General features: G+C 68.8%; 55 protein-coding genes (1 of these 55 running past the window's edge). 39 read left to right on the top strand and 16 right to left on the bottom strand.

What is annotated here, in order from left to right; translation table 11 throughout:
- The 3 genes from Q8Q77_RS15460 to Q8Q77_RS15470 form a co-directional block, all read right to left on the bottom strand.
- A partial coding sequence (locus tag Q8Q77_RS15460; protein WP_305584527.1) for an efflux RND transporter permease subunit occupies positions 1-2,704 on the bottom strand: 2,704 nt, incomplete at its 3' end.
- Positions 2,701-3,828 (bottom strand): efflux RND transporter periplasmic adaptor subunit, encoded by a 1,128-nt coding sequence (locus tag Q8Q77_RS15465; protein ID WP_305584528.1) that lies wholly within the window; start codon positions 3,826-3,828, stop codon positions 2,701-2,703. The genes Q8Q77_RS15460 and Q8Q77_RS15465, both read right to left, overlap by 4 nt.
- 1 nt (position 3,829) lies before the next feature.
- Positions 3,830-5,233, bottom strand: a complete 1,404-nt coding sequence (locus Q8Q77_RS15470) for an efflux transporter outer membrane subunit (RefSeq protein ID WP_305584529.1) — start codon at positions 5,231-5,233, stop codon at positions 3,830-3,832.
- Between the two features lie 367 nt (positions 5,234-5,600).
- On the opposite strand from Q8Q77_RS15470, the gene Q8Q77_RS15475 reads away from it, so the two are divergent.
- Positions 5,601-7,250: a M28 family metallopeptidase gene (locus Q8Q77_RS15475; protein WP_305584530.1), complete on the top strand. Its 1,650-nt coding sequence runs from the start codon at positions 5,601-5,603 to the stop codon at positions 7,248-7,250.
- Positions 7,251-7,258: 8 nt separating this feature from the next.
- Positions 7,259-8,062 (top strand): DUF72 domain-containing protein, encoded by an 804-nt coding sequence (locus tag Q8Q77_RS15480; protein ID WP_305584531.1) that lies wholly within the window; start codon positions 7,259-7,261, stop codon positions 8,060-8,062.
- A 74-nt stretch (positions 8,063-8,136) separates the two neighbouring features.
- Here Q8Q77_RS15480 and Q8Q77_RS15485 read toward each other — a convergent pair whose 3' ends face one another.
- A complete protein-coding gene (locus tag Q8Q77_RS15485) occupies positions 8,137-8,445 on the bottom strand; it encodes a hypothetical protein (protein ID WP_305584532.1) in 309 nt (102 codons plus the stop codon).
- Positions 8,446-8,686: 241 nt separating this feature from the next.
- Between Q8Q77_RS15485 and Q8Q77_RS15490 the strand changes: the two genes are divergently transcribed.
- The 6 genes from Q8Q77_RS15490 to map all read left to right on the top strand — a co-directional run bounded on the left by Q8Q77_RS15490 (position 8,687) and on the right by map (position 14,975).
- Positions 8,687-10,624, top strand: a complete 1,938-nt coding sequence (locus tag Q8Q77_RS15490; protein ID WP_305584533.1) for a methyl-accepting chemotaxis protein — start codon at positions 8,687-8,689, stop codon at positions 10,622-10,624.
- 157 nt (positions 10,625-10,781) lie between these two features.
- The gene (locus Q8Q77_RS15495) at positions 10,782-11,192 is read left to right on the top strand and encodes a hypothetical protein (RefSeq protein WP_305584534.1); all 411 of its coding nucleotides are present in this window, start codon (positions 10,782-10,784) and stop codon (positions 11,190-11,192) included.
- Positions 11,193-11,380: 188 nt separating this feature from the next.
- Complete coding sequence (locus Q8Q77_RS15500) at positions 11,381-12,010, top strand: TetR/AcrR family transcriptional regulator (RefSeq protein WP_305584535.1); 630 nt, start codon at positions 11,381-11,383, stop codon at positions 12,008-12,010.
- Positions 12,003-13,061: an alpha/beta hydrolase gene (locus tag Q8Q77_RS15505; RefSeq protein WP_305584536.1), complete on the top strand. Its 1,059-nt coding sequence runs from the start codon at positions 12,003-12,005 to the stop codon at positions 13,059-13,061. The genes Q8Q77_RS15500 and Q8Q77_RS15505 overlap by 8 nt, the downstream gene beginning before the upstream one ends.
- Positions 13,042-14,019, top strand: a complete 978-nt coding sequence (locus Q8Q77_RS15510) for an NADPH:quinone oxidoreductase family protein (RefSeq protein ID WP_305584537.1) — start codon at positions 13,042-13,044, stop codon at positions 14,017-14,019. The genes Q8Q77_RS15505 and Q8Q77_RS15510 overlap by 20 nt, the downstream gene beginning before the upstream one ends.
- Before the next feature lie 209 nt (positions 14,020-14,228).
- Positions 14,229-14,975 (top strand): type I methionyl aminopeptidase, encoded by a 747-nt coding sequence (map, locus tag Q8Q77_RS15515; RefSeq protein WP_305584538.1) that lies wholly within the window; start codon positions 14,229-14,231, stop codon positions 14,973-14,975.
- A 75-nt stretch (positions 14,976-15,050) separates the two neighbouring features.
- Here map and Q8Q77_RS15520 read toward each other — a convergent pair whose 3' ends face one another.
- On the bottom strand, positions 15,051-16,706 hold the full coding sequence (locus Q8Q77_RS15520) for a M28 family metallopeptidase (protein WP_305584539.1): 1,656 nt from the start codon (positions 16,704-16,706) through the stop codon (positions 15,051-15,053).
- A 110-nt stretch (positions 16,707-16,816) separates the two neighbouring features.
- Here Q8Q77_RS15520 and Q8Q77_RS15525 point away from each other — a divergent pair, with 110 nt between their 5' ends.
- From Q8Q77_RS15525 to Q8Q77_RS15540, 4 genes are read left to right on the top strand one after another with little or no spacing between them, the layout of a single operon-like run.
- Entirely contained in the window at positions 16,817-17,479 is a 663-nt protein-coding gene (locus tag Q8Q77_RS15525) for a TetR/AcrR family transcriptional regulator (protein ID WP_305584540.1), read from the top strand.
- Entirely contained in the window at positions 17,451-18,020 is a 570-nt protein-coding gene (locus Q8Q77_RS15530) for a carboxymuconolactone decarboxylase family protein (protein WP_305584541.1), read from the top strand. Before Q8Q77_RS15525 ends, Q8Q77_RS15530 begins: the two co-directional genes overlap by 29 nt.
- The gene (locus tag Q8Q77_RS15535) at positions 18,017-18,775 is read left to right on the top strand and encodes an N-acyl homoserine lactonase family protein (protein ID WP_305584542.1); all 759 of its coding nucleotides are present in this window, start codon (positions 18,017-18,019) and stop codon (positions 18,773-18,775) included. The genes Q8Q77_RS15530 and Q8Q77_RS15535 overlap by 4 nt, the downstream gene beginning before the upstream one ends.
- A gap of 4 nt (positions 18,776-18,779) precedes the next feature.
- Positions 18,780-19,616 carry an SDR family NAD(P)-dependent oxidoreductase gene (locus Q8Q77_RS15540; protein WP_305584543.1) on the top strand — a complete coding sequence of 279 codons (837 nt, stop codon included), beginning with the start codon at positions 18,780-18,782 and terminating at the stop codon, positions 19,614-19,616.
- Positions 19,617-19,619: 3 nt separating this feature from the next.
- Here the strand turns inward: Q8Q77_RS15540 and Q8Q77_RS15545 are convergent, their stop codons facing one another.
- Both Q8Q77_RS15545 and Q8Q77_RS15550 read right to left on the bottom strand, forming a co-directional pair.
- Entirely contained in the window at positions 19,620-21,491 is a 1,872-nt protein-coding gene (locus Q8Q77_RS15545; RefSeq protein WP_305584544.1) for an ABC transporter ATP-binding protein, read from the bottom strand.
- A complete protein-coding gene (locus tag Q8Q77_RS15550; protein WP_305584545.1) occupies positions 21,488-23,299 on the bottom strand; it encodes an ABC transporter ATP-binding protein in 1,812 nt (603 codons plus the stop codon). The genes Q8Q77_RS15545 and Q8Q77_RS15550 overlap by 4 nt, the downstream gene beginning before the upstream one ends.
- A gap of 532 nt (positions 23,300-23,831) precedes the next feature.
- On the opposite strand from Q8Q77_RS15550, the gene Q8Q77_RS15555 reads away from it, so the two are divergent.
- The 3 genes from Q8Q77_RS15555 to Q8Q77_RS15565 all read left to right on the top strand — a co-directional run bounded on the left by Q8Q77_RS15555 (position 23,832) and on the right by Q8Q77_RS15565 (position 27,913).
- Positions 23,832-25,418, top strand: a complete 1,587-nt coding sequence (locus tag Q8Q77_RS15555) for an AMP-binding protein (protein ID WP_305584546.1) — start codon at positions 23,832-23,834, stop codon at positions 25,416-25,418.
- A 30-nt stretch (positions 25,419-25,448) separates the two neighbouring features.
- A complete protein-coding gene (locus Q8Q77_RS15560) occupies positions 25,449-26,522 on the top strand; it encodes an alpha/beta fold hydrolase (protein WP_305584547.1) in 1,074 nt (357 codons plus the stop codon).
- A gap of 173 nt (positions 26,523-26,695) precedes the next feature.
- Entirely contained in the window at positions 26,696-27,913 is a 1,218-nt protein-coding gene (locus Q8Q77_RS15565) for an amidohydrolase family protein (RefSeq protein ID WP_305584582.1), read from the top strand.
- A gap of 483 nt (positions 27,914-28,396) precedes the next feature.
- Here Q8Q77_RS15565 and Q8Q77_RS15570 read toward each other — a convergent pair whose 3' ends face one another.
- A complete protein-coding gene (locus Q8Q77_RS15570; RefSeq protein ID WP_305584548.1) occupies positions 28,397-29,062 on the bottom strand; it encodes a TorF family putative porin in 666 nt (221 codons plus the stop codon).
- Between the two features lie 84 nt (positions 29,063-29,146).
- Here Q8Q77_RS15570 and Q8Q77_RS15575 point away from each other — a divergent pair, with 84 nt between their 5' ends.
- On the top strand, positions 29,147-30,046 hold the full coding sequence (locus Q8Q77_RS15575; RefSeq protein WP_305584549.1) for a LysR family transcriptional regulator: 900 nt from the start codon (positions 29,147-29,149) through the stop codon (positions 30,044-30,046).
- A gap of 88 nt (positions 30,047-30,134) precedes the next feature.
- Positions 30,135-31,298, top strand: a complete 1,164-nt coding sequence (locus Q8Q77_RS15580) for a DegT/DnrJ/EryC1/StrS aminotransferase family protein (protein ID WP_305584550.1) — start codon at positions 30,135-30,137, stop codon at positions 31,296-31,298.
- Positions 31,299-31,462: 164 nt separating this feature from the next.
- Here Q8Q77_RS15580 and Q8Q77_RS15585 read toward each other — a convergent pair whose 3' ends face one another.
- A complete protein-coding gene (locus Q8Q77_RS15585) occupies positions 31,463-33,166 on the bottom strand; it encodes an alpha/beta fold hydrolase (RefSeq protein WP_305584551.1) in 1,704 nt (567 codons plus the stop codon).
- 192 nt (positions 33,167-33,358) lie between these two features.
- Here Q8Q77_RS15585 and Q8Q77_RS15590 point away from each other — a divergent pair, with 192 nt between their 5' ends.
- The 6 genes from Q8Q77_RS15590 (at position 33,359) to Q8Q77_RS15615 (ending at position 37,952) form a co-directional block, all read left to right on the top strand.
- Complete coding sequence (locus Q8Q77_RS15590; RefSeq protein WP_305584552.1) at positions 33,359-34,018, top strand: AAA family ATPase; 660 nt, start codon at positions 33,359-33,361, stop codon at positions 34,016-34,018.
- Positions 34,019-34,101: 83 nt separating this feature from the next.
- Positions 34,102-35,067, top strand: coding sequence for a zinc-binding alcohol dehydrogenase family protein (locus Q8Q77_RS15595; RefSeq protein WP_305584553.1), 966 nt, complete (start codon positions 34,102-34,104; stop codon positions 35,065-35,067).
- Positions 35,068-35,281: 214 nt separating this feature from the next.
- Positions 35,282-36,118 carry an alpha/beta fold hydrolase gene (locus Q8Q77_RS15600; protein ID WP_305584554.1) on the top strand — a complete coding sequence of 279 codons (837 nt, stop codon included), beginning with the start codon at positions 35,282-35,284 and terminating at the stop codon, positions 36,116-36,118.
- Between the two features lie 8 nt (positions 36,119-36,126).
- Positions 36,127-36,549: a DUF3995 domain-containing protein gene (locus tag Q8Q77_RS15605; protein WP_305584555.1), complete on the top strand. Its 423-nt coding sequence runs from the start codon at positions 36,127-36,129 to the stop codon at positions 36,547-36,549.
- A 30-nt stretch (positions 36,550-36,579) separates the two neighbouring features.
- Positions 36,580-37,365 carry an SDR family NAD(P)-dependent oxidoreductase gene (locus Q8Q77_RS15610; protein ID WP_305584556.1) on the top strand — a complete coding sequence of 262 codons (786 nt, stop codon included), beginning with the start codon at positions 36,580-36,582 and terminating at the stop codon, positions 37,363-37,365.
- On the top strand, positions 37,362-37,952 hold the full coding sequence (locus tag Q8Q77_RS15615; RefSeq protein WP_305584557.1) for a histidine phosphatase family protein: 591 nt from the start codon (positions 37,362-37,364) through the stop codon (positions 37,950-37,952). Before Q8Q77_RS15610 ends, Q8Q77_RS15615 begins: the two co-directional genes overlap by 4 nt.
- Here Q8Q77_RS15615 and Q8Q77_RS15620 read toward each other — a convergent pair.
- Positions 37,903-38,133, bottom strand: coding sequence for a hypothetical protein (locus Q8Q77_RS15620; protein ID WP_305584558.1), 231 nt, complete (start codon positions 38,131-38,133; stop codon positions 37,903-37,905). The two genes, Q8Q77_RS15615 and Q8Q77_RS15620, sit on opposite strands and share 50 nt — an antisense overlap.
- Before the next feature lie 142 nt (positions 38,134-38,275).
- Here Q8Q77_RS15620 and Q8Q77_RS15625 point away from each other — a divergent pair, with 142 nt between their 5' ends.
- Both Q8Q77_RS15625 and Q8Q77_RS15630 read left to right on the top strand, forming a co-directional pair.
- On the top strand, positions 38,276-39,022 hold the full coding sequence (locus Q8Q77_RS15625) for a YebC/PmpR family DNA-binding transcriptional regulator (RefSeq protein ID WP_305584559.1): 747 nt from the start codon (positions 38,276-38,278) through the stop codon (positions 39,020-39,022).
- A 176-nt stretch (positions 39,023-39,198) separates the two neighbouring features.
- The gene (locus tag Q8Q77_RS15630; protein WP_305584560.1) at positions 39,199-40,233 is read left to right on the top strand and encodes an MBL fold metallo-hydrolase; all 1,035 of its coding nucleotides are present in this window, start codon (positions 39,199-39,201) and stop codon (positions 40,231-40,233) included.
- Between the two features lie 4 nt (positions 40,234-40,237).
- Here Q8Q77_RS15630 and Q8Q77_RS15635 read toward each other — a convergent pair whose 3' ends face one another.
- The gene (locus Q8Q77_RS15635; protein WP_305584561.1) at positions 40,238-40,741 is read right to left on the bottom strand and encodes a GFA family protein; all 504 of its coding nucleotides are present in this window, start codon (positions 40,739-40,741) and stop codon (positions 40,238-40,240) included.
- Positions 40,742-40,769: 28 nt separating this feature from the next.
- Positions 40,770-41,687, bottom strand: coding sequence for a LysR substrate-binding domain-containing protein (locus tag Q8Q77_RS15640; protein WP_305584562.1), 918 nt, complete (start codon positions 41,685-41,687; stop codon positions 40,770-40,772).
- Positions 41,688-41,785: 98 nt separating this feature from the next.
- On the opposite strand from Q8Q77_RS15640, the gene Q8Q77_RS15645 reads away from it, so the two are divergent.
- Positions 41,786-43,210 (top strand): cytochrome P450, encoded by a 1,425-nt coding sequence (locus Q8Q77_RS15645; protein ID WP_305584563.1) that lies wholly within the window; start codon positions 41,786-41,788, stop codon positions 43,208-43,210.
- 55 nt (positions 43,211-43,265) lie between these two features.
- On the opposite strand, the gene Q8Q77_RS15650 is transcribed toward Q8Q77_RS15645, so the two are convergent.
- On the bottom strand, positions 43,266-43,787 hold the full coding sequence (locus Q8Q77_RS15650) for a 2'-5' RNA ligase family protein (RefSeq protein ID WP_305584564.1): 522 nt from the start codon (positions 43,785-43,787) through the stop codon (positions 43,266-43,268).
- Positions 43,788-43,888: 101 nt separating this feature from the next.
- Here Q8Q77_RS15650 and Q8Q77_RS15655 point away from each other — a divergent pair, with 101 nt between their 5' ends.
- From Q8Q77_RS15655 to Q8Q77_RS15685, 7 genes are all read left to right on the top strand, one after another.
- The gene (locus Q8Q77_RS15655; RefSeq protein ID WP_371130463.1) at positions 43,889-44,542 is read left to right on the top strand and encodes an MgtC/SapB family protein; all 654 of its coding nucleotides are present in this window, start codon (positions 43,889-43,891) and stop codon (positions 44,540-44,542) included.
- 79 nt (positions 44,543-44,621) lie between these two features.
- Complete coding sequence (locus Q8Q77_RS15660) at positions 44,622-45,023, top strand: hypothetical protein (protein ID WP_305584566.1); 402 nt, start codon at positions 44,622-44,624, stop codon at positions 45,021-45,023.
- A gap of 59 nt (positions 45,024-45,082) precedes the next feature.
- A complete protein-coding gene (locus Q8Q77_RS15665; RefSeq protein ID WP_305584567.1) occupies positions 45,083-45,550 on the top strand; it encodes a hypothetical protein in 468 nt (155 codons plus the stop codon).
- A gap of 32 nt (positions 45,551-45,582) precedes the next feature.
- A complete protein-coding gene (locus Q8Q77_RS15670; RefSeq protein ID WP_305584568.1) occupies positions 45,583-46,293 on the top strand; it encodes a hypothetical protein in 711 nt (236 codons plus the stop codon).
- Positions 46,294-46,346: 53 nt separating this feature from the next.
- Positions 46,347-47,123: a site-2 protease family protein gene (locus Q8Q77_RS15675; protein WP_305584569.1), complete on the top strand. Its 777-nt coding sequence runs from the start codon at positions 46,347-46,349 to the stop codon at positions 47,121-47,123.
- Positions 47,124-47,296: 173 nt separating this feature from the next.
- Entirely contained in the window at positions 47,297-47,653 is a 357-nt protein-coding gene (locus Q8Q77_RS15680; RefSeq protein ID WP_305584570.1) for a helix-turn-helix transcriptional regulator, read from the top strand.
- The gene (locus tag Q8Q77_RS15685) at positions 47,650-48,168 is read left to right on the top strand and encodes an SRPBCC domain-containing protein (RefSeq protein ID WP_305584571.1); all 519 of its coding nucleotides are present in this window, start codon (positions 47,650-47,652) and stop codon (positions 48,166-48,168) included. Before Q8Q77_RS15680 ends, Q8Q77_RS15685 begins: the two co-directional genes overlap by 4 nt.
- Here the strand turns inward: Q8Q77_RS15685 and Q8Q77_RS15690 are convergent.
- Both Q8Q77_RS15690 and Q8Q77_RS15695 read right to left on the bottom strand, forming a co-directional pair.
- Entirely contained in the window at positions 48,165-48,830 is a 666-nt protein-coding gene (locus tag Q8Q77_RS15690; protein WP_305584572.1) for a hypothetical protein, read from the bottom strand. The two genes, Q8Q77_RS15685 and Q8Q77_RS15690, sit on opposite strands and share 4 nt — an antisense overlap.
- A 307-nt stretch (positions 48,831-49,137) precedes the next feature.
- The gene (locus tag Q8Q77_RS15695; protein ID WP_305584573.1) at positions 49,138-49,785 is read right to left on the bottom strand and encodes a protocatechuate 3,4-dioxygenase; all 648 of its coding nucleotides are present in this window, start codon (positions 49,783-49,785) and stop codon (positions 49,138-49,140) included.
- A 203-nt stretch (positions 49,786-49,988) separates the two neighbouring features.
- Between Q8Q77_RS15695 and Q8Q77_RS15700 the strand changes: the two genes are divergently transcribed.
- From Q8Q77_RS15700 to Q8Q77_RS15710, 3 genes are all read left to right on the top strand, one after another.
- Positions 49,989-50,201, top strand: coding sequence for a hypothetical protein (locus Q8Q77_RS15700; RefSeq protein ID WP_305584574.1), 213 nt, complete (start codon positions 49,989-49,991; stop codon positions 50,199-50,201).
- Complete coding sequence (locus tag Q8Q77_RS15705) at positions 50,198-50,506, top strand: hypothetical protein (RefSeq protein WP_305584575.1); 309 nt, start codon at positions 50,198-50,200, stop codon at positions 50,504-50,506. Before Q8Q77_RS15700 ends, Q8Q77_RS15705 begins: the two co-directional genes overlap by 4 nt.
- A gap of 156 nt (positions 50,507-50,662) precedes the next feature.
- Positions 50,663-51,637: a DUF2971 domain-containing protein gene (locus Q8Q77_RS15710; protein ID WP_305584576.1), complete on the top strand. Its 975-nt coding sequence runs from the start codon at positions 50,663-50,665 to the stop codon at positions 51,635-51,637.
- A gap of 1,046 nt (positions 51,638-52,683) precedes the next feature.
- On the opposite strand, the gene Q8Q77_RS15715 is transcribed toward Q8Q77_RS15710, so the two are convergent.
- A complete protein-coding gene (locus Q8Q77_RS15715) occupies positions 52,684-52,890 on the bottom strand; it encodes a hypothetical protein (RefSeq protein ID WP_305584577.1) in 207 nt (68 codons plus the stop codon).
- A 134-nt stretch (positions 52,891-53,024) separates the two neighbouring features.
- On the opposite strand from Q8Q77_RS15715, the gene ruvC reads away from it, so the two are divergent.
- The 3 genes from ruvC to ruvB all read left to right on the top strand — a co-directional run.
- Positions 53,025-53,528, top strand: a complete 504-nt coding sequence (ruvC, locus tag Q8Q77_RS15720; protein ID WP_305584579.1) for a crossover junction endodeoxyribonuclease RuvC — start codon at positions 53,025-53,027, stop codon at positions 53,526-53,528.
- Positions 53,525-54,142 (top strand): Holliday junction branch migration protein RuvA, encoded by a 618-nt coding sequence (ruvA, locus tag Q8Q77_RS15725; RefSeq protein WP_305584580.1) that lies wholly within the window; start codon positions 53,525-53,527, stop codon positions 54,140-54,142. Before ruvC ends, ruvA begins: the two co-directional genes overlap by 4 nt.
- A 151-nt stretch (positions 54,143-54,293) precedes the next feature.
- Positions 54,294-54,728: the 5' end (the start) of a Holliday junction branch migration DNA helicase RuvB gene (gene ruvB, locus Q8Q77_RS15730; RefSeq protein ID WP_305584581.1), read on the top strand. The gene runs 606 nt beyond the window's last position; 435 of the gene's 1,041 nt are visible here — the first part of the coding sequence; its start codon is at positions 54,294-54,296; its stop codon lies beyond the right edge, outside the window.

The following is a 54,728-nucleotide window of genomic DNA, read 5'->3' on the forward strand; positions in this document are numbered from 1 at the left end:
GGCCGAAGAACGCCCCGCCCACCGCCAGCGGCAGGGCCGAGAGGATGACGATCGGCTTGAAGAACGACCGGAACAGCAGGACCAGCACGCCGTAGATCATCGCCACGCCGGAGAACACCGCCAGGCCGAAGGAGGCGAACAACTCCTGCATGGCCTCCAGGTCGCCGGTCTCGGCCGGGGTCACGCCCTTGGGCAGGTTCTTCATGATCGGCAGCGCGTCGACGGCCTTGTTGGCCACGCCCATCTCCACGCCGTTGAGCTCGGCCTGGACCGTCTGCTGGCGCTTGCGGTTCAGGCGCTCGATCCGCGCGGGACCGGCCTGGAACTCCACGTCGGCCACGGCGTCGAGGGTGGTCATGCCTCCGGTGGAGGTCGCGAGCCGCAGGGCCCTGATCCGCTCGATGTCGGCGCGGGCCTCTGCGGGCAGCCGGATGCGAATCGGCAGGCGGCGTTCGCCGTCGGTCAGCTTGGCCACATTGGCGTCGATGTCGCCGACCGTGGCCACCCGGGCGGCCTGGGCGATGGCGTCGACGGAGACGCCCAGGCGGGCGGCCTCGTCGGCGCGCGGCCGGATGATCACCTCGGGGCCCACGGGCGGCGTCGCCGGTCGCGGATCGGCGATCACGTCCAGGGTCCGCATCTGGCGCTCCAGCTCGGTGGAGGCGGCCAGCAGGGCGGCCGGATTGTCACCGGTCAGGATCTTCTGCAGGCCGGCCGCGCCCTGGAAGTCCAGGAAACTGACTCGGGCGTCGGGGATGGCCAGCAGCTCGGCGCGCATCTCCTTGCGCAGGTCGGCGCCGGAGATGTCGCGCTTCTCGTTGAGCAGGACGGTGATGGTGCCCGAACGCAGGTCGCCGCCGCCGCCGCCCATGCTGCCCGGACCGGCCGAGGCCACGGTCGAGCCCATCTGGGCGAAGACGCCGGTCACCTCGGGACGCTTCTGGAACACCGTGTTGATGCGGGCGGCGACCTCTTCCATGTCCGCCGCCGTCGCGCCGGGCGGGCCCTGGACGTTGACATAAACGTAGTCGGGGTCGCCCGCGGGCTGGAAGCCCTGGGGCAGCAGGGTGGCCAGGAACAGCGAGCCCACGAACATCACGCCGCCGGCGATGGAGGCGATGATCCGGTGGTCCAGCGCCCATTCCAGGGCGTTGCGGTAGAAGCCCTCGAACGGCTTGCGCGGATGGGGATTGGACGCCGGCTTCATCAGGTAGGCGGCCATCAGCGGGGTCAGCAGCCGGGCGACCACCAGCGAGAACAGCACCGCCACCGAGACGGTGATGCCGAACTCGCGGAAAAACTGACCGGCCATCCCCTTCATGAACGAGACCGGGGTGAACACCACGATGATGGCCATGGTGGTGGCCACCACCGCCAGGCCGATGGCGTCGGCCCCCTCCATGGCCGCCTGGAAGGGCCTCTGGCCCTGGGCGACCCGCTTCTCGATGTTCTCGATCTCGACGATGGCGTCGTCGACCAGGATGCCGACCACCAGGGTGAGCGCCAGCAGGGTCACGACGTTCAGCGAGAAGCCGAACATCTGCATGAAGAAGAAGGTGGGGATCAGCGAGACGGGCATGGCGAAGGCGGTGATCGCCGTCGAGCGCCAGTCGCGCAGGAAGAACAGGACCACCAGGGCCGCCAGGAACATGCCCTCCAGCAACACGTGCTGGGTGGCGCGGAAGCTGGCTCGGGTCTCGTCCACGGCCGAGAAGATCTTGGTGAAGGTGACACCCTTGTGGGTGGTCTCCATCTCCTTGAGCTTGGCCAGGACCTTGTCCTCGACCGCTACGTCGCTGGAGTCGCGGGTCTTCATGACCATGACGCCGACCACCGGCTGGCCGTTGAGGCGCGCGAAGCCGCGCACCTCCGAGGAGCCGTCGCCGACCTGGGCGATGTCGGTCAGCTTCACATGGCCGCCCGCGCCGGTGGGCACCGTGAATTCGCGCAGGGCCGCCAGGGTGTTGACCGAGCCCAGGACCCGCAGGGTCTGCTCGCGCCCGCCCACCTGCACCCGCCCGCCGGGGGCGTCCAGATCGGCGGCGCGCAGGGCGTTGTTGACCTGGTTGGCCGTCAGGCCCCGGGCGTTCATCTTGTCGGGGTCGAGGATGACGTTGATCTCGCGGGTCACCCCGCCGACCCGGGCCACCTGGGCCACGCCCTTTTCGCCTTGCAGAGCGCGGGCGAGGGTGTCGTCCACGAACCAGGACAGCTCCACGTCCGACAGCGCCGGATTGGCCACCGCGTAGGTCAGGATCGGCAGGTTGTCGAACTCGACGCGGGCCACGGTGGGCTCGTCGATCTCGCGGGGCAGGACCGAGCGGGCCTGGTCGATCCGCGACTGGACCTCGTCGGTCTTCTTCTGGAGGTCCTCGCCCAGCTCGAACTCGATGCTGGTGACCGAAACGCCCTGGCTGACGTTGGAATAGACGTTCTTGACGTTGGCGAGACTGGCCACCGCGTCCTCGACGGGGCGGGTGATCTGGGTCTCCATCTCACCCGGCGCCGCCCCGTTCTGCGTCACGGTCACCGAGACCATGGGCAGGGAGACGTTCGGGTACATCTTCACCGTCAGCCCGGCATAGGCGAACATGCCGGCCAGGACGAGGGCGATGAACAGCACCGCCACCGGCACCGGGTTCTTGATCGCCCAGGCCGAGATCCGCATCCCGCCCGAGCCGTCATTGGGGTTGGGACCGCTCATCGGGCCTTGCTCGCGGGCTTGGGATCGGGTTGGGCGCCGACCGCGACCTCAATGGGCTTGACCAGGTCGCCGTCCAGCAGGAAGGCCGCGGCGTTCTGCACCACGCGGGTGCCGGCCGGCGGGCCCTTGGTCAGGGCGACCAGGCCGCCGCCGCGCGCGCCGGTCTGGATGGCCACGCGCTTGACCTTGTTGGCGGCGTCGAGGGTCATCACGCTGGCGCCGTCGGCGTCGTAGCGGATGGCGGTCTCGGGCACCGAGAGGCTCGCGCCGACCGCGTCGTCGAACTGGGCGCGGCCATAGCCGCCGGCCCGGATATCGGCGCGCACCGGCAGGCGGATGCGCACGATCGCCAGCTTGGACTGGGTGTTCACCTGCGGCGAGACCAGCCGCACCTGGCCTACGGCGGTGACGCCGGACGGCAGGGTCACCGTGGCCCGCTGGCCGGGACGCACCCGGGCAAGGTCGTCCTCGGTCAATTCGGCGGCCAGCTCGATCTCACCGCCACGCGCGATGCGGAACCAGGGGGTCGCGCCGCCGGCCGAGAGGTCGCCGGGACGAACCGTGCGCTCCAGCACCAGGCCGGAGACCGGCGCCGAGACGGCGAGCTTGCCCGCGCGGGTGGTGACGTCACGATAGGCGGCGGCCTGGGCGTCGGCGCTGGCGCGCGCGGCGCGGGCCTGGAACCGGCGCTGGTCGAGCGCCTCGTCGGAGAGCACCCCCTGCCCGTCCAGCCCCTTGACCCGAGCGGCCTCGCGTTCCGCCTGTTCGGCCTGCACGGCGGCCTGGGAGGCTAGCGCCTTCTGCTGGGCCACCTGGGCGTTGATCAGGGCGCCGTCGAGCTGGGCCAGGGTCTGGCCGGCGCGGACATAGGCGCCTTCCTCCACCAGCACCCGGGCCACGCGATAGCCTGTGACCTCGGGGGCGACGGCGGCTTCCTCGCGAGGGATCAGGCTGCCCGAGGCGGTGAGCGCCCCGGTGATCGGCCGCGCCTCGACCCGGACCACGCGCACGGCGCGGGCCTGGGCGGCGGGGTCCTTCTTGGGCGCCTCCTTCTTGCCGCAGGCGGCGAGCCCGAGCACGGCGATGGCGACCGTGACGGTCAGCAGCAGTTTGGATCTCGTCACGTCAGCGAGCCTTCTTGTTGGTGGGGGCGGACGCCAGCGGCCATCCGCCGCCAAGCGCCTTATAGGTCTGGACGGCGCGGCGCAGGGCCTGCACCTGGGCGCCGGTCTCCTGCGAGCGGACCGCCCGCCAGGACTGTTCGGCGCCGAGCGCCGTCTGCAGGTCGGTCAGGCCGGCGGCGTAGCCCCTGCGCGAGGCCTCGTAGGCCCGCTCGGCCCGATCCTCGCCGGCGTCGAGCAGTTCGGCGCGGCGGCGGTCCGCGGCCAGTTGCACCATGGCGTTCTCAGCCTCGCCATAGGCGACCTGGACGGCCTTCTCATAGGCGATGGCGGCTTGCTCGACCTTGGCGTTCTGCACCTTCAGCTCCGAGAGGAGGCGCGGGATATCGAGCACCGGAATGGTGACGGCGCCGCCCAGGGTCCAGCTCTCGATGGTCGCCGCATAGCCGGGCTGCTCGGTCTTCTGGACGCCAAGGCCTGGGGTGAGCTTGAAGGTCGGCAGGAAGGCCATCCGCGCGTAGTCGCGGCGGCCGAGCGACGAGACCAGCATGGCCTCGGCCTGGCGCACATCGGGCCGGCGGGTCAGCAGCTCGCCGGGGAGCGCCGCAGGGACCTGCGGGATCGCGCCGACCTGGGCGTCGACCGGCAGGCTGGCCGTAGGTTCGATCCCGCGCCCGACCAGGATCAGCAGGGTGCGGCGCTGGGCCTGGAGCTCGGCTTCGAGGCCCGCGGCCTGGGCCTGGGCCTGGGCGAGGTCGCCGGCCACCCGGTCGACATCGGAGCGCGAGGCGACGCCCCGCTCGGCCCGGGTCTGAGCGACCTGGGCCAGGCTCTCCTGGATGCGGACGGTCTCGCGGGCGTCGGCCAACTGGATGGCCAGGCCGCGGGCCTGGAAGTAGCTGTCGGCCACGTTGGCCGCCAGGCTCGCCCGGGTCGCCTCGTAGTCCAGGCGGGCGGCGGCCATCTCGGCGTTGGCGGCGCGGCGCGCGGCGAACACCCGGCCGAACAGGCCGATCTCCCAGGTCACGTCGAAATTGGCCGACTGGCTCTCGCTCTCGCCGCTGGACGAGAACCCGGGAATGGTGATGGCGGTCCCGTCGACCACCTCGCTCTCGGTCTTCGACGCCGCGCCGCGGATATTGCCCTGGGGCAGGAAGGCGGTGAGCGCGCCCGAGCGCTGGGCGCGGGCCTCCTTCAGCCGCGCGGCCGCCGAGCGGGCGTCGGGGCTGGCGGCCAGGGCCTGCTCGATCAGGCCGCTGAGCTGCGGATCCTCGAAGGCCGTCCACCAGGTGTCTAGCGCCACGGCGCCGGCGGGCGCGCTCGTCTGGGCCGGCAGCTCGTAGGCGGCGGGCAGGCGCGTGTCGACGTCGCGCGTCGAGGCGCAAGCCGACAGCGCGAGGCAAGCCACGGCGAGGGGGCCGGCTGCGAGAGAAGGTGGGCGCATCATTCTTTTCGTCTGTCGGCCCGGGAATCGCCGGCCGGGAGTTCCCGGCCTTGGGGAGGCGCGACCCAGGTCTTGGTATCGGCAGTTCTGTACACAGTACGACGTCGTGTCGATTGCAGGCCAGTCACATTAAAAAAGCTTAACGCCGCCGCCGCATCCCGTCGCGGCAGGGACCTAGCGCATCGCGGCCTTTGACGCACGCGCCTTCCGAGCTGTCAGGGCTGAGCGACGGCCACAAACCCGCCCCGATCGGCGACGCAATTGCGCCTTCCACCTCGCCCTCGCCCGCTCTAGGGTCCGGCGGCATTTCAATCCCCTTCCTGAGTGATCCATGAAACAGTTTCTCCTCGCTGGCGCGTCGGCTTGGGCGGTTTTCGCCGGTTCGGCCCTCGCCGCCGACCTCGACCCCGGCAAGATCCTGGGCCACGTGCAGGTGCTGGCCTCCGACGAGTACGAGGGGCGCGGCCCCGCCACCGAGGGCGAGAAGAAGACCGTCGCCTACATCTCCAAGCACTTCGAGGCCGCGGGATTGAGACCCGGTGGAGACCTTGTGAGGGGTCAGCGCGCCTGGACCCAGGACGTGCCCCTGGCCCGGTTCGAGACCAAGGGGCCGGTGGCGGTCAGCGTCACCTCGGGCGGGGCGGCCCAGGCCTGGAAACAAGGCGAGGAGATCGCCATCCGCGCCGCTCAGACCGGCGTCGACCATGTCAGCGTCAGGGACGCCCCCATCGTCTTCGTCGGCTACGGCGTCACCGCGCCGGAGCGGAAGTGGGACGACTTCAAGGGCGTCGACCTGAAGGGCAAGATCGCGCTGGTGCTGGTCAACGACCCCGACTTCGAGACCGGTGAGGGTGACTTCGGCGGCAAGGCCATGACCTATTACGGCCGCTGGACCTACAAGTACGAGGAGGCCGCGCGCCAGGGCGCGATCGGCTTCCTGGTCATCCATGAGACCGCCGGCGCCTCCTACGGCTGGGCGACGGTGAAGAACTCCAACACCAACGTCATCTTCGACATCATCCGCGAGAAGCCCGCCGCCGCCCACGCCCCCATCGAGGGCTGGGTCCAGCGCGACAAGGCCGTCGAGATGTTCAAGGCCGCGGGGCTCGACTTCGAGGCCCTGAAGAAGCAGGCCCAGACCCGCGACTTCAAGCCCGTGACCCTGGCCGGCGCGAGCATCTCCATCGACTACGCCGTCGACGCCCAGAAGATCGTCTCCAAGAACGTCGTCGGAATCATCCCCGGCGCCAAGCGGCCGGACGAAACCCTGATCTACTCCTCGCACTGGGACCACCTGGGTGTCGGCCTGCCCGACGCCAAGGGCGACAAGATCTATAACGGCGCCGTCGACAACGCCGACGGCATCGCTGTCATGATCGAGATCGGCCGCGCTTTCGCCAAGGGGCCCAAGCCGGACCGCTCGGTGGTCTTTCTGGCGGTGACCGCCGAGGAGAAGGGCCTGCTGGGCTCGGAATACTATGCCGACAACCCGCTCTATCCGCTGGCCACCACGGTGGCGGACATCAATATGGACGCTCTGTCGCCGGCCGGCCCCGCGAAGGACTTCGGCTCCTCGGGCAACGCCGCCTCCACTCTGCAGGACGAGCTGATCGCCACCGGCAAGGCCAAGGGCCGCTACTACACCCCCGATCCGCGTCCGGAGGCGGGCAGCTTCTTCCGCTCCGACCACTTCCCCTTCGCCAAGCGCGGCGTACCGGCCATCTCCTTCGGCTCGGGCCGCGACCTGGTGACCGGCGGCAAGGCGGCGGGCGACGCCTTCGCCAGGGCCTACACCGCCGACCGCTATCATCAGCCGGCGGACGAACTGACCGCCGACTGGAATTTCGAGGGCCTGGCCCTGGACGGCGAGCTGATGCTGGACCTGGGCCGCAAGCTGGCCAACTCCACCGGGTGGCCGGCCTGGAAGGAAGGCTCGGAGTTCAAGCAAACCCGCGACGCGACAGCGCCGCAACGCAAATGAGGCGCTAGATGGCGGGCAAGGGCGTGATCAGAGCCGGGATCGGAGGCTGGACCTTCGAGCCCTGGCGCGGGGTCTTCTATCCCCAGGGGCTGAAACAGGCCGACGAGCTCGCCTACGCCAGCCGCCACCTGACCACGCTGGAGATCAACTCCACCTACTATTCCAGCCAGAAGCCCGAGACCTTCGCCAAGTGGGCGGCGGCCACCCCGGACGGCTTTGTCTTCTCGGTGAAGGCCTCGCGGTTCGCCACCAACCGCCGGGTCCTGGCCGAGGCCGCCGACTCGGTGACCCGGTTCCTGACCCAGGGGATCGTCGAGCTGGGCGACCGCCTGGGCCCCATCCTCTGGCAGTTCATGGCCACCAAGAAGTTCGACTATGACGACTTCTCAAGCTTCCTCGACCTGCTGCCCGAGACCCAGGACGGGCTGAAACTGCGCCACGTCCTGGAGGTGCGCAACGACACCTTCGGCAATGAGACCTTCGTCAAGATGTGCCGCGACCGGAACGTGGCGATCTGCGTGTCGGAGAACGTCCACTATCCGATGATCCCCGACATCACCGCCGACTTCATCTATGCGCGCCTGCTGATGGGCTCCGACGACCTGCCCAACGGCTATGACGAGGCGGGCCTGGATCAATGGGCCGAGCGGTTCGTCGCCTATTCCAAGGGCCAGGTCCCCGGCGACCTCCATGCGATCGACCGCACCGGCCCCGCCGAGGGCCCGCGCGAGGTGTTCGCCTACTTCATTCACGAGGGAAAGGTCCGCGCCCCGGCCGCGGCCCAGGCGCTGCTTTCGCGGGTCAACACGTAGCCCAGAACGCAAAACGCCTCCGGCCAAGGCCGGAGGCGCGAGCGCAAGAATACGAAATTCTTGGTCGGTGCGGCTTAGGCGCCGCCCGGGAAGCGCATCGGGACCTTCACGACCCCGGTCTTCGAGCCCATGGGCAGCGCGTCGGCGACGCAGAGCGCGGCCTTGTCGAAGCCCTTACCGGCCTTGGTGTCTTCCAGCACCTTGCAGCCCGAGAGCTTGCCGGCGTCTGCCGTGCACTCGAGCATGACCATTGCAGCGTCGCGAGTGTTCGCGTGCTTGGTCAGGCATTTGCTCATGCTGGCTTGGAAGTCAGCTGCGGATGACGCGCCGGCAAAAGCCAGGCAGAGAGCGACACCCCCCACGATTTTGATGAAATTTTTCATCGCCCCACTCCTTTCTAGATTACGGACGCAACTCCTCTATGCCGGATTCAGGTTAAAGGATTCTGAGTCGTCCAAGTGATTTGAGGTTAATCTTAAGTAAAGACGCTGCGACGTTTTGACCGTCTCTATAAGACTCGTGCGCGCGCAAGGACCCGTAAAACCGGCGCTTCAGTGACGATTGGTTAGCAACCTCACGCCATGGTGTTCGAAACGCTAACCGTCCTTCTGGGGGATATCGGAAGTGAAGCGCCTACGGCTTGTCGATTCGCCGCTGATCGTAAAGATCGGCTTCGCGCCCGCCTTCGCCCTGGTGATGCTGGCCTTGATGGCCGGTGGCGCCGTGATGATTCAACGTGGCCAGGCGGCCGATCTGGAGCAGGTGGTCCGCACCGACCTGCCCAACACTCTGAGACTGCAAAAGGTCTCTGAGCGGATCACCGCCGTGCACGGAGAGCTCTACTTCCTGCTCACCCACCAGGCCGCGGCCATCGAGACCGACAAGATCGAGGGCAAGAGCCAGGCTCTGCTCACCGAGGTCGACGCGATCACCAAGGAAGTTCAGGCGATCCAGGCCGCCGCGCCCGAGTCGCAGAAGAAGAACTTCGCCGACCTGGTCAAGGCGCTGAAGCAGACCCGCGACGCCCTGGACGTGATCGCCGCCATGATCACCACCGACTTCGGAACGGCCGCCGGCTTCGCCGCGCCGTTCGAGGAAGAATACGGCAACATGACCGGCACGCTGAACAAGATCGTTCAGGCCGGCCAGGCCCAGACCGACGCCAACGCCAAGGCCAGCGAAGACCGCGCCAAGACCGCCCAGACCATGACCCTGGTCGCCGCGCTCGCCACCCTGCTGATCGCCGGGACCCTGGCCTGGGCGCTCACCACCATGCTGCGCAAGGACGTCAAGAAGATCGCCGGCGCCACCGAGGCCCTGGCCCGCGGCGACAACACGATCGACCTGGTCGCCCTCGGCCGTAAGGACGAACTGGGCGCCATCGTCTCGTCGCTGACCATCTTCCGCGACAACCAGCTCCACCTCGAGAAGCTGCGGCAGGAGCACGAGCAGACCGAAGCCGCCGCCGAGACCACCCGCCGCCAGAACACCGAGGCCGCCGCGGCCATCGCCGAAGAGCAGGCCCTGGTGGTCAACTCCCTGGCCCAGGCCCTGGACGGCCTGGCGTCCGGCGACCTGACCTTCCGCCTGGAGCGCGAGTTCCCGGGCGACTACCAAAAGCTGCGCGACGACTTCAACGCCGCTTCCGCCAAGCTGGAAGAAGCCATGCGCGCCATCGCCGGCGCCACGGCCTCCATCCAGTCCGGCGCGGGCGAGATCAGCCACTCGGCCGACGACCTGTCGCGCCGCACCGAACACCAGGCCGCCACACTGGAAGAGACCGCCGCGGCCCTGGATGAGATCACCGCCACGGTCAACAAGACCTCGGAAGGCGCCAGCCACGGCCGCGAGGCCGTCGCCGCCGCCAAGACCGATGCGGAGGAAGGCGGCGTCATCGTCAGCCGCGCCATCGACGCCATGGGTCAGATCGAGGGTTCGGCCAAACAGATCAGCCAGATCATCGGCGTGATCGACGAAATCGCCTTCCAGACCAACCTGCTGGCTCTGAACGCCGGGGTCGAGGCGGCGCGCGCCGGCGAGGCCGGTCGCGGCTTCGCGGTCGTCGCCTCCGAAGTCCGGGCCCTCGCCCAGCGCTCGGCGGAAGCCGCCAAGGAGATCAAGGCCCTGATCTCGGCCTCGTCCCAGCAGGTCGCCCAAGGGGTGAACCTGGTCGGCGAGACCGGCAAGGCCCTGGAACGCATCGTCCGCCAGGTGGCCGAGATCTCCAACGTGGTCGGCGAGATCGCCGCCTCGGCCAAGGAAGAAGCCCTCGGCCTCGGCCAGGTGAACACCGCCGTCAACCAGATGGACCAGGTGACCCAGCAGAACGCCGCCATGGTGGAGGAATCGACCGCCGCCAGCCGCGTGCTCGCCGACGAAGCCCAGGAGTTGGCCCGCCTCGTGGCCCGCTTCAAGGTCAACGCCGCCGCCGCTGCTCCGGTCGCGCGTCATGCGCCGCCGCCGCAACGCTCCCACGCTCCGCCGCCGCGTCCGCAGAGCCGCGGCAACACCGCGCTCGCCGCCGCGCCGCATGGCGACGACGACAGCTGGGAAGAGTTTTAGTACCGAGTTAGCGTAAGCGTATTACGGGGGGTCGCCGAAAGGCGGCCCCCTTTTTCGTTGCAGGCGCCCAACGCCAAGGACAGGGCCGCCCGCACCGTCTGAGCCCAAACAAATCATGGTTAACCGGGCCTTAAGCAGGTCCGGCCAAGGATGGCTCATGCGCATCCTGGCCCTCACCCTCGCCCTGGCGCTCCTGGCCGGCGCCCCCGCCGGGGCGCAGCAGGTCAGGCCCGCCGCCGAGCCTCAGTTCCAGGGCGGACGGATCGTGGTCCCGTCCACACCAGGCTCCCTGGACGGCATGGCCAAGGCCTCCGCCGAGGCCCGCAAGAGCGCCCCCATAAGCGAGGCGCCAGCGGCCTGGGCCTCCACCCCCGCCCCCCTGCCGCCGATGCTGGCGCCCTTGGCCAGGCCTTCGAATGCGGACGGCGGGGCATGCCGGCTCGGCTGTGCGCGCAGCTACTATTTCTGCCTGGCCGGCGAGAGCGTGGACGAGTGCCCGGCGAGTTGGGGCCAGTGCCGCTCTCGCTGCGACGCGCCCAGTCCATCGCGCGGAGCCCCGGCCGCCTGATCCCGCCTCACGCGCTAGACCATTTTCCACCGAAGTGGCCACCGGTTCGGCGAAGAAAATAGTCTGAATTCAAAGAGTCTTGAGCAGAAAATCCGATCCGATCGGATCGGATTCTGCTCGGGACATTGGCGCATGGCCCCCGGCATGACTAGAATGACGCGCGTCAGGTTTTACCGAGTCAGTCCTTCATGTCCGAAGTCGCCTATCTTCCATCCGGCAAGCGCGAGCTCACCAAGGTCGCCAACCGCCAGTCCATCCTCGACGCCGCGCGCGAGGTGTTCGGGGAGTTGGGCTACGACACCGTCACCGTGCGCGACATCATCCGCCGCACCGGCCTGGCCGCGGGGACCTTCTACAACTACTTCAAATCCAAGGAGGAGGTGTACGTCGCCCTCTCCGACGAGGGCGCCCGCCAGTTCGCGCCCATCCTGAAGGCCCATCGCGCCCAGTCGGCCAACTGGGAAGAATTCGTCCGCGCCGCCATCCAGGCCTACTTCCTGTTCCTGGCCGACGTGCACAAGAACTGGGAGGCCCAGCGCCCGCCCGGCGAGACCCATCCCCATGTCCACGGCGAGACGCCGGAGATGGCCGCGGTCTTCAACGAGGTGCGCGACGCCATCCTCGAGGAGATCGCCCGGGGCGGGGCTCCGGCGGCCGATCCCGACTACCTGGCCGCCTCCTGCATCGCCATCGCCCGCGAGGTCGGCGACCGGATGCTGTCGCGCCGCCCGCTCGACGTGAAGGGCGCCACCGACTTCGCCGTCGCCATGATCCAGGGGGGGCTGAAGGGCCTGCCCAAGGCGAGGGTCGATGGCTGACCAGCGCGTTCAGCGTTTCCTGGTCCGCACCCTGCTGTCCCTGCCCTCGCCGATCCTGCGACTGATGGCCGGCGGCGGGGTGGTCTATGTGGGCGGCCGCACCCTGGATCCCCGCCTGCAGTTCCTGGCCGCCCAGGCCGCACGCCGCCCGGCCATGACCAGCCTCTCGCCGGAGGAGGCCCGGCGCGCCAACACCGCGGGCCTGGAGACGCTCAGCGGCGCCCGCGAGCCCGGCGTCCAGGTCGATCCCCTGTCGATCCCCGGCCCGGCCGGCGCCATCCCCGCCCGCGTCTACCGGCCGGAGAACCAGGACCCCAGCGCCCCGGTCATGGTCTTCGCCCATTTCGGCGGCGGGGTGATCGGCGACCTCGACACCTGCGACGCCTTCTGCTCGATCCTGGCCAAGGTGGGCCACGCCGCCGTGGTCTCGGTGGACTACCGCCTGGCGCCCGAGCATCGCTTCCCCGCCGGACTGGACGACGTGCTGGCCGCCTACCGCCATGTCCGCGACCATGCGCAGGACTTCGGCGCCCCGCCGGGCCAGGTGGCCATCGGGGGCGACTCCATGGGCGGCAATTTCGCGGCCATCGCCTGCCAGGAGATGAAGCGTTCGGGCGAGCCTCAGCCGGCCCTGCAGCTCCTCATCTATCCCTGCGTGGACGTGGCCAGCGAGACCCAGTCCATGACCACCTATGGCGAGGCCTTCCCGCTGTCCTCGGCGCTGATGGACTGGTTCATGGGCCACTATATGGGCCCCGACGCCGATCCTGCCGACCCGACCCTCTCGCCGCTGCGCAGCCCCGACCTGTCGGACCTGGCGCCCGCCGTCATCGTCACCGCCGGCTTCGACCCCCTGGTCGACCAGGGCGAGGCCTACGCCAGGCGCTTGGCTGACGCGGGGTCGCCCGTGATCTACCGCTGCTACGACAGCCTGGCCCACGCCTTCACCGCCTTCACCGGCGCGGTCCCGGCCGCCGACACCGCCTGCCGCGAGATCGCGGGTCTGGTGCGGGAAGGCCTGGAGGGACGAATTGCGCGCGCTGGTCGTTGAGGAACTGAAGCCCGACTACGCCGGCTGCGTGGTCAAGGAGATCCCCACCCCCGAGCCGGGTCCCGGCGAGGTCCGCGTCAAGGTGCGCGCCGCCGCCGTCAACTTCCCCGACCTGATGCAGACGCGGGGCGAACACCAGCACAAGCCGCAGGTGCCCTTCATCCCCGGCATGGAGCTGGCTGGCGAGATCGACGCGCTGGGCCAAGGCGTCACCGGCTGGAAGCTGGGCGACGCCGTGGTCGGCGGGGCGCGGATCGGCGGCTTCTCGGAATACGCCGTGACCCCGGCCCAGGCCCTGCGCGCGAAACCACCCTCACTCAGCTTCGGCCAGGCGGCCGGCTACGCGGTGGCCTATCTCACCGCCTATGTCGCCTTCGTCCGCCGCGCCCAGGTCGAGCCCGGCGAATGGGTCCTGGTCCACGGCGCGGCCGGCGGGGTGGGCCTGGCCGCCGTCGACCTGGCCCGCCATCTCGGTTGCAAAGTGATCGCCGCCTCGGCCTCGGACGAGAAGCTGGCCATCATCGAACGCGACTACGCCCCCGACGCCACGGTCAACGTCACCGGCGGCTTCCGCGAGCGGGTCAAGGAAATCACCGGCGGGCGCGGCGCGGACGTGATCTACGACCCCGTCGGCGGCGACGTCTTCGACGAGAGCCTCCGCTGCATCGCCTTCAACGGCCGCATCCTCTCAATTGGCTTCACCTCGGGCCGCCTGCCGGTCATGCCGGTCAATATCGCCCTGATCAAAGCCATCTCTCTGATGGGCGTGCGCGCCGGCGAATACGGCCGCCAGCTCCCGCAGAAGGGCGCCGAGAACAACGCCGCCATCTGGGACCTCGCCCCCCACATGAAGCCCCGCGTCCACGCGGAATACGCCCTGGACGACTGGCGCGCCGCCTTCGACACGCTGGCCGAGCGCACCGTGGTGGGGAAGACGATCATCCGGCCTGACCTGTAAGCTGACAGATCCTCCCCCAGCGCGCAGCGCGATTTGGGGGAGGTGGCTCGGAGCGAAGCGGAGAGACGGAGGGGGTTGAAGCGCACGGAAGCGAGTCAAAGTCCCCCTCAGTCACCTGCGGTGACAGCTCCCCCAGGAGGGGAGCATCTATGAAGGTGCCGACAGCTTGCCGCTTGGGCCGAGACCGAGCCTCGGGCATATTGGCCGCCATGACCATCGAAAACGACGACGATCTCGAGGGCCTCAAGGCCGCCGGCCGGCTTGTGGCCCGCACCCTGGAAGCCATGGGCAAGGCCCTGGAGCCGGGGATCACCACCCGCGAGCTGGACCAGCTCGGCCGCGCCATGCTGGAGCGCGAAGGCGCCCGCTCGGCGCCGGAGATCACCTACAACTTCCCGGGCGCGACCTGCATCTCCGTCGGCCCCGACTGCGCCCACGGCATCCCCGACGACCGCAAGGTGGCGGCCGGCGACCTGATCAATATCGACGTCTCGGCCGAGCTGGGCGGTTATTTCGGCGACACCGGCGCCAGCTTCGCGGTGCCGCCGGTCACGCCCAAGATCGAGCGCCTGTGCCGCGATGGCCGCCGCGCCATGTGGAGCGGCATCCGCGCCGTGAAGCCTGGTGGGCGGCTCAACGAGATCGGCAAGGCCATCGAGACCTTCGCCGAGCGCAACGGCTACACCCTGGTCAAGAACCTCGCCAGCCACGGGGTCGGCCGCTCGCTGCACGACGATCCCGGCGAGATCCCCACCTGGTGGGAGCCGCGCGACACCCGGCGCATCCACGAGGGCCTGGTCTTCACCATCGAGCCCTTCCTGTCCCTGGGCGCCGACTGGGTGGAGGAAGGCGACGACGGCTGGACCCTGACCCCGCCCGGCCGTCAGCCCACGGTGCAGTACGAGCACACCCTGGTCGCCACCCGCCGCGGCCCGGTCATCCTGACCCTGGCCTGAGACAAGAGCTCCTGCTCAGCTTCCTCCTCTCCACCCGACTTCCGGGGGGAGAGGAGGAAGCTGCACCGCCCGAGGCTACTTCCGCTTGGCGGCGCTGGCGTCGCGCAGGGGCTTGAACTCCGAGCTGGCCTTCCAGTTGGGCCAGGCGGTGGAGTTGGCGGTCTCCTTGCCCATCTCGTAGAGCAGGGCCACGTCCTGGGCCGCGCCGCGCAGGTCCCAGTCGGCCCGCCAGACATCACAGGTCTTGTGGTAGCAGTTGGCCGTGTAGTCGCTGACCCAGGCTTCGCCCGCCGCGCGGCCGCCCGTGATCAGGTCCTGGCCGCCCCCCAGCCCCATCAGCAGCAACACCGGCACCCCGCGCTTGGCCAGGCTGAAATGGTCGGCGCGGTAGAAAAGCGCCCGTTCCGGATGGGCGTCGGGCGTCACCGTGCGGTTCTGGCGCTTGGCCGCGGCGGCCAGCTGGTCCTCCAGCTCGCTCTGGCCGGCCCCGATCAGCACCACGTCCTTGGCGGGCCCCACCGGCTGCAGCACGTCCATGGTCAGGTTCGCGGCCATGGTCTCCAGCGGCACGGTCGGGTGGACGCCGTAATATTCCGAGCCCAGCAGGCCGCGCTCCTCGGCGGTCCAGGCGGCGAAGACCAAGGTGCGGTCGGGGCGCGGCCCGGCCTTGAAGGCCCGCGCGATCTCCATCACCCCGGCCACCCCGATGGCGTCGTCCAGCGCTCCGGCCCGGTCGGTCTTGCCCGCGGCGTCCGGCGCGCCCAGGCCATAGGCGTCCCAGTGGGCGGAAAACATCACGCTTTCGTCCGGCCGCTTGGCGCCGGTCAGCTTGCCGATCACGTTGCGGCTGATCACCTGGGTGTGGGCCACCGCATAGTCGGCCGAGAAGGCGGCGCCCTTCAGGGCCACGGGCTGGAAGGCCTTGGACCGCGCCGCCACCTTCTGAGCTTCGAGATCGAGGCCCGCCTTGGCGAACATCTCCACCGCCGCCTCCCGCGTCAGCCAGCCCTGCAGCAGCAGCTTGTCCTTGGCCGGGTCGGCCCGGACGATGTCGAAGGCCTCGCCGTTGGAGGCGATCACCGTCGACCAGCCGTAGCCCGCGCCGGGCGCCTCGTGGACGATCAGAGCGCCCAGGGCGCCGCGCCGCGCCGCCTCCTCGTACTTGTAGGTCCAGCGGGCGTAATAGGTCGCCGCCTGGCCGCCGAAGGTCCCGGCCACCGGCTCGCCCGGCTTGGCCTCGAAGTCGGGGTCGCTGATCAGGAAGACGGCGATCTTGCCCTTCAGATCCGCGCCCTTGAAGTCGTCCCAGCCGCGCTCGGGCGCGGTGACGCCGTAGCCGACGAAGACCAGCGGCGCGTCCTTGATCGCCACCCGGTCGACCGGCCGCATGGTGGTGACCGAGATGTCCTTGGCGCGCACCAGGGGCCGCGCGGCCCCGTCCTGGCTGAGCGAGATCGTCGAGGCGCCCGGAAGTTCGAACTTCACCAGGGCCACGTCCTGGGTCCAGGCGCCCTTCTCGCCCGCCGGCTCCAGGCCCAGCGCCGCGAATTCTTTGGTCAGGTAGGCGATGGTCTTGGTTTCCCCGGGCGATCCGGGGCCGCGGCCCTCGAACTCCGGCGAGGCCATGGTCTTGACGATCGCCGACAGCCGCGCCGGATCGATGGGACCTGAATCCTGGGCCTGGGCGGCGGTAGCGAACAGGGCCGGCAGGGCGGCGGCGAGGACCCGCATGGAGGACGCTCCGGAAACAACGAGGCCACGACCCTTACACCGGCTTCAAGGTTCGGACACCCGGGTCACGGCGATTGTCAAACGAACGATCGTTCGTTAATATTGACGGCATGAAGACTGGCCCCGCCCTCGTCAAGGACACTCGCGCCCGCATCCTCGAGGCGGCGCTGGAGCTGTTCGCCGAGCACGGCTTCGCCGGAACCTCGGTGCGGCGGCTGGCCCGGGAGGTCGGGCTGCGGGAGAGCAGCCTCTACAACCACTTCGCGGGCAAGGAGGCGATCTACCACGCCCTGATCGACGCATATGGCCCGGCCAGCTCGGCGGATCGCCTGCGCGGACCGCGCTACGTCGACGTAAAGGACGACCCTGCCGGATTCTGCCGGCTCTATGTCGAGGACCTTCTCGACCAGTGGTCAGACCCTCGCGAGCAACGGTTCCAGGAATTGATTCTGGCTGAACGCAACCGGTTCGAGGGGGAGCGCGCCCACTATGTTGAAGCCCTGTTCTCCGACGAGTTGGGCGTGGTCACCCGCTATTTCGCCGGCCTCGCCCTCGCCGGGCGGATCGCCGCGCCCAGCCCGAGCGAGACCGCCCGGCTGTTCATGGCCGGCCTGACCTTCATTCGGCTCGAGCACTACATCATGCCGGCGAAGACCTCGCCGCGCGCCCGGGTCCGCGCCGCCCTCGACCGGTTCCTCGACACCTTCCTGGCGCTCGTCGCCACGCCCCAGCTTGGAGACGCCCTTGAGCCGGCTGCCGCTCGTCGATCCTGACACCGCGACCGGCGAGGCCGGTGAGGCGTTGCGCGCCGCCGCGGTCAAGCTGAACATCTTCAGGATGATGGCCCATGCGGAGACCTGCGCCGTGCCGCAGATGCGGCTGGGCGGGGCGATCCTGGCCAAGCAGGAGTTAAGCCATCACCTGCGCGAACTGCTCATCCTGCTGGTCGCCAACCTGGAGGGCGGCGCCTATGAGTGGGTGCAGCACGTCCCCATCGCCGAGGGCGTGGGCGTGCCGTCCGCCCAGATCGTGGCCATCGGCGAGGGCGAGCTGACCGCCTCGGTCTTCGACGCCGCCGAGCGCGCCCTGCTGGCCTTCGGCCCCCAGGTCATCGAGACCGTCCGGGTCGAAGACGCGGTCTTCGCCGAGGCCAAGCGCTGGTTCTCCGACCGCGAGATCGTCGAGGCGATCCTGACCATCGGCTTCTACATGACCATGGCGCGGCTCACCGAGGCGACCTGCACGCCGATCGACCCGCCCGCCGGCATGAAGGTGTTCAACTCCGCCCAGCGCGCGGCGGGGGCGCCGGCGTGAGCGTCGAGCTCTACGCCTTCACCTGCGGCCACCTGACCATTCCGCACGGCTTCCTGCTGGAGGGCCGCGACGGTTGGATCACCGTGCCGATCCCCGCCTATCTGATCGTCCACCCCAAGGGCCGGGCGGTGTTCGACAGCGGGCTGCACCTCCAGACCCAGACCGACCCGGTCGGCTATATGGGCGAGGCGGGGCTGAAATACGCGACCTTCCACTTCCATCCCGGCGAGGAGCTGGCGGCCCGGCTGGCGGCCATGCAGGTCGACGCGGCCTCGGTGGAGTATGTGGTCAATTCGCACTGGCACTATGACCATGCGGGCGGCAACGCCCAGGTCCCCAACGCCGACGTGGTGGTCCAGGGGCGCGAGGTCAGCCACGCCTTCGCCGCCGGCCGCGCCGCGGGTTACCTCAAGCAGGACTTCGACACCGGCCAGAGGCTCAAGCAGGTGGACGGCGAGCACGACCTGTTCGGCGACGGTTCGGTGCTCTGCCTGCCGACCTACGGCCACACGCCGGGCCACCAGTCGCTGCGGGTCAGGACGCCGGGCGGCGAGTTCATTCTGTGCGGCGACGCCTGCTACCTCAAGGAATCCCTGGAGAACCTCCACGCCCCCGGGGTGATCGCCGACAAGGCCGCCGCCCTTTCCGTCTTCCATCGGTTCCGCGCGATGCAGGCCCGCGGCGCGCGGATCATGTACGGCCACGACCCAGACTTCTGGAAGACCATCCCCCAAGCGCCCGTCAGGCTGGGCTAGGATCATGACGCAGACCGAACTGAAACCCCGTCCGCCCAGCGCCGAATCCCTTGGCCAGGCCCCCGGCCGCGGCCGCCTGGCCGGGCGTCGCATCCTGGTGGTCGGCGGCGGTCAGCGGGTGTTCGACGCCGCCACCGACCCGATCGGCAACGGCCGGGCCATGTGCCTGCTCTATGCCCGGGAGGGGGCCAAGGTCGCGGTGGCCGACGCCAACCTGGCCAGCGCCGAGGAGACCGCCCACCTGATCCGCGAGGCCGGCGGCGAGGCCGAGGCGGTGGAGGCCGACGTCACCGTCGAGGCCGACATGGTGCGGATGTTCGAGGAGGCCTCGGCCTCGCTCGGGGGCCTGGACGGCCTGGTCTACAATGTCGGGACCTTCGGCGGGACGGGCCTACGCGGCTTCGACCTGGCGGAGTGGGACAGAATCTTCGCCGTCAACCTGCGCGGAGCCATGCTCTGCTGCCGCGAAGGGCTGGAGCGGCTCGAGGCGGGCTCGCCGATCGTGCTGATCTCGTCGATCGCCGCCCTGCGCGCCGGCTCGCAATTGGTCGCCTACGACACCTCCAAGGCGGCGCTGGCGGCCCTCATGCGCCACAGCGCCCTGGCGGGCGGCAAGCGCGGCATCCGGGTCAACACCGTCTATCCGGGCTTGGTCGACACCCCCAACGGCCGCACGGCCGGGGCGGGCCGGCCTTCCCGCGGCAAGGGCGAGCACCTGGCATTCGGCCGCCAGGCCACCGCCTGGGAGATCGCCTACGCCACCCTGTTCTTCATGTCCGACGAGAGCGTCTACATCACGTCCCAGCAGCTCGCCGTGGACTCCGGCGCCAGCGGCCTCTGAGACTCAGGTCCGCGTCGCGAACTCGGCGTCGCCGGTGGCCGCCACCACCTGGTCGTCGAACGAGGCGTGGGCCGAGGTGTAGAGGTGGGCGTAGAGCCCGGCATTGGCCATCAACTCGTCGTGCGGCCCCTGCTCCAGGATGCGGCCCTGCTGCAGCACCACGATGCGGTCGGCGTCGCGGATGGTCGCCAGCCGGTGGGCGATGACCATGCAGGTCCGGCCGGCGAACAGCACCTTCAGCGCCTTCTGGATGGCCTGCTCGGTGAATGAGTCGATGTTGGCCGTGGCCTCGTCGAGGATCAGGATCTGGGGGTCGGCCACCAGGGCGCGGGCGAAGGAGATCAGCTGCCGCTGGCCCATGGAGATGTTGCGGCCCCGCTGGCCGAGCTTGGTCTGGTAGCCCTCAGGCAGGCGCATGATGAAGTCATGGGCAGAGACGGCCTTGGCCGCGGCGATCACGTCGTCGGTGGTCGCGCCGGCGGTGTTGTAGCGGATGTTCTCCTCGATGGTGCCGGTGAACAGGAACGGCTCCTGCAGCACCATGCCGATGGTGGCGCCCAGGCTGTCGAGGGTCACGTCGCGCACGTCGTGGCCGCCCACCAGCACTTGGCCCTTGTCCACCTCGTAGAACCGGTGAGTCAGGGCGATGATCGAGGTCTTGCCCGATCCCGTCGGCCCCACCAGGGCCACGACCTCCTTGGGCCGCACCGTCAGGCTGATGTCGTGCAGCACCGGCCGCGCGGGGTCGTAGCCGAAGGTCACGTTCCTGAACTCGACCGTGGCCGGGATGTCCTTCAGCGGGATGGCGTCGGGCTTGTCCTGGATGGCGATGGACACATCCAGCACCTCGAAGATCCGGTGCCCCGCCGCCATGGCCCGCTGCATGATCGTGTACTGCATCGACAGCATACGGACGGGATCGAAGAACCGCTGCACATAGAAGATGAAGGCGACCATCACGCCCACATCCAGCCGTCCGCCCAGGACCGCCGAACCGCCCACCACGATGACGATGGCCATGGCGAAACCGGTCAGGACGTCGACGGTCGGCACCATGATCTGGGTCATCCAGGCCGCGCCGTTCTGGGCGGCCATGTTCTCGTGGGCCTTCTCCTTGTAGAGCTCGAAGTTCACCGCCTCGCGGCGGGTCTCCTGCACAGTGCGGATGCCGTTGATGTTCTCGGCCAGAGCCGAGTTGGCGGTGGAGGAGGCGTCCCGCGCCTCGCGGAAACTGGCCTTGGAGAACGGCAGCCAGATCGCCCGCACCGCGATCAGCATCGGCAGCACGGTGAGTGTCAGCAGGCCGAGCTTCAGGTCCATGGAGAGCAGGACCGCGGTGATCCCCACCAGCATCACCACGTCGCCGATGGCGCCCGTCGAGCTCTCCAGGAACTCCTGAAGGGCGTTCACGTCGCCCTGCAGCCGGGCCATGATCCGACCCACATGGGTCTTGTCCATGAAGGACAGCGACACGTCCTGGAAGTGGTCGAACATCTTGCGGCGGATGTCGAAGATCACCCGCTGGGCGAGCCTCGCCGACAGCCACTGCTCGACGAAGAAGGCGATCGAATAGACCACCACGAGGCCCGCGAACGCCACCAGCGTGCGGTCCAGTTTCGCCCCGTCCCCGGCCACCGCCGAATTGACCGCCTGGCCGATCATGGCCGGGATCGCCACCACCGAGACTGCGGCCACCAGCACCGCGGCCACCGCCATGGCGAAGGCCTTCTTGTGCGGCTTGAGGAAGGTCAGGAACCGGCGCGCGACCTTGGTGTCGAAGGTCCCGAAGATGTCGTCGCCCTCGGAGGAGCCCAGCGAGGCGCGCGGCTGGCGCGGGGCCTCGTTCGAGGGGATGTCGGCGGTGACGTCGCTCATCCGCGGACCTCCTCGGTCTCGAGCACCGGGGCGTCGTCCAGCACGGCCTCGGCGTCGGAGCGCGTCTGAAGCTCATAGAGGTCGGCATAGACGCCGCCCTGCTTCAGCAGCTCCGCATGGGTCCCGCGCTCCACCACCTTGCCGTCGTCCAGCACGATGATGTGGTCGGCGTGCATCAGCGACGACAGCCGGTGGGCGATGACGATGGTGGCCTTGGTCTGGGTGGCGTGGGCGAGCGCGTCGCGCACGTGGCGTTCGGTCACCGCATCGATGGCCGCGGTTGAGTCGTCGAAGATCATCACGCCGGGCCCCGGCACCACGCCGCGCGCGATGCTCATCCGCTGGCGCTGGCCGCCGGACAGCGCCACCCCGCGCTCGCCCACCCGCGTCTCGTAGGTGGCCGGCAGGCCGGCGATATGGTCGTGGATCTGGGCGGTCTTGGCCGCGTCGACGATGCGGTCCTCGGCGGCCCACGGATCGGCATAGGCCACGTTGTGGCCGATGGAGCTATCGAACAGGAACGCCTCCTGCTGCACCAGGCCGACATATTCGCGAAGGCTCGGGAGGGTCACGTCGCGGACGTCCTGGCCGTCGATGGTGATCGCCCCGCCGGTGATGTCGTAGAAGCGCGGGATCAGGTTGGCGATGGTCGACTTGCCGCTGCCCGGCGGCCCGACGATGCCCAGGGTCTGGCCCGCCCGGACCTCGAAGCTGATGTCGGTGAGGATCTGCTTGCCGCCGGGATCATAGGAAAAGTCCACATGGTCGAACCGCAGCGTGCCCTTGGTGGGCTTGAGCGGCTTCGCGCCAGGCGCGTCGGCGATCTCCGGCTCCAGGTCCAGCACCTCGAACACCCGCGCCCCCGACGAGGTGGCCCTGGCCGCGGCGTTGAAGATCATGGCGATCTGGCGGATCGGGGTCTGCAGCAGGGTCATGTAGGTGAGGAATTCGGTGAGCTTGCCCACGCTCATCGTCCCGGCGATCACCTTGTGGCCGCCGTACCAGAGCAGCACGCCCATGGAGCCGTAGAACGACACCTGCATCACCGACACCGCCCGGAACCGCAAGGTGATGCGCTTGTAGGAGTAGAGCAGCGCGTCCATCGAAGCGGCGTCGAACTTGGCCATCTCGAAGCGCTTGCCGGCGAAGGCGCGCACCACGCGGATGCCCTGCAGGTTCTCCTCCATGGTGAGCGTCAGGATCGCCATCAGCTCCTGCACCCGCAGCCAGGTGACCCGCAGCAGGAAGCCCATCCGCCCCAGCGCCGCGCCCGCGATCGGCACGAAGGCCAGGCCGATCAGCCCCATGACCACGTCGGTCGACAGCATCATATAGCTGGCGAAACCAAGCAGCAGGGCCAGCGTCAGGGCCTGCATCATGCCACCCTGGATGAAGACCCGAGCCCCCTCCAGGTCGAGCATCCCGCGCGTGATCAGGTCGCCGGAATGGATGCGGTCATGAAAGCCGAACGACAGCCGCTGGAGCTGCTGGAAGAACCGCAGACGCAGGTCGTAACCCACCTGCTGGCTGACATATTCCCCGTGATAGCCGGCCGCCATGGTCATCAGCCCGCGCACGACGGTCGCGGCGATCACCAGCAGGGCCGTGCCCCAAAGCGCGGCCTGGGCGTCGCCCGCATGGGCGGCGCCGGCCGTGAGCAGGACCTGGGCCTGGTCCACCGCGTTGCCGAACAGGCGCGGCAAGGTGAGGCTCGCCACGGCGGACCCCAGCGAGCAGACGATGGCCAGCGAAACGCGACCCGGATACTTCAGGGCCAGCAGCGTAATGCGCTGCAGAACCCTCGGCATCTCGCTGACATCCACCTTGGGGGCGGAGTCAGTTGGGCCCGCCCTCCGCTGAGAGGGTGGGGAATCACTCATCACAATTTCCATGTCCGAGTATGGAGCTTATTTTGAGGCGCCCGGCGGGCCCGCGCCAGACACGATTTGACGACACGGATGAAACAAAGATTTGTCCGTATGCACCATTCTACAGGGGACCCTTGCAGCGCCTGACAGTTCCTCCACTCCCCCCGAAAGACGGGTGGAGAAGAGGTGGCCGGAACGGCCTCGGTCGCCGCCGGCGGCTGTTCTTCCCGGCCACGGCGGGCTTCCTGGCTTACCGCTGGGTAGAAACCCGCCTGCCCTGATCCGGTCGCCGTACGGATTTCACCCGGCGTTGTCGCCGCCGCCATCGCCTGTCATGGTGGGTTTACGAGACGGAAAGGCCCAAGCCCGCGCGCATATTTCGCGCCGTCGGCCGGCCGCCGAACGCCGGCTCGCACCATAGAAAAAAGAGCCGCGCCGCCGTTCCTCCGGCCCGTGGCGACGGGAGGATTTGATGGAAGATTTGAAAGAGCGCGTGAGCCTGGATCAGGCCCTGGAAGCGGCCTCGATGACCGGCATGACGACGGCCATCTGGGCCCGGGTGCATCCGGACAAGGCCGCGGTCATCGACCCCGACGGTCGGGTCACCACCTTCGCCCAGCTCAACGCCGCGGCCAACAGGCTCGCCCGCCTCTTCCGCCAGCACGGCCTGAAGGCCGGCGACTCCCTGGCGCTGGTCTGTTCCAACCGCGCCGAGTTCGTGGCCGTCCTGGCCGCCACCCTGCGCTCGGGCATCCGCTTCACGCCGGTGAACTGGCACCTGACCGTCGACGAGATCGCCTACATCATCAAGGATTGCGAGGCCAAGGTCCTGGTCGGTGAGGCCCGGGTGGCCAGCGTCGGCCCCGCCGCCGAGCAGTGCCCCGACCTGGTGCTCAAGCTCGCCGTCGGCGGCGCCATCGCCGGCTTCGTCGAGTACGACACGGCGCTGGCGCCTCTCGACGGGTCCGACATCCCCGATCCCGTGCTGGGCAACTCGATGATGTACACCTCGGGCACCACCGGCCGGCCGAAGGGCGTCTTCCGCCCCGCCGCCGTGGTCACGCCCCAGGCCATGTACGCCATGCGCGGCTACGACCACGAGACCTCGGTGCAGCTCTGCGCGGGTCCCGCCTATCACGCCGCTCCGCTCGCCTTCGACGTCCGCGCCGCCATGGGCGCCGGCGTGCCGCTGCACTTCATCGACAAATGGGATTCGGAACTGGTCCTGAAGACCATCTCGGAACAGGAGGTCACTCACCTGCACCTGGTGCCGATCATGTTCCAGCGCCTGCTGGCCCTGTCGCCGGAGATCAAGGCCAGGTACCCCGTCGACCACGTGCAATACATCGTCCACGGCGCTGCCCCCTGCCCGCCGGAGGTCAAGCACGCCATGATCGAATGGTTCGGCCCGATCCTCTCGGAATACTATGCGGGCTCGGAGGGCGGCGCCGGCTTCACCATCACCTCCGAGGAATGGCTGAGGAAACCCGGCAGCGTCGGCAAGCGCCCCATGCTGCTGCAGTGCCGGATCCTCGACGAGGCCGGCGCCGACCTGCCCAACGGCGTGGCCGGCGGCATCTATCACCAGCTCCCGCCAGGCGGCGGCTTCACCTATTACAAGGACGAGGCCAAGACCAACGCCAGCCGCGTGGACGGCTTCTTCACCATGGGCGACGTCGGCTATTTCGACGAGGACGACTACCTGTTCCTCACTGGCCGCAACGCCGAGACCATCATCTCGGGCGGGGTGAACATCTATCCCCAGGAAGTCGACAACGAGCTGATCAAGCACGATGCGGTTGCCGATTCCTCGACCGTCGGCGTGCCGCACGACGAGTGGGGCGAACAGGTCAAGGCGGTGATCCTGCTGAAGCCCGGCTACCAGCCCTCCGACCAGCTCGCCCAGGAGATCCTGGACTTCGGCCGCAAGACCCTGCCCGCCTTCAAGGTGCCCCGCAGCCTGGACTTCGTCACCGAACTGCCCCGCTCAGAGGCGGGCAAGATCCAGCGCAACAAGGTCCGCGCGCCCTATTGGGAAGGCCGCACCCGGCAGATCTAGAAGCGGCGCGCGCCGCGACGAGGGGGGAGAATGCCGACGATCGTCCGGTGGGTCCGGGTCGGGCTCACGCTGTTCGTCCTCGTCGCGGCGGTCGCGGCCGCGCGGCTATTCGCGCCGATCTCGACGCCGCCCTTCGAAGGCCCGGCCGGAAGGCCGCTGGCCGGCAGCATCGCGGTAGCCGAGCGCTGGGCGATCAACGGCGTAGAGCAGTCTGTCATCATCCGGGGCCGCGACGCCTCCAAGCCGATCCTGATCTGGCTTCACGGAGGGCCCGGATCCAGCGAGACGCCGATCCTGCGCGTGCTGAACGGGCGGCTCGAAGATTCCTTCACGGTCGTCTACTGGGACCAGCGCTTGGCCGGCCAGACGCTCGACCCCCACGCGCCCGCGCCGGCAAGCCTGACCGTCGAACAGATGGTCGCCGACCTCGACGTTCTGGTGAACCGGCTCCGCGTCCGGCTTGGCCAGGACAAGGTGATCTTGGTCGGCCACTCCTGGGGCACGATGCTCGGCGTCCTCTACGCCACCCGGCATCCGGAGAAGGTCGCCGCCTATGTCGGTATCGGCCAGATGGCCGACAAGCCGCGCGCCGAGGCGCTGTCCTATGCCTACGCCGTCGATCAGGCCCGTCGCCGACAGAACGGCGAGGCGCTTCGCCAGCTCCGGGAGATCGGGCCGCCGCCCTATTCCGGCGAAGAGATCTTCGTACAGCGCGCCTGGCTCGACGCCTTCGGCGGCGCCTCCTACGCGGACATGAGCCTTCCCCGCCTGATCCTGATGAGCCTCGGATCGTCGGAGGCGAACTGGCGCGACCTCTACGCCACCTCGCACGGGGGCGTGCTGGGCGCCCGCCTGCTGGAGCGCCAGCTCTTGAGCCGCAACCTGGACCGGACCTATCTGCGCTTCGACGTCCCGGTGCTGATCGCAGCGGGACGGCACGACCACCTGACCAGCTCCACCCTGGTCCGGGACTATTTCGAGCGCGTCCAGGCGCCGGCCAAGACCTTCGTCTGGTTCGAACGCTCGGGACACAATCCGCACCTGGAGGAGCCGGCGAAGTTCAACGCCTGGCTGGTCGAGGCCCTGCGGTCCTCGCCGCCATAGCCATCCATCGGCGATACATCGTTTGGCCATCGCGCGCGGCCCCGCATAGGATCGCGCCACTTCGGGGCGCGGCCCCGGATTCCAGTGGGGCTGATCACGTGAAGACTCTGATTTCGAGCGTCGCGCTCGCCGCGACCCTCGCGCTTTCCGCCTCCGCCCAGGCGGCGGGACCCATGACCTTCGTCCAGGCTGGGCGCGTGCTGGTCGACCCCGCCTCGGGCAAGATCGAGACCGCCAAGACCCTGGTCGTCCAGGACGGCAAGGTGACGCGGATCGCCGACGGCTACGTCTCCGAACCTGGCGGCGTGGTGGTGGACCTGAAGGACAGCTTCGTCCTGCCGGGCCTCATCGACAGCCACGTCCACCTGACCGGCGAGCAAAACCCCAACGCCCGCCTGGAAGGGGTCACCCAGTCCTCGGCCGTGCAGGCCATGGTGGGCGCGAGATACGCCCGGCGCACCCTGATGGCCGGCTTCACCACCGTCGCCGACCTGGGCGCCGACAGCCAGGCGATCTTCGCCCTGCGCGAGGCGACCGCCAAGGGCGACGTCGTCGGCCCCCGCATTGTGGCCTCGGGCGACGCCATCTCGGTCCATGGCGGCCATGGCGACGTCAACGGCTACCGCGAGGACGTCATGCACGTCCTGCGTCCCGGCTCGGTCTGCTCAGGCCCCGACGACTGCCGCCGCGCCGTGCGTGAGCAGGTCTGGAAGGGCGCCGACGTCATCAAGATCACCGCCACCGGCGGCGTGCTCTCCAACACCGCCGCGGGCCTGGGCCAGCAGTTCTCCGACGAGGAGTTGGCCGCCATCGTCGACGCCGCCCACCGCATGGGCCGCAAGGTCACCGCCCACGCCCACGGCGGCGACGGGGTCAACGCCTTCCTCAAGGCCGGGGGCGATTCCATCGAGCACGGCACATATCTCGACGCGACCTCCATCGGCCTGTTCAAGAAGTCCGGCGCCTATCTGGTCCCGACCCTGATGGCGGGCGACTTCGTGGCCAGGATCGCCGCCAGCCCGGGCAATTTCTTCACCCCGTCCCAGTCGGCCAAGGCGCTCGAGGCCGGCCCCAGGATGTTGGACATGGCGCGGCGGGCCCATGCCGGCGGGGTCAAGATCGCCTTCGGCACCGACACCGGCGTCTCGGCCCACGGCGACAACGCCCGGGAGTTCGCCCTGCTGGTCAAGGCGGGCCTCACCCCGCTGGAGGCGGTCCAGTCGGCCACCGTCGTGGCCGCCGAACACCTGGGCCTGGGCGCCCAGATCGGCGCCTTGACCCCCGGCCGCGCCGCCGACCTGATCGCGGTCCAGGGCGACCCGCTCAGCGACGTCACCGTCCTGGAGAAGGTCGGCTTCGTGATGAAGGCCGGCGTGGTCCACAAGCCGTAGGCCATTTTCCGCCGAAGTGGCCGCCGGTTCGGCGAAGAAAATGGTCTAAATTCAAGGAGGCTTGGCCAAGACAAAAGGGCGGAGTTGGCGCTCCGCCCTTCCGTCTGTCTCGCGGACATCGCGACCACCCCCATGGCGCGCTGTCCGTCGGGCCGAGGCCCGCGTTCCAGATCTGCAAGGCTCCGAGCCTCCAGACCCGGGCAGCATGAGGTCGCCAAACGCGTTCTGTCAATTGAGTAACAACAACGTCATGATTCGCCTGATTGGAGAATCCGGGCCCGGACCGTCTTGCGGGTCTCAAGCATTCACGACGTTCGCGGCCAGTTGACGGCGCCCCGTCCCACCCGCAACCGCCAAGCCCAGGTAGAACATACTCTCGCGGCGCGCTCATGACGGGCGCAGGGCGCCGCTACGGGCCCACGGACACGTAGGGCAGCTCGAGGGTCAGGGTCCCGACCAGGGTCGGAGAGCACCAGTCGGCCATCAGGTAGCTGCACTGCGCCCGGCTGAGATCCGTGCCCACATAGCGCAGCTCGAACGTCGCGTGCTTGGCCTGGACCTTGCCGCCGACCTCCCAGAAGGTCCGGTCGTGGCCCTTGTCGATCCAGCGCCGGCCGAGCTTGCTGGCGAGGGTGAGCTGGGGGTGAGCGCATAGGCCGCCTCGCCCTCGACCCGCCAGGCTTCGCCGCTCCCATAGGGCGACTGCGGCGACCAGGAGATATCGCCCGCGAGCGTGACCTTTTCGAAGGTCCGGCGCGCCTTCACCTTGGTCTGCAGGAAGTCGTAGGTCGGGCCCCAGGTCCTGTTGTCCGGAAAGAACGAATACATCGCCTCCAGCGTGATCTGGGTCCCCTTCACGTCGAAGTGGCGGCCGGCATAGACGTCGACCTCGTAGGAGGTCTCGCCTGGGTCGCGGTAATCCACCTGGCTCAGGAAGACCCCGGCATAGGTCTTGTCCGGCCGCCACCAGTAGAGCGAACCCTGCAACACCGGCTTATTGTCCGAGGCGCTGACGCCGTCGAACCGGCACTGGCTGGCCACCAGGATCCAGGGCACGAGCACGCCATGCTTGCCGGCGGTCTGGGCGGTGGTCGGCTGCGGGAGGGCGAGCGCCGCGAGCGCGCTCAGGGCGGCGAATATCCTGACCATCGACGGGTCTCCGAACGGCGTCGCGTCCGTCGCGACCCCCAAGGCCTAGCCTTCCAGTGAATTACGAGTTACTGAATTCGCTGCATGAGTGAATTCGATCTAAATCAAATACGACGACTGGACGGCGGCCTCCTGCTGGTCTTCCGGGAGCTGATCCGCTGCGGCCGGGCCAGCGAGGCGGCGCGGCGCCTGGGCCTGACACCCTCGGCCGTGAGCCATGCCCTCACCCGCCTGCGCGAGCTGTTCGACGACCCCTTGTTCGTACGCCGGCCCCATGGCCTGGAGCCCACCCGGCGGGCCCTGGAGCTGGGGCCGCGTATCGAGGCCCTGATCGACATGGCCGGCCAGGCGCTCAAGCCCTATGACGGCTTCGACCCGGCTCGCAGCGGGCGGCGCTTCAACATCGCCGCGCCGGAGTTCGTCAGCGTCCAGATCGGCGGGTCATTGATCCGGGCCTTGCGCGACACCGCCCCGGGGGTCTCGTTCGGCATCGGCTATGCGGCCCAGGCGAAGGCCCTGGACGGCCTGCGGCGGGGCGAGGCCGACCTGGCGATCGGCCGCTTCGGGGCCCTGCCCCCCGGGGTGGTCGCCGAGCCCCTGTTCACCGACCGATACTGCGTCGTGGCGCGGCGCGACCATCCCACCCTGCAGGACAGGATCGACCTGGCGACCTATGGCGCGGCGGGCCACATCTTCGCCTACTCGCTCAGCGAGGTCGGACCCCACACGGGCGACGCCAAGGACCCGGAGAACCTGGTCGCCGCGGTCCCAGGCTGGCTCACCGCCCTGGACATGGTGGCGGCTACCGACGCCATCGCCACCTGTCCGGAGAGCTTGGCGCGCCACTATGCCGACCGCCTTGGGCTGCAGATCCTGAAGACCGATTTCGAGATGTGGTCCTTCGACATCCAGGCGGTGCGCCGCGAGGCCGCCGATCCTGGCGTGACCTGGTTCCTGGACATGGTGCGCGCCGCGCTCGCCTGAGGGTTCGCAAAAATCCGTCACCAAGCGTGTTTGGCTCGGCTAGGCTCTCCGTGCCATGAAGCGCGCCGCTTCAGTCTCGGATCGCCAGATGCCCATTCCGTTCATCGATCTCCAGGCCCAGAGGGCCCGCCTCGGACAGCCGCTTGAGGACGCTATCCTCAAAGTGGTGCGCTCGGGCGCCTACATCATGGGTCCCGAGATCGCCGAGTTCGAACGCCAGATGGGCGCCTACGGCCAGGCGCCTTATGTGCTGTCCTGCGGCTCGGGCACCGAGGCCTTGGTCCTGCCGCTGATGGCCTGGGGAATCGGGCCGGGCGACGCGGTGTTCTGCCCCTCCTTCACCTTCGCGGCCACCGCCGAGGCCATGCCTCTGGTCGGCGCCTCGCCGGTCTTCGTCGACGTCCTCCCGGACACCTACAACCTCGATCCCGTCAAGCTGGACGCCGCCATCGCGGCGGTGAAGGCCGAGGGCAAGTTGACCCCGAAGGCGGCGATCGCCGTCGACCTGTTCGGCCAGCCGGCGGACTATCCCGCCATCGCCGCGGTCGCGGCCAGGCACGGCCTGAAGCTGATCGCCGATTCAGCCCAGGGCTTCGGCTGCACGCTCGACGGCCGCCATCCCATCCACTGGGCCGACGTCACCACCACCAGCTTCTTCCCGGCCAAGCCGCTCGGCTGCTACGGCGACGGCGGGGCGGTGCTCTGCAAGGACGAGCGCCTGCACGACCTGCTGGTCTCCCTGCGGGTCCACGGTCAGGCGGTGAAGTCCGACCTGGTGGGCCGGACCTTCGACCACGATCCCAAGTACCTGAACCTACGCATCGGCATGAACAGCCGGATGGACACCATCCAGGCCGCGGTGCTGCTGCAGAAGCTGACCATCTTCGATGATGAAATCCGTGCACGGAACGTCGTGGCCGACCGCTACGCCCAGGGCCTGGCCGATGTGGTCACCACGCCCAAGGTGATCGAAGGCGGGGTCTCGGTCTGGGCCCAGTACACCATCGAGACCCCCGACCGCGACGGCCTAGCCGCCCAGCTGAAGAGCCAGGACATCCCGAGCGCGGTCTACTACCCGATCCCGATCCACAAGCAGGACGTCTATTCGGTCTATCCGGCGCCGGGCGGCTTGCCGGTCACCGAGGCCAAGTCGCATGTGGTGATGAGCCTGCCCATGCACCCCTACCTGACCCCCGACCACCAGGACCAGGTCATCGCCGCCATCCGCGCCTATGTGAAGCGCAACGGCTAAAGCGCGGCGCGCCTGGCCCCAAAATGGCAACGGACGCGACCCGTGGGGGGCCGCGTCCGTCTATTTCTGTCATCGACCGAAACTCCCCCAAGCTCGGCCGCTCCAGCCCGATCATCCAACCACCGCACCGCAACATGCGCATGACGCAAATGCACTATGCGGCCTCAGGCGGCGGCCTCGCGGAGGATCTCCTCCCAGTGTTTCAAGGCCAGCAGGTGGCCGATCCCCGGCTTCAGGCGCACCTCGCGCGGGGTGTCGCCCAGAAAGGCCAGCAGGTCCGGCAGGGGCGCCATCACGTCATCCTCCCCGTGCCAGACCACCAGCGGGACGCGCAGTTCGGCCATGGTCAGGTTCTGGCCGCGCCGGAAGGCCCGCACCTCGTCGGCTGGACCGCGGCTGGTGCGGGCCAGCGCCTCGCCCACATAGGCTGCGATGAAGGCCATCAGCTCGGGATGGGCCTCGATGAAGGCCTGGTCGCTGGGCGAATGGGCGATGGAGCGGCGCAGCACCTTCTCCACCTGGGCAGGCGAGGCCCGCAGCCGCATGACCGCGAACAGGGTCTCCACCACCCAGGGATTGTTCTCGATCCGGGCGCGGAACAGGGCCAGCGGCCCCCGTGGCGCACCCTCTAGCCGCCGCGTCGGCCGGCCGGAATAGAGGTGGACCTCGACCACCCGCGATCCCAGCCGGATGGCGGTCTGCAGCGCCGAGGGGGTTCCCGACAGCAGGGCGCCGATGCGGATGTCCTCCAGGCCCAGGTGGTCGCACAGCTCGACCATGTCCTGCGCCACCCCGTCGAAGCTGTAGTCGGGCCGTGGGTCGGACTGGCCGAAGCCGGGACGCTCGGCGCAGACGATCCGCAGGCCCAGGTCCCGCGCCAGCTTCTGGGTGCCCGGCGGCAGCAGGGACGAGCCCATCCCTTCGTGGAACGACAGGATCGCCCGGCCGGCCGGATCGCCATAGTCGCGGTAGGCCAGCCGCCGGCCGTCGGCCAGGGTGATGCTGCGGATCGGCGGGGTGTCGAGCAGCGGCGGCTCCAACTCGCAGTCGGGGCCATCGGCGTCCATGGCGCTGGCCACCGAGGACAACTCCGTCAGCGCGCGGATCAGGTCGCTTTGGCGGTTCAGCCCCATCTTGTCGAAAATGGCGCGAAGCTGGTTGCGGACCGTGTTGACGCTGACCTCCAGTTCCTCGGCGGCCTCCCGCAGCGCGCGGCCGTCGCGCAGCTTCATGGCCAGCCGTACCTCGGCGGCGGTCAGGCCGAAGCTCTCGCGCATCGCCGCCCACAGCCGCCCGGTCTCCTCGATGGCCGGGAACACCACGGCGAAGGCGTCCTGCGGCGCCTCGGCGGCCCCGACGGCGCTGGGCAGGTCGCGGGACGGAATCAGATAGGCGAAGCGCGGCCCCTCCTCGGCGTCGCGTTCCAGCTTCAGGATGATCCGGCCGCCCGCCAGGCCACGCGCCTGATCCAGGGCCCGGCTCAGGGCCTCGCGATTGGCCGGGTCGGTGAAGACGGGCTCGGCGCCGTCCTCCAGGCGCCCCAGGCCGTCCTTCATCATCGTGTGGGCCGCCGGATTGGCCGCGATCACCCGGCCCCGCGCCGACAGCAGGATCCATCCCAGGTCGCGCCGTGGCTGGCGGCCGGCCGCCGGGCCCTCGTCGGACCGGCTGAGCAGCCGGGCGATGTCCTCGCTATGGGCCAGGTCGCGGGCCATCTGCTCGGAGACCCCGTCCGGCTCACCGTCGGCGCTCAGCGCGTCGATGAGCTGTTCCCAGGCCTCCAGGTCGGCGGCGACCCGATACATCGTCTCGATGACCAGAGCGGCCTTGGCGTCTCGGTCGGCGTCCATGCAGGCGGGCGTCGCCATTCCTTTCGGGAAGAGTCGGTCTTTCGAGGAGTTACGCCTTCAGTGTAGCCAACAGGTTACGCGAACTGGAAGCGTGTACGTCGTCCAGGCGAACAACCGGCCGGGGAAATCGGTTGCAGCGTCGAACGGATGTCACAGCCATCTGCCACCCAGCTTGAGCGTAGAGGCGTCGATTCGGCGCGGAGCAGATACATGCGCACCGTCGCCGTCATCGCCCGCAAGGGGGGCTCGGGCAAGACCACGCTCAGCGTGCATCTCGCCCTGGCCGCGCACCTGCGCGGACGCGGGGTCCTGCTGGCCGACACCGACGCCCAGCGCTCGTCCAGCCAGGTGCTCAAGGGTCGCCGCACCCCCGGCCCGGCCTGTGTGGAGACCTCCGGCCCGAAGCTCTTCGCCCTGCAGCTCACGGCCCTGCGCGAAGGGGTGGACACCATGGTCATCGACACCCCGGCGGCCATGGAGGAGGAGATCAGCCACGCCATCGTCGCCGCCGACCTCGCCCTGCTGGTGATCCGGCCCACCTTCCTCGACCTGGCCGCGGCGCTGCAGACCGCCGAGATCGTGCGGCGGATGCGCAAGCCCACCCTGATCGTGGTCAACCAGGCGCCTGTCACCCGCAACGGCGTGGAGCCGCCCGCGGTCAAGCGGGCCCTGGAGGCGCTGCTGCTCATGCGCCTGCCGGTCATCCCGATCATCCTGCGCGCGCGCGCAGTCTACCAGTCGGCGCTGGAGACCGGCCGTTCGGTCGAGGAGATCGACCCCCAGACCGAGGCGGCTCGCGAAATCGCCGAACTCTGGGACTTCGTCGAAACCTTCCTGTTCGGCCGCGACGCCGCCAAGGCCGCGCGATAGGCCGCGCTTTCCCTTGCGCCCGACCCTTCCGCGCGGTTAGCTTGCCCGATCAAACATTTGTTTAATTCATTGGGAGATGGCGCATGAAGGCGGCGGTCTATTACGAGAACGGCGGTCCCGAGGTCCTCAAATACGAAGAGGTTCCCGATCCCGCCTGCCACGCCAAGGGCGTGATCATCCGCGTCGAGGCCATCGCCATCGAGGGCGGCGACACCCTGAACCGCTGGCGCGGGCCGCTGATGACCAAGCCGCACGTGGTCGGCTACCAGGCCGCCGGCGAGATCGTCGAGGTCGGCTCCGAGGTCACCCATCTGAGGGTCGGCCAGAAGGTCGCCACCGTGAACAACTGGGGCAGCCACGCCGAGCTGCGCTCTGTCCCCGCCCGCAACTGCTGGCCCATTCCCGACGGCTACGACGTCAAGAAGGCCGCGGCCATTCCCGTGACCTTCGGCACCGCCCACGACTGCCTGTTCGAGTTCGGCCGCCTGAAGAAGGGCGAGACCGTCCTGGTCCAGGCCGGCGCCAGCGGGGTCGGCGTCGCCGCCATCCAGCTCGCCCGGCGTGGCGGCGCGGGCCTGATCCTGGCCACCGCCTCCTCTGACGAACGGCTGGAGCGCCTGAAGGCCCTCGGCCTCGATCACGGCATCAACTACACCCGCGACGACGTGGCCACGGAGGCCAAGCGCCTCACCGACAACAAGGGCGTCGACGTCATCGTCGACTCGGTCGGCGGCCCCACCCTGCAGGGTTCGATCAATGCTCTGGCCTATCGCGGCCGGGTCTCGATGGTCGGCGCCGCCGGCCGCGAGCCGATGGTGGTCGATGTCGGCTCGATGATGGGCGGCAACCGCTCGCTCTCGGGGGTCTTCCTGGGCGCTGAGATCGGCACGGACCGCGTGCACGACAACATCCAGCAGCTCATCAACGACGCCGCCAAGGGCGAGCTCGAGGTGGTGGTCGACAAGGTCTTTTCCCTGGCTGACGCCGCCGCCGCCCACGCCTATATCGAAAGCCGCGCCGCCGTGGGCCGCGTGGTTCTGGTGCCGTAGGCACGAACGGCGAATGATAGATGCTCCCCCTCTGGGGGAGCTGTCGGCGAAGCCGACTGAGGGGGACTTTGACTCGCTTTCGAGCGCTTCAACCCCCTCCGTCTCTCCGCTAAGCCTGTCCTCGGGCCGACCATCGGTCGGTCCCGGGGGCTACGAGCCACCTCCCCCAAACCGCGCTGCGCGCTGGGGGAGGATCTGAGGAGGAAGGACAGCGATGCCCAAGGCCAGGAACGGCGCCGTCGAGATCGAGTACGAGACCTTCGGTCCCGACGCCGCCCCCGCCATCCTGCTGATCAACGGCCTCGGGTCCCAGATGACCCGCTGGCCGGCGGCCTTCTGCGAGAAGCTGGCGGCCAAGGGCTATCGCGCGATCCGCTTCGACAACCGCGACACCGGCCTCTCCACCTGGTTCAAGCCGGGCGAGAGCTACGGCCTCACCGACATGGCGTCCGACGCCATGTCGGTGCTGGACGACGCAGGCGTGACGCAGGCCCACGTGGCCGGGGTCTCCATGGGCGGCATGATCAGCCAGGCCGTGGCCATCCAGCATCCCGACCGCGTGCTCTCGCTCACCTCGATCATGTCGGCCACCGGCGCGCCGGGAACCCTGGACCCGACGCCGGAGGCCGGCGTCGTCCTCACCCTCGCCCCGCCCGATCCGGAGGCCGACCGCGAGGCCTTCATCGCTCATGGCGTCAAGAACGCGCTGACCATCGGCAGCCCCGGCTATCCCTGGCCCGACGGCGCCCTGCGAGACCGGGTGATCGCCGAGCATGCCCGAGCCTTCAACCCCACCGGCTCGGCCCGCCAGATGGGCGCCATCCGCGCCGACGGCGACCGCACCGAGCGGCTCTCCAAGCTGAACGTTCCCACCGTCGTGCTGCACGGCGCCGACGATCCGCTGGTCAGGCTGGTCGGCGGGGAGGCCACCGCCAAGGCCATCCCCGGCGCGGAGCTGCGGGTGGTCCCCGGCATGGGTCACGACCTGCCGCCCGCCCTCTTCGAGATCTTCGTCGACGCCATCCTCGCGGCGGCGGCACGCGCCAGGTGATCAACCCGTTGGCCATCGGTCTCGCGGCCCTGCTGCTGGCCATCGCCGGACTGCACTTGGCCTGGGCCTTCGGCTTTCGCTGGCCGGGAACCGACGAGCTGAGCCTGGCCGACAAGGTGCTGGGGGCGCGGCCTGGCGCGCGGATGCCCCCCGCCGGCCTGACGGTCTTCGTGTCCCTGGCCATCGCCGCCGGCGCCGGCGTGATCGTCGCCTTCAGCGCCCAAACCCTGGACTGGCCTTGGCGTCCGCTGGCGGCCGGCGCCTATCTCATGCTGGCCGGGGTCTTCCTGGCGCGCGGCCTGGCGGGCTTCGTCCCCGCCGTCTGGCGGCGTGCGGAGGGAACCGCCTTCCACCGCCTCAACCAACTCTACTATTCGCCGCTCTGCCTGTTGATCGCCGCGGGCCTGGCGGTCAATTTCGCGCTCGGCTGACCGCCGCGCGCCAACCTTGAAGGAACCACCATGGGACGACTTTCCGGCAAGACCGCCGTCATCACCGGCGCCGCCAGCGGCATCGGCCGGGCCAGCGCCATCCTGTTCGCGAGCGAAGGCGCCAAGCTGGTCATCGCCGACAAGGCCGAGGCGGTGAACGACACCGCCAAGCTGGTGGCCGACGCCGGCGGCCAGGCCGTGGCCCTGGTCGGCGACGCCGGCGACGAAGCCTTCGTCGAGAGCCTCATCGCCCGGGCGGTCAAGGACTTCGGCGGCCTCGACGTCTGCTGGGCCAACGCCGGTGTCTCCGGCGGCTGGACCGCCTTCGACGAGCAGGACGGCGCCTTCTGGGCCGAGATCCTGCGCATCAACCTGATCGGGGCCTTCCTGGCGGTGAAGCACGCCGCCCGCGTCATGATCCCGGCCGGCAAGGGCTCGATCATCTGCACGGCCTCGGTGGCCGGCATCCGCTCCGGCGCAGGCGGCTCGCCCTATTCGGCCTCCAAGGCTGGTGTCATCAACCTCGCCCAGACCGCGGCCAACGAGTTCTACGGCACCGGCGTGCGGGTCAACGCCATCTGCCCCGGCCTGATCGAGACCGGCATGACCCAGCCGATCTTCGACGGCGCCCGGGCGCGCGGCAACGAGGACAAGATCGGCCAGCTCAACCCGCTGACCCGCGGCGGCGTGCCCATCGAGATCGCCAACGCCGCTCTCTTCCTGGCCTCCGACGAGGCCTCCTACGTCAACGGCCACGCCATCGTGGTCGACGGAGGCCTGTCCTCCTCCCACCCGGTGGTCCGCCGCAAGCGATGATCTACCTGGCGCGGCACGGCGAGACGCACTTCAACGCCGAGGAGCGGATGCAGGGCCACCTGGATTCGCCCCTCACCGAACGGGGGCAGGCCCAGGCCCGGGCCATGGGCGAACGGCTGGCCGAGTTGATCGGCGACCCGGCCGGCTGGCGGCTGGTCTCCAGTCCGCTGGGCCGCGCCCAGGCCACCGCCAAGGCCATCGGCGCGCGGCTGTCGCTCACGCCGGAGATCGACCACCGGCTGATCGAGGTGTCGTTCGGCGGCTGGGACGGGCGGCTGCGCGCCGAACTGGCGCGGGAGAACCCCGACGCCTTCGGCCGGGGCCAGTGGCAGTTCGCGGCGCCAAACGGCGAGAGCTATGAGTCGGTGGAGGCGCGCGTCGCCGACTGGCTTTCCGAGCTGCCGCCGGAGCCGGAACGCAAGGTCGTCATCGTCTGTCACGGTGGCTCGGGCCGGGTGGTCCGCGGCGCCTATCTGGGCCTCGATCGCGACGCGACCTGGGCGCAAGAGGTCCCGCAAGACGCCGTCTATCGCCTCGCTAATGGATCGAGCGAGAGAATGGATTGTTCCAGCGTGGCCGCGGACTGACCCGGCTCGAGAGCACCACCAGCCCCAGGGCCGCCGCCGCGCCAAGCAGGAAGGCGCCGGCCACCGCGCCGGAGAATCCCGCCGCTCCGATGGTGAGCGGACGGCGATCCATCCAATGCACGACCTCGGCTTCCGGGGCTTCGGCGAGATTGTCGTCGGTGTAGTCGCTGTATTCGGTCATCTCTGGGCTCCGCGTCGTCCAAGGCCTCAACCCCCAGGCGCGACCGTGGTTCCTCCGCCCCCTCTGGTCCCCACGTCTGGCCTTCGCCGCCCACTGACGTTAGAAGCGCCCACCCGTCACAAGAAACGCCAGAACGAGACCCATGGCCGGACACTCGAAATTCAAGAACATCATGCACCGCAAGGGCCGCGCCGACGCGGTGCGGTCCAAGCTGTTCTCCAAGCTTAGCCGCGAGATCACCGTGGCCGCCAAGGCGGGCATGCCCGACCCGGCCATGAACGCGCGCCTGCGCCTGGCCGTGGCCAACGCCAAGGCCGAGTCCATGCCCAAGGACAATATCGACCGGGCCATCAAGAAGGGCGCCGGCGGCGACGCCGAAAGCTATGACGAGGTCCGCTACGAGGGCTTCGGCCCCGGCGGGGTGGCCATCATCGTCGAGGGCCTGACCGACAACCGCAACCGCGCCGCGGCCAATATCCGCGCCATCTTCTCCAAGAACGGCGGCAACCTGGGCGCCACGGGCTCGGTGTCCTTCCAGTTCGACCGCCTGGGCGAGATCACGTATCCGCCCAAGGCCGGCTCCGAGGATAAGGTCATGGAGGCCGCCATCGAGGCCGGCGCCCAGGACGTGGAGTCCGACGAGGACGGCCACACCATCTATACCGCCTATGAGGACTTCGCCGAGGTCGCCGCGGCGCTCGAGGCCGTGCTGGGCGAGGCCAAGACCACCAAGATCGTCTGGCGCCCCCAGAACCTCAACCCGATCTCCGGCGAGCCGGTGGGGACCCTGATGAAGCTGCTCGACGCGCTGGACGATGAGGACGACGTCCAGAACGTCTATGGCGACTACGACATCTCCGACGAGGACATGGAAAAGTACGGCGGGTGAAAAGCGCCGGCTCGCACTCGCGAGCCGGATTCGATCGACAACGGTTTGTCGATCGCCGCGCCGAACGCCCGTAGCGCAAGCGAAGGGCTGGCCCTATCATAGCCCGCCCGCGCCCTTGCCAAGGCCGCGGCGCCGCGCGACCGTCTGCCGGCGCTGGGGCGCAACGGGAGGCGCTCATGATCCTCGAACAGATCACGGTCGGCGGCTGCAAGTCGTACCTGCTCGGCTGCGAGCAGACCCGGGCGGCGATCGTCATCGACCCCGAACTCAGCCAGGTCGACACCTATCGGGGACTGGCGATCCAGCATGGGTTGCGGGTCCACTACATCGTCGACACCCACACTCACGCCGACCACTTCTCCGGCAGCCGCCAGCTCGCCGCCGCGCTCGGGGCCCGCGTGGTCATGCACGCGCTCAGCCCCGCGCCCTATCCCGACATGCGGCTGGAGGACGGCGAGACGCTCATCGCCGGAAGCCTCAAGCTGAAGGCCCTCCACACCCCCGGCCACACGCGGGATTCCATGTGCCTGGTCATGGACGACAAGGTGTTCACCGGCGACACCCTGCTGATCGGCGGCACCGGCCGCACCGACCTGCCGACCGGCGATCCCCACGCGCTGCATGAGAGCCTGTTCGACAAGCTGCTGCGCCTGGACCCGGCCCTGCTGGTCTATCCGGCCCACGACTACAAGGGCCGCTCGCACTCGACCCTCGGCGCGGAGATCGCCGAGAACCCCCGGCTGCAGGTCAAGGCCCGCGACGCCTTCGTCGAGATGATGCAGCACCTGGACCTGGCCGCGCCCACCCACCTCACCGAGGCGCTGCGCACCAATATGAGCGGCGGCAAGACCATCGCCGAACTGCTCTCGGACGCCGCCGCCAAGGTGCCCTTCATGTCGCTCTCCGAGGTGAACGACCGCATCGGCTCCAACAGCCGCGACCTGGTGGTCCTCGACATCCGAGAGAAGGACGCCTTCGAGAGCGGCCACATCGAGGGCGCGCGCAACGTGCCGCGCGGACAGCTGGAGCTGCGGGTCAACACCGAGCTCCCCGACCCCACCGTGCGCATCCTCACCTGCTGCGAGTTCGGCAAGATCTCGACCCTGGCCGCCGCCACCCTGCGCGAGCTGGGCTACACCCGCGCCGCGGCCATGGACGGCGGCATGAAGGCGTGGCGGGAGGCCGGCTACGCGGTGACGGACGCGACGTGAGGCGTCAGAACATCCCGTCCGGCGCCAGGGGCTTCTTGCGCCTGGGCCGCGCGCGCATCACCCCCGGATAGCCCTTGAGCGGCGACAGGGCCTCGCCCTCATAGGTCCAGTCCGCCTTTTCGTGCAGGTGCATGTGGTAGCGCGGCTCGCGGCCGGTGCGCGAGGCGAAGACCGCGCGCGGGATGTTGACCATCTTGGGCGAGCGGGCGCGTTCGTAGAGCATCGGCGTGCCGCATCGGGCGCAGAAGCTGCGGGCGGTCCCAGCGTCGGGGTCCTCGAACCGGGTGAGGCTGTCGGCCCCCTCCAGGATGCGGAACCGGCTACGCCAGCTCCCGACATAGGTGGCGTAGGCGCCGCCCTGGGCGTGGCGGCTGGCGGCGGAGTGGTCGTGCCAGGCCCAGACCGCCGGGACGTCGATTTCCAGCCGCACCGCCCCGCAGGCGCATCGGCCCTCCGCCTGCACGGCCGAGGCCTTGCCAGTTTTCGCAGAGCGCGCGGCCCTGTCCATGTTCGACCTCATCGCCATTCTGCGAAAACTAGACCCGCCCCGGCGGCTTCGGCGCCTTGGCGGCTTCCTCCACCAGCCAGTCGCGAAACGCCGCCACCGCCGGCCTCACCTCGCCCGACGGCGTCAGGAACCAGAACCGCGAGGGCGTGGCGGCGAACCCCAACGGCGCGGCCAGGCGACCGGCGGCGATGTCGCCGGCGACGTAGATCCACGGGCTCAGCCCCACGCCCATACCGGCGGCCGCCGCCTCCAGCACATAGAAGACGTGCTCGAACTCCTGCACCTCCGGGGCGCGCGGCAAGGTGATCCCGGAGTGGTTCTCCCACTCGATCCAGGCGGTCTGGCGCGTCCCGGTGGTGAGCCGCGTCAAACCCTCCAGCCCAGTCGGCCCGCCGCCCACCAGGTGCGGCGCGGTCACCGGTCCGGTGAAGTTCTCCAGGAAGGCCGTGGCGTGGGCGCCGGCGATCGGCGCGGTCTCGTTGACGCGGATCGCCGCGTCGAACCGCTCGCGAGCGAAGTCCACCGGGGCGTAGGACTCGGTCACCTTCACCCGCACGCCGGGATGGCGCGCGTGGAAGGCCGGCAGGCGCGGGATCAGCCAGCGGATCGCCAGGGTGCCCACGCAGGACAGGTGCAGCTCTTCATGCGCCGCCGACTTGATGTCGGTCAGGGTCCGCTCCACCTGATCGAAGGCGCCCGACAGCGCCGCGGCCAGCCGCTCGCCGGCCTCGGTGAGCTTGAGCCTGTGCCGGGGACCTTCGGTGAGATCCAGGCCCACCGCCTCCTCCAGGCTGCGGATCTGCCGGCTCACCGCCCCGTGGGTGACGCACAGCTCGTCGGCGGCCAGCGTCATGCGCCCTCGCCGGGCGAAGGCCTCGAAGGCGCGCAACGCGGTCAGCGGCGGTAGCGAACGCTTTTCCAGGACCCTGCCCCCAAAGAGCTTCATGTGATCTCAGCTCACAAGAGTATCGCGGTTATATCGTTTGGTGCAACGCAACATCTCGACCATCCTTCGGGCGTCGAAAGGCTTTCCAGATCAACGCCATGACAGATTTCGCCTTCGCTCCCGATCCCCCCTTCGCCCAGGACATGTCGTCGCCGCGCGCACCTCCCACGCGCTTCCGGCCCGCCGCGCCGGATCAGCCAGAGACCTGGCCGAGCCTGTTCGACATGTTCCTGGGCGAAACCTCGCGCAATCCGCTGGTCGGCTGGCCGAGGGAGACCTTCGACGTCCTCAACCGCAGGACCCGGGTGCTGCACCTGACCTATCACGGGGTCAGCGACCCCGAGGGGATCAAGCGGGTCTTCCTCGACAACGCCGCCAACTATCCCAAGCCCGGCCTGGTGCGCCGGATGGTCTATCCGGCCATCGGAGACGGCCTGTTTTCGGCCGGGGGCGAGTCCTGGCGCGACCAGCGCCGGCTGATGGCCCCGGTCTTCACGCCCGCCGCCCTCGAGGGCTTCAACCCCACCTTCGTCCGCGTCGCCAAACGCACCGCCGACCGCTGGGCGATGGGCTCCGTCGACCAGATCGACATCGCCGCCGAGGCCACCCGCACGACGTTCGAGATCATCGACGAGGCGCTGTTCTCGGGTGAGGCGGGCCTCGATTTCCGCGACACGGCTCCGCATCTGGACGCCCTGATCGCCGCCACCGCCGAGTACCGGCTGGGCATATTGTTCGGCATGCCCTGGCTGGACCGGAGCGCCGTCCAGCGTCGTGGCGCACGGGGCCGCAAGGTGCTGCTGGGCCAGCTCGCCGACTTCATCGCCCGGCGCCAGACCAATCCTGCGCACAGCGAAGACTTCATGACCCGGCTGCTGGACAGCTTCGCCCAGCATCACGAACCGAAGGCCGCCGCCAAGCTGGCCCTCGACAACGCCGCCACCTTCTTCGTCGCGGGGCACGAGACCACCGCCAACGGCCTGGCCTGGGCCGTCTACCTGCTCAGCCGCGATCCCCAGGCCCAGGCCTGGGCGCGCGAGGAGTCCAAGGCCGCCTGGGATGCGGGCGGTTCGCCGGCCGAGACCCTCGCCCGCCTGCCCTATCTGAAGATGGTCTGGGACGAGACCCTGCGCCTCTACCCGCCCGTGCCGCGCATGGACCGCCAGGCCCTGGAGGACGACGAGATCTGCGGCCAGCCTGTGCGCAAGGGCGAGATGGTCAGCGTCTGGCCCTGGGTGGTTCATCGCCACCGCAAGCTCTGGAACGAGCCCGAGCTGTTCAACCCCGAGAACTTCGACCCGGAAGCCAAGGCGCAGCACCACCGTTTCCAGTACCTCCCGTTCGGCGCCGGCCCGCGCATCTGCATCGGCATGGGGTTCGCCCAGGCCGAGGCCCTGCTGATCCTCTCCCACTGGCTGGCGCGGTTCCGCTTCCGCCCCGTCGAGGGCCACACGGTCATCCCCTTCGCCCACGCCACCCTCAAGCCGCTGGGCGGCCTGCCGATGATCGTCGAGCGGGTCTGACGGGTTCTGCGACCGGGAAGCGCTTGTCCCCTCCCCCCTTTGCGGGAGAATGACCCTAGCCGAACTCGATCTTGCGCAGAGTCTCGACCGCGCCGCCGTCGAAGCTCAACACCTCGATTGCAGTGATCGCACCCACCATGTCCACGCCCAGGCGGGCGATATTGGCCGCCAAGGCCACGGCCTGCGCGTGGTCGGGGAAGGCGGCGACCGTGACGTGCGGCAGGTACTCGATGTCCGTCCGTAGAGCCGGCGCGAGCACTCCGGCGTAAAGATGGTCATGCAGTCGCGCGATCTCCGCCCATCCAGCTGCTGGCGTGAGGAAGACATGACTGCGCTCGGCCTCGGTGTCGGGGACCGCCACGGCTGCGGTCAGCCGGATCGTGAACGGCGTCCAGCGCGCGGCCACCGTCTCGGCATGACGCACGGCCTCGGCCTGGTCGGTCGCTTCGGTCGGGAAAACCAGGGTGAAGTGCGGCGCGATCAACCCCGCCTGAGGGTCATTCCGCGCGCGCAATTCCGCCAATCGCTCGAGGTCGGACGGGGAGAATTCCGGAAAGGCGACGATCAGCAGGGTCATGTTCCAACCCATACTCGCTTCGGCCAGCGCGTGAAGCTTAACCGCGCCTCACGCGTTCCGGCTGCATGGACTGGTGGAATCCCGACCTCGCATGGCCTTTGGTGGGCGCGACGATCGCCGGCGGCCTGATCGGCTTCGAGCGGGAATATCGCGGTCGGCCCGCCGGCTTCCGCACCCACATCCTGGTCTGCCTGGCCTCGACCCTGCTGATGCTGGCTGCTGTCCACCAGGTGCGCTGGCTCAGCGACACACCGCACGACCTGATCCGCATCGACCCCGTGCGCATGGCCCATGGCGTGCTCACCGGGATCGGCTTCCTGTGCGGCGGGGTGATATTCCGCGAAGGTCCCACGGTCCACGGCCTGACCACCGCGGCCTCCCTCTGGATCACGTCGGCGCTCGGCGTCCTCTACGGCGTCGGCTTCTACGGTCTGGCCATCGGCGGCACCGTCCTGACCCTGGGCGTGCTGGCGGGATTGCGCTTCCTGGACATGCGCCTGCCGCATGTCAGCCACGTGGACGTGGCCATCCGCTATCGGCGCGACCAGGCGCCGGGCGAGGCCGCCTTCCGCGCCCTGATCGGGGAGTTCGGGCTGAAGGCCGAGGTGGTCCGCCAGCACCTCACCTCCGAGGGGGTGATGGAGCTGGCCGCCATCGTCAAGGGACCGCGTCCGGCGTCCACGGACCGCCTCGCCCAGCGCCTGAAGGCCGAGCCGGGGGTCATGGCCTTCGACATCGCGCCGCGCCACGAATGATCGGTCACGCGTGAGGGGCCGGAACTGCGGCGCCCGCGCGGTCGTTGTCTCTCCCGAAGCTGCAGGAGAACTCCAGGCCATGGTCGACCAAACGAGCACACAACACGCCACGCTGGCGGGGCCCGGCCCCGACTTCGACAAGTTCGAGGACGCCGCGGCCAAGATCCAGGCCGCCGAGCCGAAGTCCAAACGCGGCGCCGCCCTGAAGCAGGCCGCCGCACCCCTGGTGGGCGCGGCCACCGACCTCGCCCACGAGGCCAAGGTGGCGCTGGGCGAGCGGGCCAGCGTCCTGCAGGCCAAGGCCCAGGAAAGCTACGAGGTCGCGCGCCAGGAGGCCCGCAAGCGCCTGGGCGAGGCCGAGACCTTCGTCCACGATCGACCCTACGCCTCGCTGGCCATCGCCGCCTTCGCGGGGTTCCTGGTCGGCCACATCATCTCCAGCGCCAAGACCAACGTGGTCTATCTGCGCGACGACCACTGACGGCCGGCCGCCGAAGGCTGGGGTTCCGTCTTTTCGCGGCGGGGTGCTAAAGCCCCGCCATGAGCGCGACCCGTCTGTGGACCCTGTCCAACCACCACGCCGCCTTCCGGATCGGCGGGTGGGCTCATCTGCGCCACACGCCTGAGGGCCTGGCGGGCGCGGCCGGCGGGGCGCGGAGCATCACGCCTGAGCGCACGGTGCTGGCGGGCCTGGCCGCGGCGCTGAAGGACCTGCCCCCCGGCCCGGTGGTGATCCACGCCGACAGCCCCGTCGTGCTGGGCCCCATCCGCGCCGTGGTGCTGGGCGAGGCGGCCGAGCCGCCGGAGTCCGACCTCGACCTCTGGGCCCAGATCGGGGCGGCGCTGAAGGATCGGGCCGTCAGCTTCGTGCGGGTGGCCGTAGCGCCGAACACGCCCCAGGCGTTCGCCGCGGCCTGGGCGGAACTGGCCCGCGACAAGGCCAAGACGCTCGGCGCCTTCGCCTCGACCATCCCCAAGCCCAACCTCGGCAAGGTGCAGGGGCTCTAGCCTTAAGCCAAGGCTCGGGTAGGAATGGCGGCGTGAGCGATATCGCCGCCATCGCCGCGCGACTTGCGCCCTTCCGCCCGGCGGCCGGACCGTTCGTGGTCGGGGTCACCGGCTCGGTGGCGGTGGGCAAGAGCACCTTCGCCCAGGCGCTGAAGGCCGCCTTCGAGGCCGTCGGCGACCAGGTCGAGCTCACCTGCACCGACGGGTTCCTGCATTCGAACGCGCGGCTGGAGGAACTGGGCCTCACCGCCCAGAAGGGCTTCCCGGCCAGCTATGATCACGACGCCCTGCGCGCGGCGCTGGAAGGCGTGCGCGCCGGGCCGACCCGCTTCCCGGGCTACAGCCACGTGACCTATGAGGTGGACGAGGCGCTGGCCCGCACGCTCGCCCCGCCCGGGGTGCTGATCATCGAGGGCCTGACCCTGCGCCACCCGCTCACCGGGCCGCCGGGCCTGCTGGACGCGCTGGTCTATCTCGAGGCCGACGAGGCCGACCTGGCGCACTGGTTCGTCGCCCGCTTCATGGGGCTGTGGGAGGCCGCCGAGCACGATCCCGGCTCGTTCTACGCCCGCTTCCGGTCCATGAGCGCGCCCGAGGCGGAGGCCTTCGGCAAGATGGTCTGGGAACGGATCAACCTGCCCAACCTGCGCGACCACATCGCGCCGGCCCGCGCCTTCGCCGACCTGGTGGTGCGCAAGGCGGCCGACCACGCCATCGCCCGCGTAGAGGCGGCGAACGTCTGAGACGCCGCCCCGCCGCCTCGCTATCCTGACCCGAACCTCGAACGGAACCGCCCTTGGCCGACGCTGTCCTTCCCGCCGCCGACCGGCCGCCGATCAGCCCCAACGCGCTCGTCCTGCTGGCCGCCTGGGTCGCCAGCGGGGTGGCCCTGGCCCTGCTGCCCCAGGCCGCGGGCCCGCTGACCTTCGCCTTCGTGATCCTGGGCTGGATCGCCGCGGTGGTGATCCATGAGTTCGCCCACGCCTTCACCGCCCACAAGGCCGGCGACCCGACCATCGTGGAGAAGGGCTACCTGACCCTCGACCCGCTGAAATACGCCGACCTCGGGACGTCCATCGTCATCCCGGTGATCGCCCTGGTGCTGGGCGGCATCGGCTTCCCCGGCGGGGCGGTCTATCTGCGCGAGGACATGATGCGCAACCGGGCCTGGCGCTCGGCCGCCAGCCTGGCGGGCCCGGCGGGGACCTTCGTGGTGCTGCTGGCCCTGGTCGCCGCCATCGGCCTGCTGCGCGGCGTGCTGCCGGCGGCCAATCCCCTGGTCCCGGCCCTGGGCTTCCTGGCCTTCCTGCAGGCCACCGCCCTGGTGCTGAACCTGCTGCCGGTCCCGGGGCTGGACGGCTATGGCGTGCTGCGGCCCTGGCTGCCGAAGGGCGTGCGCGACCGCCTGGCGCCCCTCGAGGCCATCGCCATGCTGGCCCTGCTCGCCCTGCTGTTCTTCGCGCCCCTGGCGACGCGGCTGTTCTTCGGCCTGGCGCTGGCGATCACCGACCTGCTGGCCCTGCCCCGCGAGCTGATCCAGGTCGGTTGGGACGCCTTCAAGTTCTGGAGCTAGAGCGTGACAGCCTGAAGTGGATACCGGTTCAGGCGCCCGTCACGCTCTAAGATTTTGAAGTTAGACCCTTTTTATCCGATCAGATGATTCCATCTGAATCGGAAAGGGTCTAGGCGCGGGCCACCCACGATAGTCTCCCCGATCCCCGGCGCCCCGCCCTCGAATCCCATCGCTTGACACGTGACCAAAAGGTCACCTATGGTCTGACGGTGACCGACGACGACCTGGTTTTCAAGGCGCTATCCGATGCGACGAGGCGGTTCCTCCTCGACCTCCTCTTCGCCCGCGACGGACGCACGCTCTCGGAGCTGGAGGCCGAGGTGGCGATGACCCGCTTCGGCGTCATGAAGCACCTGCGCCTGCTCGAAGACGCCGGTCTGGTGGTCACGCGCCGTTCGGGCCGCGAGAAGCTGCACTTCCTCAACCCCGTGCCCATCCGCCTGATCCACGACCGTTGGATCGGCAAGTACGCCGAGCGCCCGCTTGCGGCGCTCACCGACCTGAAAGCTGACTTGGAGAACAAGCCATGACCCAGACCGCGACCATTCAGACCCCAACGACCCAGACCGCCACCACCCAGATCTTCGAGATCTACATCAAGGCCGATCCCCAGAAGATCTGGGACGCCATCACCGATCCGGCCTGGACGGCCAGGTACGGCTACCAGGGCCGCGCCGAGTTCGACCTGCGCGCCGGCGGCGTCGCCCGCCACCACGCCAACGCCCAGATGCGCCAGATGGGCCTGCCCGAGGTGATCATCGACGGGGAGGTGCTGGAGTCCGCACCGCCGCACCGCCTGGTCACCACCTACCGCTGGCTGTTCAGCGAGGAGAACAAGGCCGAGGGCTTCACGCGCGTCACCTGGGAGATCGTCGTCACGACCGCGGGCTTCTGCAAGCTGACCGTGACCCACGACCTGGCCGGCGCCCCGATGATGGCCCGCGCGATCAGCAGCGACTTCTCCGAACAGGGCGGCGGCGGCTGGAGCTGGATCCTCAGCGACCTGAAGTCCCTCCTGGAAACCGGCGCCACCTTGCGCGGCTAGGCTGAACCGGCCCGCCGCTCGACAATGACATTGATCGGCGGGTCTGGTCGGTCGTCGGGGTCCCAGGCCTTGGCCGACAGCACCGCCACCCGGTGGCGCACCCGCTTCAAGGCCGCCCGCATGTACGAGGCGTCCCCGGACGCGATGACCAGGTCGGTGATCTGGTCGTACAGCCGGTCGGCCTGCAGCCGCCGGGTGATCCCATAGTCCGCCGCGAAGGCCGGATAGCGATGCAGCCAGTTATAGACCGTGGCGATGGACGGCATGCCAGGGTCGCGGCAGATGGCCGCCAGGCTGCGGCCCCGGATGAGCTCCATGCAGACCGCATCGGCCCGGGCCTCCGAATAGGTGCTGACCGAACCTGGATGATTGCGCTTCTTCACCTTGGGCGGCTTGGCCGCGCGCCGCGCCTGCAAGGCCTCGGCGGCCCGGCGCCGCGCCGCTTGCCGCGCGGCATGGAAGCCCAGGCCGAACGCCATGTCCCGCTCGGCCCAGCGATAGACCGTCGGCGGCGTCGGCATCCCCGGCGTCCGGCAGATGGCGTGCAGGCTCTCGCCCATCCCCATCCGCCGCAACACCTCGGCCTGCAGTTCCTCGGTGAACCCGCTGGTGAAATCGGGCGTCACGCCCGGCGTGGGAGGAGACCAATCGGCGAGCGCCATGACGATGGAGCTTAGCTCGAACCTCACGAATGAACAAGAACAAAATGGGAACATCCAGTTCCTTCTCCCCTTGCGGGAGAAGGTGGCCTTGCGGAGCAAGGTCGGATGAGGGGTCTCTCAGAACTTTCCGGCTAGATCGGCGAGGCCAAGTCGAACCACACGAAAAACACGAACGGAGCCGAACTCGACGGGCCGTGAAGCGGCACGTTCGCGCTTTTCGTGTGGTTCGTGGTTCCTGTCTTTTGGAGGTAGCGGCTGCGCCGCCGCCAATCGGATAGGGCTTATCCAACCGCTCTCCGTGCGGCCCCTACCCGTCCATCAGCACGATATCCCAGCGGTACTTGCCCGCCCCGGCCGCGGCGGCGACCGAGGTGCCGGCCTCGCCGCCCAGCCCTTTGTAGAGCTGGTCCTTGACGTTGAGCGCGCCTTCCTCGGGGAAGTACATCTGGGCGTTCAGCCGGTGGCTGGCGCCGCGCACGTCGAAATGGATGTGCGGGGTCCGCAAGCCGATCGGCGAGTCATAGGCCGCCGGCTTGATGGTGGTGATCCGCCAGGCCCCGTCCTTGTCGGTGTGCAGGTTGGCGAAGCCCTGGAAGTCGGGATCGAGCGGCGCCTTGCTGATGTCGTTGGGGTGGGCGTAGCGCCCCGCGGCGTTGGCCTGCCAGATCTCCAGCGTGGCGTTGCTCATCGGCTTGCCGTGGCGGTCCAGCACCCGGCCGGAGACCTCGATCACCTCCCCCAGCGCCCGCTGCTTGTGACCCTTCAGCCAGACCAGGTCGGCGTCGGCCTCGGCCAGGTGGCTCACCGGATAGAACGGCCCCATGGGCGACTCCGCCGTGCCCGCCAGCGGCGGCAGGGCCTGTCGCCCCTGCGCCCCTCGCACTCCGGCCAACAACGCGGCGCCCGCCAGCGCGCTCAAGGCGAAACCACGACGCGAAACAATGAGACTGGTCATCCACACCTCCCCGTTCGGCTTGAGGAGGATTGGATACCCATGGTCGCCCAAGTCCATCGGAAACTGTTCAACTTTCCCCGGACGCCGAGGGGGCGGCGCCCCCCTCGCCCTGAGGCTGCGCCGCCCCACGAAATGCAGCCCCAAGGGAGTCGCGCAACCAATTATGTTCTGCTTTTGTTCTACTCCAACAGACAGGAGCACCCATGACCAAGGTCGGCTATCCCGGCGTCCGCGACGCCAAGGCGGCGTTCGAGGCCCTGCGCGACTATCGCGACGCCCTCATCAAGATGCAGATCAAGTGCCGGCCCACCAGCGCCGACTACCTGGTGCTGCTGGCCGCCAAGCAGGCGCTGGACACCGCGGCGTTCCACTTCACCCGCAACCCGGCCTTCTTCAGCGGCGAGCCCCACGGATGACCCTGCGTCCCCTCCCCGGCCTCCAGGCCGCGCGGCTGGAGGACGCCCCCCGCTATCCCGGCTGCGTCCTGCGCCTCGCCTGCCGGGCCTGCGGCTGGGAGCGGGGCTACGACGTCGGCAAGATCATCAACCGCCTCCACCACCTCCGCGACGGCGGCTTCACGACCCCGGTGGCCGACGTGGCGCGGTCGGTGAAGCGGCCGTGTCCGAAGTGCAAGGGCAAGGACTGGGTGACCGAGTTCGCCTACCCGGAGCGCCTGGACGAACGCGAGGCGAAGCGGCTGGCGGGGCGGTATCGGAATTAGGGGGTTCATTTCAACGGACACGTGGACAAGTCGGACATCCATCCGCCAACGCGGCTGGCAGTTTTCGCGTCACGCGATCTATCATTCAACAATACAGAGGTTATAGTCGAATCCGAACTCTATAATTGATGCAATAGATTTGAGGCTGTCGCTCAAATGAATAGCACCGTTTTTGATGATCCTGAAGAGATCACGTATCAGAAACTATTCTTTCCTCATGCAATCTCACGACTTTCCGAAATCACCGCGCGATCAGGTCGATTTGTGCATTACACATCGTCGGAAGTCGCGATGAACATCATTCGGAACCGTAATATCTGGATGCGCAATGCCACGACCATGAATGACTTTTCCGAGATCGAGCATGGCTTCAAGTGTCTCCTACACGCATGGTCAGCACATGCTGGAGGCCAGCGTTTCAAAGCACTTCTCAACCAAGTTGACCCAACTCTGGCCAACAGGGTCCAGGCGCGATTCGACCAAGGCCTTCCGGACATCAGGACAAGCACTTTCATAACTTGCCTGTCGGAACACTTGGACGCGGAAGACGAGAATGGGCGTTTATCGATGTGGCGGGCCTACGGTGGCCGAAGCGGCGTTGCTATGGTCTTGCGACTCGAGCCCTTTCTGCAAAGCACTGACGCCCTAAATTTCTACTCAAGTCCCGTCGCTTACATGTCTCCAGACCAATTCTCTCAAGCATTCGAAGAAATGGTAAGCGGAATGGAGCGTGAACACGAATATTTGAGACACAAAGGTCCGGAATTTATTATTGAAGCAACATTTAATATGTTTCGATTTGCCGTTCTCTGCACAAAACATCCTGGATTTGCGGAAGAAAAGGAATGGCGGATCATATATTCTCCCGCAATAGCTATGTCAGATGTAATAGAAACCGAAATCTGTTCAATTCGAGGAATTCCCCAGATAATACATAAGATACCACTCATTCATGATCCTGAACGTGGTCTCTATGGAGCTACAATTCCCCGCATTCTAGATCGCCTTATCATCGGGCCAACAGAAGATCGTCTGGCCATATATCAAGCGCTCATCGCCTTGTTAACAGAAGCTGGCGTCGACAACGCATTTCAGCGGGTCGTTGCTTCCGGTATCCCGCTTCGTCATTGAAGTAGGAGGCATACTGATTTTGATGCTCATTGTCACATGCGCGTGAAGGCGCCGCTGGATCGCGCCTTGAAAACCAAGGCACTTCAATCCCCGGCGAAGCGCGTTAACCTTTGGGTAACGAAAAACAGAAGGGGAGAACCCCTTCGACCCGTTGACGAGTCATTAGCCAGTGTGGCCCCATACAGAGGGTGTAGGGCAGCACTCCCCCACAACATCTAGGGGAGGCCCACACAGATAGCGGCAGGGACCGCCCGTCTGATCAACAATGACGGCCCCCGCCTGCTCCGCCGACCCCTTCCATAAGGGTTGGGTCAGGAACGAAGCCCTCGGGGGTCCAACCCCGGGGGCTTTCGTGCTTTTGAGGTTCCGCGAATTCGCGGAACTCTGCAAGCCCAGCGAGTTCGTTTCACGCGCTGAGCCGCTGAAATGCCTGTGAACAGAACTGACGGAGAAGCGTGACTGGACGGTTAAGAAGTTCTCGGAATTCTATGGCATGCGGCACCCACCTACCGTTCCATCATCTCGCCCAATGCCGCGCAACCGCTCGGCCTCGCCTGCGCCGCAGGGGCTCGCGGTGGAGAGGTCGCGGCGTCGCACGATGGGCCATTTCGGGGGCCATTTCGGGGACACTATACTTATTTCGCATCCTGCCGCTTCGGTCCCGGCTTCTCGTATGCCCACGGTCCGCCCAGACATTTCCTAAAGCCGGGGAACAAGGTCGACTCAACACCCACTTCCCAACCTGGCCCGGACAACCCGACGCCCAACGTCACACGGCGGCGTCTGTTGAGATAGCCCGGCCGATCTCCACCGCCATCGCCCCATAGTCACCCCGGTGAGCCGCGCGGGCCGCCTCGATCCAGCGCATCCTGTCCAACCGCCTCAGGTCCACCATATGACCTGCTTGCTCGCCAAGCTGGCGCAGCTGCCCTCGCTGACCCGTTGCGTGACAAGCCGACGCTCCATCACATCGAGCTGCGCCGCATCCCGGACGCCGAGCTTGTTCCGAAGGATATCGCTCCCTGGATGGAGGTCGGGATCGGCGCTCACTCGGCGGCGAGGCGGTTCGCCTGGGCGAGGATGTAGGCGCGTCGCCGATCATGGGACCAGCGCTCGCGCTCGAACATTTCGAACATCTCGACATCGTCCGCCGTCAGCGGATTGCCTTCGATCGCCTGGAGATTCGCCGCGGCCAGACGGCGCAGGTTGGCTACCGCGACCTCTTCAGGGCTGAGCAGAGACGTCTGGGGCATGGGTCCATTCTATCACATGCGTCCTGAGGCGGCATCAGGATCGGCCCAGCGTCCCGCGATGACCTCAACGTTTGCTTAACCCCGCCGACCTCCTGTATCTCTCCGTGGAACAGATGACGAACGCGCCGATTCCCATGACCGCTTCCCTCCGCATCCTCGGCCTCGATCCCGGCCTGCGCCGCACGGGCTGGGGCGTGATCGCGGTGGAGGGGTCGCGGCTGATCCACGTGGCCCACGGGGTCATCGCGCCCAAGGACAGCCTGCCCTTCGCCGAGCGGCTGCTCTGCCTGTTCGACGCCATCTCCGAGGTGGTCGCCCTCCATGCGCCGCACGAGGCCGCGGTGGAGGAGACCTTCATGAACAACAACGCCGCCTCGGCGCTCAAGCTGGGCCACGCCCGGGCCATGGCCATGATCGTGCCGGCCCGCGCGGGCCTTCCCGTGGCCGAATACGCCGCCACCGTGGTCAAGAAGTCCGTGGTCGGGACCGGGGCGGCCGACAAGGACCAGGTGGGCTTCATGATCGCGCGCCTGCTGCCCACGGCGGGGAAGACCACCGCCGACGCCGCCGACGCGCTGGCCGTCGCCATCGCCCACGCCCACCACCGCCGGGTCCGCAACCTCGGGGCCGCCGCATGATCGGCCGGCTGCGCGGCCTGGTCGCCGAGGTCGGCGAGGAAGACGCCCTGATCGATGTGGCCGGGGTCGGCTACGTGGTTCGCTGCGGCTCGCGCACGCTCGGCCACCTGCCCGCCATGGGCGAGGAGGCGGTGCTGCACGTGGAGACCCAGTGGTCCGAGGCCAATGGCATGAAGCTCTACGGCTTCCTCGGCCGCGACGAACGCCGGGCCTTCGTCCTGCTGCAGGCCATCCAGGGGGTCGGGCCCAAGGCCGCGCTCTCCGTGCTGGACGTCCTGCCGCCCGCCGAGCTCGCCCAGGCCTGCGTCCGCGACGACAAGGCCGCCGTCGGCCGCGCCAACGGGGTGGGCCCCAAGCTCGCCCAGCGCATCGTCACCGAGCTGAAGGGCAAGCCGCTCACCGACGGCCCGGTGGCGGCCTTCCACGCCGGGGCGCTCTCGCCCGCGACGCCCGCCCCGCCGTCCGCCGCCGGCGAGGCGGTGGCCGCCCTGCTCGGTCTCGGCGTCGCCGAGGTCAATGCGCGGCGCGTGGTCGAACAGGCCCACCTGCGGCTCGGCGAAGACGCCACCATCCAGGCCCTGATCAAGGCCGGCCTCCAGGAGCTGGGCCGGTGAGGGCTGCTCCCGCTTTTTCCTCCCGCGTTTACGGGGGAGGGGGACCGCGAAGCGGTGGAGGGGGCGGCTTCAGGCTCTGCGCCCGGTCTCGCCCCCACCACCACGCCTACGGCGCGGTCCCCCTCCCCCGCTTCGCAGGGGCGGAAAAGATATGACCCGCATCGTCTCCAGCGAACCCCAGGCGCTGGACGCCCCGACCCACGACAAGGCCCTGCGCCCCCAGACCCTGGCCGAGTTCGTCGGCCAGGAGCAGGCCAAGGGCAATCTCAAGGTCTTCATCGAGGCGGCCAAGAGCCGTTCCGAGGCCCTGGACCACGTGCTGCTGTTCGGCCCGCCGGGCCTGGGCAAGACCACCCTCGCCCAGATCGTCGCCCGTGAGCTCGGCGTGAACTTCCGCGCCACCTCCGGCCCGGTCCTGGCCAAGGCCGGGGACCTGGCGGCCATCCTGACCAATCTCGAACCGCGCGACGTGCTGTTCATCGACGAGATCCACCGCCTGGCCGCCAATGTGGAGGAGATCCTCTATCCGGCCATGGAGGACCACGTGCTGGACCTGATGATCGGGGAGGGGCCCTCCGCCCGCTCG

It is taken from the genome of Phenylobacterium sp. (assembly GCF_030698145.1).
Taxonomy (GTDB): domain Bacteria; phylum Pseudomonadota; class Alphaproteobacteria; order Caulobacterales; family Caulobacteraceae; genus Phenylobacterium.

What these genes read in the sequence shown, in the direction of transcription:
- Q8Q77_RS15475 (WP_305584530.1), top strand. Translation starts at nt 5,601, where the DNA reads ATGAAACAGTTTCTCCTCGCTGGCGCGTCGGCTTGGGCGGTTTTCGCC.
- Q8Q77_RS15480 (WP_305584531.1), top strand. Translation starts at nt 7,259, where the DNA reads ATGGCGGGCAAGGGCGTGATCAGAGCCGGGATCGGAGGCTGGACCTTC.
- Q8Q77_RS15485 (WP_305584532.1), bottom strand. Translation starts at nt 8,445, where the DNA reads ATGAAAAATTTCATCAAAATCGTGGGGGGTGTCGCTCTCTGCCTGGCT.
- Q8Q77_RS15495 (WP_305584534.1), top strand. Translation starts at nt 10,782, where the DNA reads ATGCGCATCCTGGCCCTCACCCTCGCCCTGGCGCTCCTGGCCGGCGCC.
- Q8Q77_RS15500 (WP_305584535.1), top strand. Translation starts at nt 11,381, where the DNA reads ATGTCCGAAGTCGCCTATCTTCCATCCGGCAAGCGCGAGCTCACCAAG.
- Q8Q77_RS15505 (WP_305584536.1), top strand. Translation starts at nt 12,003, where the DNA reads ATGGCTGACCAGCGCGTTCAGCGTTTCCTGGTCCGCACCCTGCTGTCC.
- map (WP_305584538.1), top strand. Translation starts at nt 14,229, where the DNA reads ATGACCATCGAAAACGACGACGATCTCGAGGGCCTCAAGGCCGCCGGC.
- Q8Q77_RS15520 (WP_305584539.1), bottom strand. Translation starts at nt 16,706, where the DNA reads ATGCGGGTCCTCGCCGCCGCCCTGCCGGCCCTGTTCGCTACCGCCGCC.
- Q8Q77_RS15525 (WP_305584540.1), top strand. Translation starts at nt 16,817, where the DNA reads ATGAAGACTGGCCCCGCCCTCGTCAAGGACACTCGCGCCCGCATCCTC.
- Q8Q77_RS15540 (WP_305584543.1), top strand. Translation starts at nt 18,780, where the DNA reads ATGACGCAGACCGAACTGAAACCCCGTCCGCCCAGCGCCGAATCCCTT.
- Q8Q77_RS15545 (WP_305584544.1), bottom strand. Translation starts at nt 21,491, where the DNA reads ATGAGCGACGTCACCGCCGACATCCCCTCGAACGAGGCCCCGCGCCAG.
- Q8Q77_RS15550 (WP_305584545.1), bottom strand. Translation starts at nt 23,299, where the DNA reads ATGCCGAGGGTTCTGCAGCGCATTACGCTGCTGGCCCTGAAGTATCCG.
- Q8Q77_RS15555 (WP_305584546.1), top strand. Translation starts at nt 23,832, where the DNA reads ATGGAAGATTTGAAAGAGCGCGTGAGCCTGGATCAGGCCCTGGAAGCG.
- Q8Q77_RS15560 (WP_305584547.1), top strand. Translation starts at nt 25,449, where the DNA reads ATGCCGACGATCGTCCGGTGGGTCCGGGTCGGGCTCACGCTGTTCGTC.
- Q8Q77_RS15565 (WP_305584582.1), top strand. Translation starts at nt 26,696, where the DNA reads ATGACCTTCGTCCAGGCTGGGCGCGTGCTGGTCGACCCCGCCTCGGGC.
- Q8Q77_RS15570 (WP_305584548.1), bottom strand. Translation starts at nt 29,062, where the DNA reads ATGGTCAGGATATTCGCCGCCCTGAGCGCGCTCGCGGCGCTCGCCCTC.
- Q8Q77_RS15575 (WP_305584549.1), top strand. Translation starts at nt 29,147, where the DNA reads ATGAGTGAATTCGATCTAAATCAAATACGACGACTGGACGGCGGCCTC.
- Q8Q77_RS15580 (WP_305584550.1), top strand. Translation starts at nt 30,135, where the DNA reads ATGCCCATTCCGTTCATCGATCTCCAGGCCCAGAGGGCCCGCCTCGGA.
- Q8Q77_RS15585 (WP_305584551.1), bottom strand. Translation starts at nt 33,166, where the DNA reads ATGGCGACGCCCGCCTGCATGGACGCCGACCGAGACGCCAAGGCCGCT.
- Q8Q77_RS15590 (WP_305584552.1), top strand. Translation starts at nt 33,359, where the DNA reads ATGCGCACCGTCGCCGTCATCGCCCGCAAGGGGGGCTCGGGCAAGACC.
- Q8Q77_RS15595 (WP_305584553.1), top strand. Translation starts at nt 34,102, where the DNA reads ATGAAGGCGGCGGTCTATTACGAGAACGGCGGTCCCGAGGTCCTCAAA.
- Q8Q77_RS15600 (WP_305584554.1), top strand. Translation starts at nt 35,282, where the DNA reads ATGCCCAAGGCCAGGAACGGCGCCGTCGAGATCGAGTACGAGACCTTC.
- Q8Q77_RS15610 (WP_305584556.1), top strand. Translation starts at nt 36,580, where the DNA reads ATGGGACGACTTTCCGGCAAGACCGCCGTCATCACCGGCGCCGCCAGC.
- Q8Q77_RS15615 (WP_305584557.1), top strand. Translation starts at nt 37,362, where the DNA reads ATGATCTACCTGGCGCGGCACGGCGAGACGCACTTCAACGCCGAGGAG.
- Q8Q77_RS15620 (WP_305584558.1), bottom strand. Translation starts at nt 38,133, where the DNA reads ATGACCGAATACAGCGACTACACCGACGACAATCTCGCCGAAGCCCCG.
- Q8Q77_RS15625 (WP_305584559.1), top strand. Translation starts at nt 38,276, where the DNA reads ATGGCCGGACACTCGAAATTCAAGAACATCATGCACCGCAAGGGCCGC.
- Q8Q77_RS15630 (WP_305584560.1), top strand. Translation starts at nt 39,199, where the DNA reads ATGATCCTCGAACAGATCACGGTCGGCGGCTGCAAGTCGTACCTGCTC.
- Q8Q77_RS15635 (WP_305584561.1), bottom strand. Translation starts at nt 40,741, where the DNA reads ATGGACAGGGCCGCGCGCTCTGCGAAAACTGGCAAGGCCTCGGCCGTG.
- Q8Q77_RS15640 (WP_305584562.1), bottom strand. Translation starts at nt 41,687, where the DNA reads ATGAAGCTCTTTGGGGGCAGGGTCCTGGAAAAGCGTTCGCTACCGCCG.
- Q8Q77_RS15645 (WP_305584563.1), top strand. Translation starts at nt 41,786, where the DNA reads ATGACAGATTTCGCCTTCGCTCCCGATCCCCCCTTCGCCCAGGACATG.
- Q8Q77_RS15650 (WP_305584564.1), bottom strand. Translation starts at nt 43,787, where the DNA reads ATGACCCTGCTGATCGTCGCCTTTCCGGAATTCTCCCCGTCCGACCTC.
- Q8Q77_RS15660 (WP_305584566.1), top strand. Translation starts at nt 44,622, where the DNA reads ATGGTCGACCAAACGAGCACACAACACGCCACGCTGGCGGGGCCCGGC.
- Q8Q77_RS15665 (WP_305584567.1), top strand. Translation starts at nt 45,083, where the DNA reads ATGAGCGCGACCCGTCTGTGGACCCTGTCCAACCACCACGCCGCCTTC.
- Q8Q77_RS15685 (WP_305584571.1), top strand. Translation starts at nt 47,650, where the DNA reads ATGACCCAGACCGCGACCATTCAGACCCCAACGACCCAGACCGCCACC.
- Q8Q77_RS15690 (WP_305584572.1), bottom strand. Translation starts at nt 48,830, where the DNA reads ATGGCGCTCGCCGATTGGTCTCCTCCCACGCCGGGCGTGACGCCCGAT.
- Q8Q77_RS15695 (WP_305584573.1), bottom strand. Translation starts at nt 49,785, where the DNA reads ATGACCAGTCTCATTGTTTCGCGTCGTGGTTTCGCCTTGAGCGCGCTG.
- Q8Q77_RS15700 (WP_305584574.1), top strand. Translation starts at nt 49,989, where the DNA reads ATGACCAAGGTCGGCTATCCCGGCGTCCGCGACGCCAAGGCGGCGTTC.
- Q8Q77_RS15705 (WP_305584575.1), top strand. Translation starts at nt 50,198, where the DNA reads ATGACCCTGCGTCCCCTCCCCGGCCTCCAGGCCGCGCGGCTGGAGGAC.
- Q8Q77_RS15710 (WP_305584576.1), top strand. Translation starts at nt 50,663, where the DNA reads ATGAATAGCACCGTTTTTGATGATCCTGAAGAGATCACGTATCAGAAA.
- Q8Q77_RS15715 (WP_305584577.1), bottom strand. Translation starts at nt 52,890, where the DNA reads ATGCCCCAGACGTCTCTGCTCAGCCCTGAAGAGGTCGCGGTAGCCAAC.
- ruvC (WP_305584579.1), top strand. Translation starts at nt 53,025, where the DNA reads ATGACCGCTTCCCTCCGCATCCTCGGCCTCGATCCCGGCCTGCGCCGC.
- ruvA (WP_305584580.1), top strand. Translation starts at nt 53,525, where the DNA reads ATGATCGGCCGGCTGCGCGGCCTGGTCGCCGAGGTCGGCGAGGAAGAC.